This is a genomic window from Lentzea aerocolonigenes (assembly GCF_000974445.1).
In the GTDB taxonomy this organism is placed as follows: Bacteria; Actinomycetota; Actinomycetes; order Mycobacteriales; family Pseudonocardiaceae; genus Lentzea; species Lentzea aerocolonigenes.
Genome location: NZ_BBOJ01000003.1, coordinates 401,006 through 457,986 on the forward strand (window position 1 = coordinate 401,006; position 56,981 = coordinate 457,986).

Sequence of the window (56,981 nt, forward strand, 5' to 3'; positions counted from 1 at the left end):
GCGCGGGGTGACGTTGAGCCGCTCGGCGAGCAGCTGGCCCGGCCAGTCGCGGCGCGCCTGCAGCAGCGAGAGCAGGGACAGCAACCGGCCCGACGCCTGAGTCATGGCAACCACCTTCTCGACGACACAGGCCTCACCTTCTCCCCGGTAGAGGACACCCCCTGTCCTCTACCCCACCGGGCGGCCGTGGCGTGGATCACCGAGCGCCCACCCGTCAGGCACCACAGCGCGATGACCGGGTCGCAGATCGCGCACCCGAGCGACGAGTGCTCGGCGAACGGGATGATCGGGTGGCCCTTGACGTGGTGGACGACGTCCCAGCCGGTGTGCAGCAGCCAGGCGATGCCGATGAACGTCCACGACTCCAGCCCGCGGTAGGCGCAGTACGTCACGGCGGCCGTGAACACGAACTCCCAGCCGCCCATGCCGCCGCCGCTCAGGTAGGCCGCGCCCGCACCCGCGACGAAGACCGCGTTGAACCGGCGGCGGTGCGGCTCCTTCAGCAACGACATCAGCACGACGAAGACCAGGCCGATCAGGATCGGCAGCACGATTGTCATGATCGGCAAGCTAGCCAGCCGCGCGTCCGGCGACCATTGGCCAGAACGCCAACTTCCACCGGATTCTCGCCAGCGCCGCGATCCCCGGACGCGTCACGGGCGACTGGTTGGTGACTCTCGTTCCCCGGTGAGCCGTTGCCGGATCTCCGCCTTGAGCACCTTGCCCACCTTGGACCGAGGCAGGTCCGCCCAGATCTCCACCTGCTTGGGCGCTTTCACGCCGCCGAGCCGTTCCTTGACGAACGCCGTCAGCTCGGCGGCGTCGGCCTGCCGCGCGGCACGCAGCTGCACGACCGCGGTCACCCGTTCGCCCCACTTGTCGTCGGGCAGGCCGACCACGGCGCTGTCCTGCACCGCCGGGTGAGCCTGCAACGCCTGCTCGACCTCGGCCGAGTAGACGTTGAACCCACCGGTGATGATCATGTCTTTGGTCCGGTCGACGATGAACAGGTAGTTGTCCTCGTCGAGGTAACCGATGTCGCCGGTGTGGTGCCAGCCGTGCCGGCTCACCTCGGCCGTGGCGCCGGGGTTCTCGTGGTAGCCGGCCATCACCAGCGGCCCGCGGACGACGATCTCGCCACGTTCCCGCGCGGGCAGCAGAGCGCCGTCCGGAGCCATGATCGCCACCTGGGTCAACGGGGTCGGCCTGCCCGCCGAGGACAGCCGCGAGACCGCGATCGAACCGTCGGGCAGGAAGTGGTCGGCCGGGGCGAGGGTGGCGATCATGTTCGGCGCCTCGGTCTGGCCGAACAGCTGGCCCATCACCGGCCCGATCCGGTGCAGCGCCTCGGTCAGCCGTGCCGGTGACATCGGCGCGGCGCCGTACCACAGGCACCGCAACGAACTCAGGTCCGTCGAGTCCAGCGCCGGGTGGTCGAGCAGGCCGTAGATCACGGTCGGCGGCAGGAACGCGTGCGTGATCCGGTGGTGCTCGATCAACCGCAGGAACTCGCCGAGGTCCGGCGCCGGCATGATCACCGTCTCGCCGCCCTGGGCCATGATCGGGAACGTGAGCACGCCCGCCGAGTGCGTCAGCGGGGCGAGGGCGAGGTAGCGCGGCCTGTCGCCGAACGGGTAGCTCATCAGGGTCAGCGCGGTGGCGGTCTCCAGGTTGTGCCCGGTGAGCCGCACACCCTTGGGCCTGCCGGTCGTGCCGCCGGTGCCCGCCAGCACGCAGAGATCGTCGTCGGCCACGGTCACCTCGTCGGGTTCCCTGCTGTGCTTGGAAATCCACTCGTCGAACGTGACCGCGCCGGCGACCTCACCGTCGAGGCACACCAGCGTGGTGAGCGCGGGCAGGTCGCCCCGGATTCGGTCGACGAGCGGCGCGAACTTCGCCTGGAAGAACAGGCACCGGCAGCCGAACAGCTCCAGCAGCTCCCGGTTCTCCGCCGCCTCGTTGCGCGGGTTGACCGGGCACCACACCGCCCCGGCGCGCGAGATGCCGAACACGCACGTGAGCGCGAGCGGGTCGTTGGCGGACAACACGGCGACCCGGTCGCCCGGGTTGATTCCGCTGTCCTGCAACGCTCCCGCGATCGCGAACGAGCGTCGCCGCACCTCCGCGTAGCTCTGGGAGACGTCACCGACGGTCAGGCAGGGCGCGTCGCCGCCGAGCGACGCGCCCTTGTCGAGGTAGTCGCACAGTCGCATCAGCGGTGCACTTCGACGATCGGGTCGAGCACCAGGCCGAACGACCGCAGCGCGCCCAGCAGCTCCCGGTGGCCGAACGCCTGACAGCCCGAGGCGAACCCGACCCGGCGAGGAGCGTCCTGCAACAGGTGCACGGCGGCGTGCACGTTCAGCAACGCGGTCTGCTTGTAGTTGCAGTTGCCGTGGATGACGCAATGCGCGCGCCCGAGCGGACCGGAGGCGTGCACCGAGTCCAGCGAGATGTTGATCCGCGGGTTCTCCCTGGGCGGCATCTCGCTGCGCACCTGCGCGGAGAACTCGTCGACGATCTGGTACTTCTCCGCGTCCGACTTGCCCTCCATCTGCTGGAGCGCGGCGGTGACGATCTGCGGCACACCGAGCATCAACGGCCGGTTGAACACACCGCCGAGCGCACGCACCGACGCGACCCGCGGATCCCTCTTGAACCACACCGGATGCGCGGTGCCGCCCCACGGCAGCGCGAGCCCGAGCTCGTGCTGTCCTGGCACGACGAGCTCGTAGAGCCCGGCGTCCGCCGGCCATTCCACGTACTCGTTCTGTTCGAGGTAGTAGGCCTTCGCGAACGCGGCGTTGGTGAGGATCGTGTTGGTGGAAGCGACTGTGGGATAACCCTTCCAGAACACTCCGATGTCCAAAGTGTCCAGTCCGGGCGTCTCCAGGCAGATCTGCGCGGCGATCTCGCCGACGGTGTACATCTGCGCGATTCCGGGTGACAGCAACAGGTTCTGGTTCGCGAACGCGGCACCGTACTGCGCGTCGGTGTCGATCATCCAGTCCTGTTCACCGTTGGTGTCGGTGTAGTGCGCGCCGATGTTGAGGCTCGCGCGCACCGCTTCGTGACCGTAGCGGGAGAACGGCCCGACGGTGTTCAGCACGACCTTGGCTCCGGAGAACGCCTCGGTGAGCGCCTCCTCGGAGTGCTCCACCTCCACGATCTCGTAGTCGACCGTCTGGATGCCGGGGACCGCGTCGACGGCTTCCTTGACCCGTTTGCCGTCCCGGCCCGCCGCGAGGAACGGGACGCCGTACTCGCGGAGGTACTCGCAGATCAGGCGGCCGGTGTAACCAGAAGCGCCGTAGACGACGACAGGCTTGTTCGTGGGCATGTCACATTCCCATTCCGCCGTCGACCGGAAGCCCCGCTCCGGTGATGAACTTCGACGCGTCGGAAGCCAGGAACACCACGGCGTCGGCCATGTCGTCGACCTGCCCGAGCCGTCCGAGCGGGGTCAGCTCGACGACCGCGCCCGCGGCCGCCTCCGGCGAGGGGAACAGGCCCAGCTCCGCGCAGTCCACCGCGAGCTGGTTGCCCATCGCCGTCGGCGTGAGGCCGGGGTAGATGCAGTTGACCCGCACGCCGTAGCCGAGCTTGCCGGACTCCGCGGCGGCCACCCTGGTCAGACGGTCGATCGCGGACTTCGTCGCCGAGTAGACGCTGATGCCGGGGAAGGCGATGGTGGCGGCGACGGACGCGACGCTGATGATCGCACCGCCGTTGCCCGCGGAGCCGCCAGGACACATGGCGCGCAGGCCGTGCTTCATGCCGAGGGCCGTGCCCAGCACGTTGACGTCGAGCATCTTGCGCACGTCGGCCGGGTCGAGCTCGGTGATCAGGCTGGTGATCTCGATGCCCGCGTTGTTCACGAGGATGTCGAGTCCGCCGATCACGTCGACCGTGGTGCCGACCGCCGAGGCCCAGCTCTCGTCGTCGGTCACGTCCAACGGCACGAACTCCGCGGTCGCGCCCGCGTCGCGCAACGCCTGAGCGGTGTGCTTGCCCTCCTCCTCCAGGACGTCGCCGATCACGACGGCCGCGCCGGCCGCTGCCAGCGCTTCCGCCATCCCGGCGCCGAGTCCGCGGGCACCGCCCGTGACCAGTGCTTTTCGCCCGCTCAGCTGATAACTCGTCATCAAGGCCTCCTCGGTGAGCTGGCTCACACCCTAAACGCGTTTGGACAGTCGTCAAGCTTTTCCTTGACAACTGTCCAAGATTCTTTGGACGACTGCCCGACGAATCGGCGCGCAGAGGTTAGGATCCGGACGTGACACAAGTCGCCGACAGCAAGCAGGACCGGATCGCTCGCCGGCAGGTGGACAAGTTCGAGGCCAGGCGGACCGAGCTCGCCGTGGCCACGCTGCACACGCTCGCCGAGCTGGGCTACGCCCGCACGAGCCTGCGCGAGATCGCGCAGAACTCCGAGTTCTCGCACGGCGTCCTGCACTACTACTTCGCCGACAAGCGCGATCTGATCACCGAGGCGGTCAGGCAGTACGAGGCGGTCTGCGTGACGCGGTACGACGAGGTGGTCGCCCGCGCGACGAGTCCCGGACAGCTGCGCGACGAGTTCGTGGCGATGTTCTTCGACACCCTCAGCGAGGACGCGACGCTGCACCGGCTCTGGTACGACCTGCGCAACCAGAGCCTGTTCGACTCCTCGTTCCGCGCGGACGTGCTGGAGATCGACAGCCACCGGGAAGCCATGGTGTGGAGGGTGATCAGCCGGTACGCCGAGCTGCGCGACACCGAGCCCGCGACCTCACCGGCCACCACCTACGTGACGCTCGACGGGATCTTCCAGCGGGCGCTGCTGCACCACCTCACCGACAGGCCCGAGACCGTCGCGGAGATGCGCGGCGAGCTGCCCGGCGTCATCGACCTGCTCGTGCGCTGACCTCGTCGGCCACGAGCAGCGCCTGTTCGTTGTTGAGTCGCGGGTCGCACAGCGAGGTGTAGCGGCGGGCGAGCGCCGTCTCGTCCGGCACGCGTGAACCGCCGACGCACTCGGTCACGTCCTCCCCCGCGAGTTCGAGGTGCAGACCTCCCGGCCACTCGCCGAGTTCGCCGACGGTCTCGTGGAACGCCGCCGCCTCGCCGGCGACGTCGTCCAGATACCGGGTCTTGACGCCGGTGCCGGTGATCCTCGTGTTGGCGTGCATGGGATCGCACATCCACACGACCGGATGACCGGCTTCGCGGACCGCTCGCACCAACGGCGGCAGCAGGGTCCGGGCGCGCGGTCCGAGGCGGCAGATCAACGTCAGCCTGCCGGGTTCGCGTTCCGGGTCGAGCTTCGCGCACAGTGCGACGACGTCCTCCGGCAGGGCGTTCGGGCCGATCTTGCACCCGACGGGGTTGTCGATGCCGGAGAGGAAAGCGACGTGCCCGCCGCCGGGGTCGCGGGTGCGCTCGCCGATCCACGGGAAGTGCGTGGACGCCAGGTACGAGCTGCCGGTGCGCGGATCCGTGCGGACCAGGGCCTCCTCGTAGTCCAGCAGCAAGGCCTCGTGGCTGACCCACATGCCGTGCAGCTCCCTCATCACCGCACGGGCCGTGTGGTAGGCGGTGACCATGCGCCGGGCGTCCGGAACCCGCAGTGCCGCAACGGGATGCGGGCTGTTCACCGCGAGCCCGCGGAAGGTCGGCACCACCTGGCCGTCGACGATCTCCGTCGGTTCCGAGCGCGGTTTCGCGAACTGCCCCGCCAGCCGTCCGATCGTGAGCACCGGGACGTCCAGCGCGCGGCTGATCCGCTCCGCCAGCGCGCCCAGGATCCTGTCCTTTGCCAGCGCGCCCCGGCGTGCGGCGACACCGAACGGTTCGGCGCAGTCGCCTCCCTGCACCACGTACGCCCTGCTTCCGGCCACCTCGGCGAGCGCGTTGCGAACCGCGCGGACGTCCTCGGGCGTGGTGAGCGGCGGCGCGCTCGCCAGCTGCAACCGGGCGCGGGCGAGCTCGCACGAGTCGGGCCAGTCCGGCTGGTGTGCCGCGGGTTTGTCGCGCCAGACCGCCGGGTCCCACGACGTCCGGGTGGCCGCGGTCACCGGGCGTCCAGCACGCGCTGCACGAGGTCGGCGGCCGCACCGAGGTAGTCCGCGGGGTCGCACAGGCCTTCCAGCGCCGCCGGTGGTGTTCCGCCGCCGCGGGCTGCGGCGGCGATCGTGCGCATCGCCTCGGCCTTTCCCAGCTGTGGCGTCAGATGCGCGGACAGCCGTTCGGCCACGATCGTCCAGCCCGTGATCTCCAGGTTGGTCCGCATCCGTTCGGGGTGGACGCGCAGACCGGTGACCAGTTCCGCCGCCGTGTGCGCAGCACCTCCCGCCAGCCGCAGGCACTCGCGCAACGGCTGCCATTCCGCGTGCCAGGTCCCGGCGGGCCGCTCGTCCTCGGCGAGCAGGCAGTGGGCGAGGGTCGACGCGAGACCGGGTGTCTGGAGCGCCGCGGACCGGATCAGCGTGGCGAGGCTGGGATTCTGCTTCTGCGGCATCGCGGACGACACGCCCTTGCCGTCCGCGGTGGACTCGCTGAGCTCGGCGATCTCGGTGCGGCACAACGACTGCACGTCGACGGCGATCTTGCCGAGCGCGCCGGTGACCAGCGTGCACCACGCGGCGGTGTCGACGATCGGCGTCCGCAGCACGTGCCACGGCACCACGGGCTCGGCCAGCCCCAGCTCGTCGGCATAGGCGGTGATGAGGTTCGCGGTGTAGTCCGCGGGCAGCCGGTCGAAGTGCGGCCGGGCGTGCTCCAGGTAGGCCGCCATGGTCCCGGCGGCGCCACCGATCTGCACGGGCAGTCCACTGTGGACCAAATCCCGCGCCCGGACGTCCGCCTGCCGCACCAGGTGCAGCCAGCCCGCCGCCTTCAGCCCGAACGTCGTGGGCACGGCGTGCTGGGTGAGCGTGCGGCCGGCCATGACGGTGTCCCGGTGCCGTTCCGCCAGGTCCTCCAGCGCGCTGACCACCGCGGCGAGGTCCCGCCGGACGTGGGTCACGACCTGCGCGACGACCAGGCAGCAGGCGGTGTCGAGGACGTCCTGGCTGGTCGAGCCGCGGTGGACGTACTCGGCGGCGGCGGGGTCGATCGCGGCGACGCGCGCGGTGAGGTCCTCGACCACCGCGACGACCGGGTTCGCCGCTCCCCGCGACCGCGCGGCGATCGAGGCGATGTCGAGGCAGGCGTCGCGGGCGACCATGGTGATGACCTCGGCAGCCGGGGCGGGAACGGTGCCGACCCTGGCCTGGGCGCGGGCGAGTCCGGCCTCGGCCTCGCACATGGCCCGCAGCCAGGCGTCGTCGGAGGTCATCGCCTCGACCCGGGTGGTGGCGCGGACCGGGGAGAGGAGTCCGGTGTCGCGCAGGGTGTGAATCACGTCGTCCTCCTGGGGTGGTGGCGCAAGGTCACATCGCCCTCCTCACGTCCTCACGCACCCGCCCAGGCACCCGCCGCACGCCCAGCGCCGCCCGCGCGATCGCGTCCGCATCGCTGACGGTCGCCGAAGCCGAGCAAGGCCGAATCCCGACGGCGGTCGCCCAGTGCACCGACTCGGTCGGCACCCCCAACGCGTACAGCCCGGCGTTCGGCACGCCGTCCGCGGCGATCACCCGAGCAGGCCTCGGCGTCACGTCCAGCCCGCCCGTCTCCAGCACGCCGCCTTCCCCGTCGGGCACCCGGTGCGGCCTGCACCGTCCGGCGGCGAGCAGGTTCCGGAGCAGTTCGTCGGACGTGGTGCGGACATCCGGTGTGGGCATGCGCGCGTCGATCACCGCGGAGACCGGCAGCGGCTCGGCCAGCAGGTCGGCGACCGCGAGGAACGTGCCCTCGCCCGGCTCGACTCGAGTGCCGGGGCCGAGGACGTCCAGCACGCCGGCGGAGATCAGGGCCGCCATCTCCTCGATCCGCCGGGCGGGCGGGCCGATCGACAGGAACGCGTTGAGCGGGCTGAACCAGCGCTCCAGGTCGTCGCGGTGGGAGCGGCCGTGCAGGCCGCCGTGGTCGACGACCGCGCGGATCTCGTTGCGCAGGTCGCGCAGGACGTCGAGGGCCGCCTTGACCGGTCCGCGCACGTTGCCCTGCGCCGCCCTGGCCACGTCCTCGCGCAGGTGGCGCAGCAGCCAGGGGCGGAACTCGTCCAGCGAGCCGAAGACGCGGTCCAGCGGCTGCTCGATCCGCGTCCAGTCCCAGCGCGACTCCCCCGGAACGGAGTACTCGTCCAGCAGTGCCGCCTCCTCACCCGAAGGACACGCCCGGTACCGGGCGGAGAACCGAGCCACACCAAGGGGTTCCAGGCGTGACGCCAGCAAGGTCGCGTAGTAGACCGTCTCGACCTCCTTCGCGATCAACGGCCACAGGTGCGCGCGGAAGTCGACCGGCGCGGACCGCAACGCGCGCACCACGTCCTCGGTCAGCACAGCCGCCTGATGACGGCCGTGGGCGCCCTTCTGGTTCTCACCGCGAGCGTGCAGCGGCACGCCTCGCCGCGACCCCGCGTACAGCTGGGGCTCGTCGCCGGAAGGGACGTACGCGAGAACGCCGTCGCGGCGCTCGAACCGGCCGCCGCGGCCCGTGGTCAGGACGGCGAGGTGGTCGAAGAAGTTCAGGCCCAGGCCGAGCAACAACGTGGGCTCGCCCGGTTCGATCAGGGTGAGGTCGGCGTCGGCGGGGTTGCCCGGCGGCACGTACCGCAGGCCGTGGGTCGCGGCGAACTCGCCGAACGAACGCTCCCGCGCTCCCGGCCGGGCCGGCAGATGGCCCTGTGCCAGGACAACCGCGTCGAGGTCGCCGAGCACCTCTCCGTCGGCCAGCCGGACCTCACGCCCGGTCACGTCCACCGCACGCTGCCGGTGGTGCACGATCCGCACGCCCGCGGGCGCGTTCCGAACCACCTCCCCCAACGCCCACACGAGGTAATGCCCGTAGAACGCCCGCGTGGGGTAGGAATCGGGTCCCAGACGCCTGGCCTCGGCCCGGATCGTGGCGTCCCAGTCGTGGCTCGCCGTCGACGCGACGGAGCGCGACCACTCGTACAGCGAGGGGCCGCGCCGGACCGGACCTTCCATCGGCACGCTGTCATCAGGGAAAACCGTGACCTGCGAACACACCGTGTTCATCAGGAAACCGGCGGGTTGCCGCGTCTTCCACACAGATCCACAACCGTGCTCCGCGGGATCCACGACGTGCACCACGAGCTCATCGCCCAGAACGAGCGGCGCCCAATTGGAACACGTTCTTTCCAGCACCGAGAGCCCTCTGGGCCCCATTCCGATGACCGCAATGCTGTATTTGGTGAGAATGGATTTACCAACTTCCGGAACAAGACCCCGAACGGTCACCTGAACGGCACCAGGGGCTACTACTGAGCGTGTGCGCCAGCACGCGGGCTGCCGATACTCCGCCCGGCGATGTGTGATCCACGTGAGGTTAGCGCTCACAGAATCAGTTGAACCCGCCTGCGCACACGCCCGTATGAATCCATGTGCGCGCTTTTCGGTGACACCGAACGGAGCAGCCGTCGCGCAAGTGGAGGCAGTCGATCCAATGCCCGGGGAAAACGAAGGTGTCGTCATCAGCGCACACCGGGTGCGACCGGGCAGGATGGCGAGTTTCACCACGTCGGTAAAGGGACTGCTCAGCGCGGCTGCCAGATCACAGGGCTATCTCGACGGCAGAATGGAGAAAGCATCGGGTGATTCGGGTGACTGGCTGGTCATCTGCTGGTTCGACAGCGCGGAGAGCGCGGGCGAGTGGGCCCGGTCGCGATCTCACGCCACCTGGCGCGAGTACGTGGGACGCTTCGCCACCCGAGTTGAACCGCCGGCGCAGGCACCGCCGGCCGCCGGGCCGCCGAAGCCCCCACCTCGCTGGAAGACCGCACTGGTCACGTTGGTCGCTGTCTTCCCCGCGGTCCTGCTGGTCAACGTCACCGTCATCCCGCGCGTCACCGGCCTGCCGCTCCTGGCGCGCACGCTGGTCCTCTGCGTGTGCGTGACGGGGCTGATGACCTGGGTGCTCATGCCGCAGGTGATGAAGGTGCTCGGCCCGTGGCTGCGCAGAGGCACCGCGGCGGCGCCACCCGCTCCCCGGCCCGAAGTCGATCCCGCTCCAGCGAAGGCATCCACCTCGATCCCGTCCACCACGACCTGGCGCGGCCTCCAGCCACCCTGACCCGTCGCCGCCGACCCCCTCGGAGCGTATTCAGTGCGGACCCTCCTGATCGACAACCACGACTCGTACACCTACAACCTGTTCCACCTCGTCGCGAGCGTGAACGGGGAAGACCCCCTGGTGCTGAGCAACGACGACCCGGCGCTCGGCAGGGTGTCGTTCGACGACGTGGACAACGTGGTGATCTCCCCCGGCCCCGGACGGCCGGGCAGGAGCCGGGACCTCGCCGGGTCGATCAGGTTCCTGGACCAGGACGTGCTGCCGGTGCTCGGCGTCTGCCTGGGTCATCAGGGGCTCGGGTTCCTGGCGGGCGCACGGATCGCGCTGGCTCCGCAGGCACGCCACGGCCACCCGACCGCCGTCACGCACAACGGCCGTGACCTGTTCGAGGGCATCCCGCAGGGGTTCACGGCGGTGCGCTACCACTCGTTGCACGTGCCCGAACCCCTGCCGCCGGACCTGGAGGCCACGGCCTGGGCGGAGGACGGCGTGCTGATGGGGCTGCGGCACCGGTCGCGGCCGCACTGGGGAGTGCAGTTCCACCCCGAGTCGATCCTCACCGAGCACGGAACGCGGCTGCTCGCGAACTTCCGCGCACTGTCCGAAAAGGCCAGACCGTCGATCACCGTGCGCGCTCCCCGCGAGCCTGCGGACGTCGAAGTTCGCGTCCAGCCCACAAGTCACCGGTTGCACACCGCCGTGTACCGCGGGGTCGTCGATCCCGAGCAGGTCTTCACGGAACTGCACTCGGCGTCGGAACGCGCGTTCTGGCTGGACGGCGCCGGTGCGGGCGAACGCGGGGCGCGGTTCTCCTACCTCGGCGACGACACCGGCCCGCTCGCCGAGTACTGCAGCTACGACGTGCGCGCGGGCGTGGTGACGGTGGAACGCGCGGGCCGACCGGCGATGAGGCTGCGCGAGGACGTCTTCACCTACCTGCGGCGCGGTCTGGCCGATCGAGCGCACTCCCAGCCGGACCTCCCGTTCGACTTCACCTGCGGCTGGGTCGGTTACTTCGGCTACGAGCTCAAGGCGGCGCTCGGCGGTCGTGCCGCCCACCGCAGCAGCACGCCGGACGCGGCCTGGCTGTTCGCCGACCGCGTGATCGTCATCGACCACCAGGAGCAGACGGCACACCTGCTGTGCCTGGCCGAGGACACGCCGTGCGCCCGTGACGAGGCCGCGGGCTGGCTCGACTCGACGCTCGCCTTCCTCTCCTCGCTGTCGGCGCACGAGGCACCGCACGTCCGGTGGTGGCCGGAGGAGGAAGACGCCGTGGAGATCACCGAGCGCTGGCTGCTGCGCGAGGCGGAGGACTACCGCCTGGACGTCGTCGCCTGCCAGGAACAACTGCGCTCCGGCGAGAGCTACGAGATCTGCCTGACCACCGCCGTGGAGCTGCCCGCGACGTGCGAGTCCGCGGACTACTACCGCGTGCTGCGCCGGGTGAATCCCGCGCCGTACTCCGCGTACCTGCGCTTCGGCGAGGTGGACGTGGCCAGCTCCTCGCCCGAGCGGTTCCTGCGCGTCGGCGCCGACGGCGTGGTCCAGGCCGAGCCGATCAAGGGCACCGCCGCCCGCGGTCAGACCCCGGAACAGGACGCCGCACTGCGCGACGCGCTCGCCGAGGACCCGAAGACCCGCGCCGAGAACCTGATGATCGTCGACCTCCTGCGCAACGACCTCGGCCGCGTGTGCCAGGTCGGCACGGTGCACGTGCCGGAACTGATGGGGACGCGCACCTACCGGACCGTGCACCAGCTCGTGTCGACGGTGCGCGGCGACCTCAAGCCGGGCCTCGACGCGCTGGACGTGGTGCGGGCGTGCTTCCCCGGCGGGTCGATGACCGGAGCGCCCAAGGAACGCACGATGGAGATCATCGACGACCTGGAGCCGAGCGCCAGGGGCGTGTACTCCGGCGCGCTGGGTTACTTGAGCTGCAACGGATCCGCGGACCTGAGCATCGTCATCCGGACCGCGGTCTTCTCGTCCGGACGGGTGCGCATCGGCGCGGGCGGGGCGGTCGTGCTCGACTCCGATCCGGACGGCGAGTACCAGGAGATGCTGCTGAAGCTGGCCGCGCCGATGCGGGCGTACTGGAGCTCGGGCGCGCACCGTCCGGCCGCGGTGCTGTCCGCCGAGCCGCGTCTGCACCGGCGGGGCAGGCACCGCAGGCGTCGCCGCGCCACCACCTTCGGCGCAGAGGTGGAGGCGGGCTGATGAACCGGACCCGCACAACGGTGCTCGCCACGACGGCCCAGGGGCAGCTGATGAACCGGACCTGCAACACGGGCCGCCACCACCCGGCCCCGTTCAGCCCGGCGGCGGAGGCGTCCAGATGACCCGAACGTCCAACGCCTCCGCCGCCCTCTCCCGGCACGCCGACCGCGCCGGCTGGTCCTCCCGTCCCGCCTACCTGGTGGGCGACGAGACCTGGACCCACGGCCAGATCCACGACCTGGCCGCCCGAGCCGCCGGCGTCCTGCACGACCGCGGCATCGCCCGCGGCGACCACGTGCTGCTCGCTGCCCCGGACGGCGTCGCGTGGGTCGTCGCCTTCCTCGCGATCACCCGTCTCGGCGCGGTGGCCGTGCTGGTGAACCCGGAGCTCACCGAGGCAGATCACCAGCTCCTCCAGACCGACTGCGGCGCCAGGGCCTGCATCACCGACGAAGCCCTCGAACAACGCTTCGAAGGCACGTGGATCGACGTCGACCACCTGCTCGACCAGGCCTGGACGACCTCGGCCGGTCCCGTCGCCGACGTGACCCCGGACAGTCCCCTCTACGTGCAGTACACGTCCGGCACGACCGGCCAGCCGAAGGGCGTGGTCCACGCGCACAAGGACCTCGCCCTGTACGGCGCGTCGGTCGGGCGTGACGTCCTGCGCATCGGCATCGGCGACATCGCGCTGTCGGTGTCGAAGATGTTCTGGGCCTACGGTTTCGGCAACGCGCTGGCGTTCCCGCTGCACTCCGGTTCGTCCGCAGTGCTCACCCCGCACCGGCCTGGCGCGGAGGAGATCGCCGGGCTCGTGGCCAGGCATCGGGTGAACCTGCTGTACTCCGTGCCCTCCTCCTACGCGGCACTGGTGTCCGCCGACGGCCGCGACGCGCTGAGGTCCCTGCGGGCCGCCATCTCGGCAGGCGAACCGCTGCCGGAGTCCCTCGGCGCACGCCTGCGTGACGAGCTGGGCGTCGAGACGCTCGAGCAGATCGGTTCCACCGAGGCCGGACACGCCTTCTGCGCCAACAGGATCGGCGACAACGTCCCCGGCACGCTCGGCCGTCCCGTGCCCGGCTGGGAGGTGCAGGTGCGAGACGAACAGGGCTTCCCGGCCGAGGACGGCGAGCTGTGGGTGCGCGGTCCGACGCTGTTCTCCCGCTACCTCAACCAGCCGGAGCTCACCAGAACCACCCTCGTCGACGGCTGGCTGACGACCCACGACCGCGTCCGTCACAACGACGACGGCACGCTCACCCACCTCGGCCGCACCGACGACATGGAGATGGTCGGCGGGATCTCGTTGTCCCCCTTGGAGATCGAACGCGTGCTGGCCGCACATCCGCTGGTGCGCGAGGCCGCCGTGGCCGCGGTGCTCGACCACCACGACGCGTCCCGTCTGCGGGCGTTCGTGGTGCCCGCGCACACCACCCCGGGGCTGGAGGACGAGCTCATCACCTGGACCCGGTCCCACCTCCCCTCGTTCAAGGTTCCGCGCACCGTTCGGCTCGTCCAGAAACTCCCGAGGACCGCCACAGGCAAGCTGCGCCGGCACGTCGTGCGCACCGGATCCTGGTAACCCAGCAAGGAGCTTCCCGTGCAGCAAAAGCTTTTCTCCGGCAGCGGTTTCTACATCGGACAGATGTTCCGCGAGGCCGCGTCGCGTCACGGCGCCGTGCCCGTCGTCCTGGACCGTCCCCTGGACGTGGCTCCCGAGTCCGGGCTGCAGCACACCTACCGCTCCCTCGCCGACCTGGTGGACCGGCTGGCCGACCAGCTGTGGACCGCCGGGGTCCGGCCCGCGAGCCACGTCGCGATCCACAAGCGGGACAACGCGGACATCGCACTGCTCGGCTGTGCCGCGTCACGCATCGGCGCGATCCCCGTCCTGCTGTCCCCCGGCCTGGACGCCGCCGCGGCGAGCATCCTGCTCAGCAGGCTCGACCGGCCGTTCCTGGTCACGGACGAGGCGACGCTGTCCGGCCTGGCCGCGCACACCGACATCGCCGCACTGACCGGCAAACGCATCGTCGTCAGCGGTGTCTTCCCCGGTGCCGTCACTCTGGACGGCCTGGAGGTGACCGGGCGCGCCAGGCTCGTGCGGCTGCACCCCGACGAGCCCGCCATGATCACGCACAGCTCCGGCACCACCGACGTGCCCAAGCTCGCCGTGCACTGCGCCCGCGCGCTGTGGAACAGGCTGGTGCCGCAGAAAGCGATGGCGCTGCCCGTGCGCGGGGAGACCGCGGCGTTCTGCATGTCGTTCGTCCACTCGCGCTTCTACCACGCGCTCGGCACGTTCCTGTCCGGCGGAAGCCGCCTGCTGCTCCTGGTGGACCACGACCCCGCCTCCGTCGGCCCGTTGCTGGCGCGGTGGCAGCCCGGCGTCGTCGAGACGCACCCCAACACGTTCGTGCTGTGGGAAGACCTCGCGGACGCGCCAGGCGCACCGCTGCGCAACGTCCGTTGCTTCGGCAGCACGTTCGACGCCATCCACCCGCGCACCGTGCAACGGCTGCTCGGCGCGTCACGACGACGTGGCAAGTACCTCATGCAGCTCTACGGACAGAGCGAGACCGGGCCAGTCGCCGTGCGCCTGTTCACCGAACGCGGCGCGGCCCGCAACGGCCGGCTCGTGGGCGTCGGCATCCCCGGTTTCACGAAGGTCAGGATCACCGACGACTCCGGCGCTCCGGTGCCGCGCGGAACGGTCGGGCACATCGAGGCGCGCACCCGCGGACGGATCATCACCTACCAGGGCGCCCAGGACCGTTACGACGCGCAGCTCAACGGCAGCTGGTGGCGCATGGGCGACATGGGCACCCGCAGCTGGTGGGGCGGCCTGAACCTGATCGACCGCGAGATCGACCGGATCGACGACGTGGACAGCAACCTCCGCATCGAGGACGTGCTGATGTCCCGCCTCGACGAACTGCGCGAGGTCGTCGTGGTCCCCGGCGCGGACGGGGTGGCGGTGCCCGTGGTCTGCACCCGCACCGGCGCACCGCTGGCCCCGGCGCGCTGGCGAAGCGCGACGGCCGACCTGCCTGTTTTGGCCACGCCGCAGCAGTGGGCGTTCGACGACCTGCCGAGGACGTCGACGTGGAAGATCAAGCGGGTGGCGCTCGCCCAGCTGATCGCCGCCGGGGACAGCGCGGTGGCTCATGGCTGACGAGGCCCCGGTGATCGTGGTGGGCGCCGGACCGGTCGGGCTCTTCGCCGCACTGGCCCTGCGCGCTCACCACGTCCCCGTCGTCCTGCTCGAAGCCGACCCCGCCGAACGACACCGCACCGGCAGCCGCGCCCTCTACGTCCACGGGAAGTCGTTGGCACTGCTGGAATCCACCAGCGAAGGACTCGGAGCGGAGCTGGCGGCCCAGGGCGTGCTCTGGAACGTGCGCCGCACGTTGTTCCGCGGGAGAGAGGTGTACGCGCGGGAGTTCCCGCCGCACGACCCCGCCCGCGGCCTGCCCCCGTTCACGAGCCTGCGCCAGAGCGAGACCGAGCGGATACTGCTGAACGCCTGCGCACGAGCGGGTGTGGACGTGAGGTGGAACCACCCCGTGACCGAGGTCGTCACGCATCCCGGTGGCGTCACGGTCGCCACGGCCGACGGCGCGACCTGGTCGGGCAGCCACGTCGTCGGAGCCGACGGCGCCAGGTCGACCGTGCGCAAGTGCACCGGGACCGCGCTGGACGGCTCGGCCGCGGACGGCTTCCACGTCGTGGTCGACGTCGCCGACGAGCCGGACGTGGCTCCGAGCCTGGAACGGATCATGCACTACGAGCACCCGGCCGCGGACGGCCGCGGCGTGCTCGTAGTGCCCTACGCCAAGGGTTTCCAGGTCGACGTGCAGAGCCGCGCCGGCGACTCGGCCGACGTCTTCGCCTCACCCGAGGAAGTGCGGCGGTGGCTGCCCGGGCTGATCGGGCCGACCGCTCCCGAACGCATCACCGCGATCTCGGTCTACCGGTTCCTGCAGCTGATCGCCGACGACTTCACCGATCCTCACCACCGGATCCTCCTCGCGGGCGAAGCCGCCCACCTGTTCCCGCCGTTCGGCGCGCGCGGCATGAACAGCGGCTTCGTCGACGCACACGCCGCGGCGGAGGCGATCGCGACCGGCCGCATGTTCCCGACGGCCAACGCCGAGACCGTCACGGCGTTCGCCACGTCGAGGCGGGAGGCGGCGGAGGTCAACAGCGCCGCCGCCGGCGCGGCCCTGCGGCACCTGAGGCCTCCCAGCACGGCGGCCCGGTTGCGGCGCAGGGCGGCGGCCTCGCTGGCGCCGGTGGTGCCACGACTCGGCGAGTGGCTGGAACACGCCCCCTACGGACCGCGCGCGGCACTGGCGAGGCACTGATGACGACCGAGGACACTCCCCTGCTGGTGGCCGACTCCTGGCTCGTGCTGGACGGATCGGTGCGGTCGCTGGACCGGCACGTCCGCAGGTTCACCCGATCGTGCCTGGAGATCGGTGCCGTCACGCCCGAGCAGCTCGACGGGTTCTGGCGCGAGACGATCTCCGTCCTGCCGCGCACCGGCGCGTGGTTCCCGCGGGTGGAGCTCGCGGGCGACCCGGCGACGTTGCGGCTGCGGATCCGCCCGGCACCCCCGCGCGGCGAGCACGTGCGCGTGTGGGTGCCGGACGTGCCCGACCACCGGCGCAGTCCCGCTCGCAAAGGACCGGATCTCCAGTCGCTCACCGCGCTGCGGGCCGAGGCGGAGAAGCACGGCGCCCAGGAGGCGTTGCTGCGCACGGCGGACGGTGTCGTCGTCGAAGCCGCGAGCTCGTCGGTGCTGTGGTGGGAGGACGACGTCCTGTGCTCACCACCCGAGGAGATTCCGGCGCTGCCGGGAACGACCGCCGGACTCGTGCTGGACCTGGCTGCCTCGCTCGAAGTCCGGACGGCGAGGCGCGCACGTCACGTCGACGAGCTGGCCGGCCGGGAGGTGTGGCTGCTCAACGCGCTGCACGGCATCCGACTGGTGAGCGAGCTGATCGGCTGCGACGCGGCTCCCGGCAGTGGCACGCGCTTCACGTCCTGGCGGGAGCGGGTCGAACGGCTGCGCACACCGCTGGACCCGCCCCCGAGCGGGCTATGACTGGGAGTTCGGGGGCACCATGCGGGTGCTGATCGCGATGCGGTTGTAGGCGTTGATGACGGTGCAGACCCAGATCAGCGCGGCCACGCCCTCGTCGCCGAACTCGGTGGCGGCGGCCCGGTACACCTCGTCCGGCACCCGGCCGTCGTGCACCAGGGTGATCGCCTCGGCCAGCGCGAGCGCGGACTTCTCCCGCGCGTCGAACAGCGTGGACGTCTTCCAGGCGAACAGCGCGTCGAGCCGTTGCGGCGCCTCGCCACCGGTCCTCGCGTCACGGGCGTGGAGGTCTATGCAGAACTCGCACCCGTTGATCTGGGAGACGCGCAGGCGCAGCAGTTCGAGCAGGGGGTCGGGCAGTCCGGCGCGAGCCGCGTTGCCCGCGGCCGCGAGGTGCAGCGCCCGCATCCCTGCGGACACGTCCGGGGTGACCGACTTCAGGTTGACCCGCGGCTCACTCGTGATGGTCGACATGCCTCAACTCTAGCGGAGTTTTCACGCTTTTCCTTGCCGCACAAGAGAATTCTTCGTTGTTTCCACTGTGGACACAGCGCTCCGAGTGCTGCCCAGAAGGAACGTCAGCAGCTCGCGTCCTTCCGCCTCCAGCGCCTCCTGGTCCACCGCGGACATGTCGGTGAACGGTTCGACGACGAGCGTGTGGCCGTCCTTGTTCTTGTCCAGCCGCCAGATTCCGTGCAGCAGTCCGTCGATCAGCAGGTTCCCGCGCAGCACACCGCCCCGAGCGGTCATGAGCAGGCCGTGTTCGCGTGACCACTCCGCGAACGACCGGCCCTCCGGGATGATCCGGTCCCGTTCAGCGTGGGAGAGGAAGACGTTGTCGAACTCGGGCAGGAACCTCGGCGGCGCCGGGACGTCCGGATCCGGCAGCTCGACCTCCGGCACGTCGAACAGCTCTTTCCCGCTCTCGTCCAGGTACGTGCGCAGCCGCGGCCGCATCCGGTCGAAGATCTCGCTCAGCCTGGTCAACCCGCACCACGCCTGCACGTCGGCCGCGCTCGCCGGCCCGAAGGCAGCCAGGTACCGCAGGATCATCCGTTCCACCGACGGCGCCGGATCGAGCGGCCGGCCGAGCCACGTCCGCGCGGCCGCGTGGGTGGTGCGACCGGTGCCGCCCCACGTGCCGCGCGGCGGGATCTGCACCAGCGGCGCCAGGTTGCGCACCGCGTAGGCGAGGGTGTCGGGTTTGTGGTCCGGCCAGCGCTCGTGCAACGCCTTGCCGAGCTCGCTCGGTGTGCGCGGCCGTTCGTCGAGCAGTGCGAGGCCGTGCTCGACCACGGCGTCCAGGTCGAGGCCCTGGACGACCTTCTTGTGGCTGGAGTTCTGGTAGAGGTCCCGGTCGAGCACCGGCTGCACCAGCGGGCGCAGCGTCAGGCAGTCCCGCGCGGTCACGAGGTGGATCGTCGACCTCATCAGCGCGGTGCGCACCAGCTCGCGTTCGGTGACCATTGTGGACAGTGGTTCCGGCCGGTACGACTCCAGCCGCGACCACAGCGCGACGTACGGCCCGACGGGGATCTGCGCGTGCAGGCCCACCAGGTGCTCGACCACGTCCCGTTCGGGCAGATCTCGTCTGTCCAGCAGGTGCTGCCGCGACAGCAGGGCCCGGTTGAGAACGCGGGTGCTCAGCCGCGTCGGTGCCGCGTTCATGCCGTCGATCCTTCCACAGGATTTCCGCGAATCCGCTCGACGGCGGCGGCGCCACCACTATCCTCCGGCGGCGGTGCGCGAGGATCGGAGGAGCCATCGGCGGAGTGAGCGTGCGGGTGCTGGGGCCGCTCGAGGTCTGGCGGGACGGCCGCGCGGTGAGCCTGGGCGGCGTCAAGCAGCGCAGCCTGCTCGCGCACCTCGCGCTGCACGCGAACACCGGCGTCTCGCTCGACGGGCTGGTCGAGGCGCTCTGGCCGGTGTCCCGGCCGCGGTCGGTGGTGTCGAACGTCCGCACGTACGTCTGGCAGCTGCGACAACTGCTCGACGAACGCCTGCGCACCCACGGCACGTGCTACGTGCTGGCCGTGACGCCGCAGGAGCTCGACGCGTTGCTGTTCGACGAGGTCGTCGCCGACGCGCGCCGCAGGCCTGATGCCGCGCTGGAGTTGTTGCGGCAGGCCGAATCCCTCTGGCGCGGACGGCCGTTGGAAGACCTGCCCGACCACGACGCGTGGGCGCCCGCGATCGCCCGGCTCGAGGAGGCCCGGCTGGCCGCGACGGAGCAACGGCTCGCGTTGCAGGTGGCACAGGGCGAGGGTGCCGCCGCGATCCCGCAGCTGCGCGCGTTGCTGGCGGAGCACCCGTACCGGGAGAGCGTGTGCGGGCAGCTCGTGGTCGCGTTGCAGCAGGAGAACAGGCGAGCCGAGGCGCTGCAGGTGTACGCGGACATGCGCGAACGGCTGGCCGGCGAGCTCGGCCTGGAGCCGGGACCGGCGTTGCGGGAAGCCCAGCTCGCGGTGCTGCGGGACGAGCCGGCGGGCGCGCCGATCCGCCAGCTGCCACCGTCGGTGTCCGATTTCTGCGGACGTGCGCAGGAGGTCGAGACGCTGATGGCGGCGTTGCGGCGCGGCTCGGTGTCCGCGCCGGTCGCGGGCGTGACCGGCGCTCCCGGTGTCGGCAAGTCGACGCTCGCGATCCGGGTGGCGCACCAGGTCGGTGACCACTTCCCGGACGGTCAGCTGTACGTCGACCTCGGCGGAACGTCCGAGCACCCGCGCGACGCGAGCGACGTGCTCACGGAACTGTTGCACGCCTTCGGGATCACCGGCGCCGGCCTGCCCTCGCAGCTCACGGCCCGTGCCGCGCTCTACCGCTCCCGCCTGGCCGGGCGGCGGGTGCTGGTGGTGCTCGACGACGCCGCCTCGGTGAGCCAGGTCGTGCCGCTGCTGCCTGCCGACTCCGGCTGCGCGGTCCTGGTGACGAGCAGGCGCAGGCTGTCCGAGCTGCCCGGCGCGGTCCAGGTGGAGCTGCACCCGTTCGAGGCCGGGGAGGCCGTCGAGCTGCTCGCCGGCATCGCGGGTGAGGACAGAGTCAACGCCCAGCCGGACGAGGCCGCGGCGATCGCCCTGGCCTGCGGGCACCTCCCGCTCGCGATCCGGGTGGCGGGTGCGCGGCTGGCCGGCCGCAGCGGGTGGTCGATGCAGGTCCTGCGGGAACGGCTGGTGGACGAGTCGACGCGGTTGCGCGAGCTGAGCTCCGGCGAGCTGGCGGTGCGGGCGAGCTTCGACCTGAGCGTCCGGCAGTTGACCGCGCAGGAGTTCGCCGCGTTCGTGCGGCTGTCGTTGCTGGGACCGCACGACTTCCCCGGCTGGGTGGTCGAGACGTTGCTCGACGAGCCTGGCAGCGATCACCTCCTCGACGGGCTGGCCGACGCCAACCTGCTCGAGTCCTGCGGCGCCGACGGCATCGGTCAGCCGCGGTACCGGCTGCACGACCTGTTGCGCTGCCACGCGCTGGAGCTCGCCGGCTCGTTGCCCGACGCGCTCGAACGGACGTTGCGCGCGTGGCTGTGGCTGGCGGTCACGGCGGCGAACCGGTTGCCGGTCACGTTCGGCACGACGATCGCCGCGGTCGACCCGGTGCGCGCGCCGGAACACCTGCTGGCCGACCCGGTCGCGTGGTTCGAGGCGGAACGGCGGACGTTGTGCGGGGCGGTCGACGTCGCGGCGGCCGCGGGGCTCGACGAGCTGGCGTGGCAGCTCGCGGCGGCCTGCGTGCCGTTCTTCGACCTGCACAGCCACTACGAGGACTGGGCCCGCACGCACACGCGGGCGTTGCAGTGCGTTCGCGCGGCGGGCAACCGGGCGGGAGAGGCGGCGTTGCTGCGCGGCCTCGCCCAGGTGCACATCTACCGCAACGAGTTCTCCGACGCCGAACGGGGGATGCTTGCGGCACAAGAACTCTACCGCTCGGTCGGAGACGAGCGCGGCGAGGGCACCGCGGTCGCGGGCCTGGGCGTGATCCACCGGCTGCGGGCGGAGTACGAGCGCTCGATGGACTGCTACGTCGAGGCGTTGCGACTCCTGGAGTCCGCGGGCGACCTGCACTCCGTCGCGCACGTGCGGGCGTCGATCGGTGCCGTTTTCGGCGCACTCGGCTCACCGGAGGAAGCGCGGAGCTGGCTCACCGACGCCCGGCAGCTCGCCGCCGATCTCGGTGACGCGCACCGGGAAGCGCTCGTGCTGGTCCGGCTCTCGGCGCTGTACCGCAGCACCGGCGAGCACGAGGAGGAGCTGGTCAGCGCCCGCCGGGCCGTCGCGATCCTGATGGACCTCACCGACGAGCGGTGCACGGCGTTCGCCCAGGTCGAGCTGGCCGAGGCGCTGCTGTCGAACGGCCATCCGCAAGCGGCGCACGACCTGGTGCAGCAGGCGTTGGAGACGTACCGCCGCACGGGCAACAGGGAAGGCGAACCCGCCGCGCTGCGCACGTTGGCGCGCGCGGCGGGGTCGCTCGATCAGTTGCTGTTGCCGGGCTTCCAGCCGAGGTAGTTGCGGAAGTAGCTCACCGAGCTGCCGTGCCCGATCTTGCCGCCGACGCTGGTCGACCAGAAGCCGCCGTTGCCGTCGGCGATGCCCACGTGCCCGTACTGGCTGGTGTTCCAGAAGACGAACGCACCCTTGGGCGGCGTGCCGGTGGTGTGCCGGGCGCCGTCCGAGGACCTCCAGTGCGCGATGGCCGACGCGTGGTGCGTGCTGCGGCTCCACGCGAGGCGCACGGCCCGCTCGCAGTACCCCTCGTACGCGGTGCTGCCGCGGCGGTCGGACATCCACTTGATCGCGCCGGCCGCGGTCTGCTGGATGCCGATCTCGCTGTCGACCGACGGCGCGGTGGCGGTGTCCTCCAGCCACGGAGCCGCGACCTCGACGCCGGTGACGTAGGCGTCCCCGGCGGTGGCGCCCGCCTGCCCGGCGGTGCTGATGAGAGCCGCGCCCAGCAGGCCGACGACCGCGGCCGTCACTTTGGTGAACCGCATGAACATCCCCTTTTCACATGACTGCTGTGTTGCTCACGCAGCCTGTAGGGGCGTCATCCACGGCCGATACACGGTCAATACATGGCGTCAGTGCTCGTCGTAGTGCTCCTCGTGGACGGCGTGGCGGTGGCCGTCGTGCACGTAGTCGACGTGGTCGCCGTGCGGGACCGACACGTGCCCGCACCCCTCGCCGTGCGCGTGCCCGTGATCGGAGTGCGGGCGGTGGTCGTCGCCCGGCTCGCACTCGTCGAAGTGCCCGTCGTGGGCCCGGTGCAGGTGACCGTCGTGCACGTAGTCGACGTGGTCACCGTGCGGGACCGAGACGTGGCCGCACCCCTCGCCGTGCGCGTGGCCGTGATCGGAGTGTTCCAGGTGTGCCGTGGTCATGAGCCTGCCTTTCGCCTGTCACTCGGACGACCTGAGCGGTCACCGAACGCAGCAAAGTATTAGGCCATGCGCATGAACGGCGCACGCCGAACGCTCACCCGATCGACCCCCTCAACGGGGAGGCGGTGGATCTTCGCAATCGACAATGATTACCATGTTCCTCAATCCGCCGCGGGTGTCGCGGCCGACGAGGAGGACACGTGGCTCACCTGTTGATGATCGAGAGCTGGGTCGGCGCGATGAGCTCGCTGCTGCCCAGGGCGATCAACGAGTCAGGGCACCGCTTCACCTTCATGACCCGCGATCTGCACCACTACCTGCGCGCCGCGCCCGCGCAGCCGCACCCGTTGCTCGCGGCGGAGAACGTGCTCACCGCGGAGACCAACGACGTGAGCGCCCTGCTCGGCCACGTCGAGCGCCTGCACGCGGTCCTGCGCTTCGACGGCGTGATCTCCTCGTGCGACTACTACCTCCCGACGACCGCGCGGGTCGCGGCCCACCTCGGCCTGCCCGGTCCTGATCCGCTCGCCGTGGAACGGGCCTGCCGCAAGGACCTCACCCGCACCGCCCTGCACGAGGCCGGGGTGCCGGGTCCTCGTTTCGCCCTCGCCGAGGACTGGCCCGCGCTCGCCAAGGCCGCCGCCGAGCTTGGCTACCCGCTGGTGGTCAAGCCGGTCGACCTGTGCGCCGGGATGTACGTGCGCAAGGTGACCGATGAAGCAGAGCTGCGCGAGGCGTTCGCCGCGATCGAGGCGTTCCCGGTCAACGCCCGCAACCAGCCGAGGGTGCCTGCCGTGCTGCTGGAGGAACTGCTGACCGGCCCCGAGGTGAGCGTGGAGACCGTCACGGTGGACGGTGCGACGCACGTCGTCGGCGTCACCGACAAGAGCGTCGCGGGCGAGCCGTGGTTCGTCGAGAGCGGCCACATGTTCCCCGCCGACCTGGACACCGCCGCGGCCGAGGCGGTCGCCGTCGCCGCGATCGAGGCGTTGGGCCTGGACCGGGGTGTCGCGCACACCGAGGTCAAGCTGACGCCGGAGGGCCCGAAGCTCGTCGAGGTCAACCCGCGCCCCGCCGGCAACCAGATCACCGAGCTCGTCCGGCGCGTCACCGGCATCGACCTGCCCGCCGCGTACGCCCAGCTGGCCGTCGGTGAACGGCCCGACCTGCGCCCGGCGGACACCGGGGTGCGCAGTGCCGCGATCTCCTTCCTGCTGCCGCCGCGCTCCGGCCAGGTGGCGTCCATCCGCGGCGCGGAGAAGCTCGCCGTCACCGAGGGCGTCGTGGAGTGGGCGGTCAAACAACCCGGCCACAGGGCGGGAGATCCGACCAGCAACAACAGCTACCTCGGGCACGTCGTGGTGACCGACCCGGCCGGTCTCGGCGCGCGTGCGCGGGCCGAGCAGCTCGTCGGTGGTCTGTCCGTCGACTACGCCGAGGAGTCCGAGTGACGCTCGCAGACCTCGTCGAGCTCGTCCGCGGTGGCGGGCTCGGGCTCGATCCGGCCGGATGTCCGGTGAGCGTCGGGTTCACGACCAGGCAGGGCGCCCGGCACGCCACCCGTGGGCAGTCCTACCGCAACACGGTCGTGAGCCTCCGTGTGGAGGAGGCGGTCGGTTCCTGCGCGGTGGAGGACATCACCGAAGGTGAGGTGCACAGCTGTGTCGGCGCATCGGTGCTCGACCTGCTCGATCACTCGAACCCTGCCATCCGGACCGCCGTGTTGGACGCGTACCTCACGCACGTGCGTCCGCATCACTTGTGCGCCACCAAGTCCATCACCGTCGGCCCCGGTAGTTCACTGGCGAAGTCGATGGCGCGTGCGGAAGCCGTGATCGACCTGCTGGACCCCGCACCGGGTGACCGTGTGTTGGTGGTGGGCGTCGTCAACTCGTTGCTGCACCACCTGCGCGCGCGAGGCGTCACGTACGTGCCGTGTGATCTCAAGGGCGGCCGGACCGAGTGGGACGAACCGATCGCCACGGACGCAGAGAGCGCGCTCGACGCGTGCAACCTCGTGCTGGCCTCAGGCATGACGGTCGGCAACGGCACGTTCGAACCGTTGCTCGCGGCCGGCAAGCCGATGGTGATGTTCGCGCAGACGGCTTGCGCGATCCTGCCGTGGTTCATCGGCAGCGGCGTGCGTGCCGTGTCCGCTGAGCCGTATCCGTTCTTCTGGCTCGACGGCGGTCCGACGACGATCCACCACTACACGGAGCGTCCGTCGTGATGATCCCCCGCCAGAACCGGCACCTGCTCGGTCTCCTGGGTCAGAGCCCAGTCGCCCGCATAGAAACGCCGCTGCCGCACCGGCACGGTGGTTTCTGGGCCAAGCTGGAATGTCTGAGCGCTGGCGGCATGAAGGCCCGGCCCGCCGTGTCGATGCTGCGCGCCGCACGGGAACGCGGCGAGCTGCGGCCCGGCGCGGTGGTCGTGGAGTCGACCAGCGGCACGCTCGGCGTCGGACTCGCGTTCGCCGGTCAGGTCTTCGGCCACCCGGTCGTGCTGGTGGTGGACAGCGAACTGGAGCCGTCGATGCGTGCCCTGCTGCGCGCGCACGGAGCCAGGTTGGAGGTCGTGGACCGGCCGCACCCGGTGGGCGGCTGGCAGCAGGCGAGGCTGGACCGGCTCCAGGCGGTGCTGCGCGAGTTCCCCGACGCGTACTGGCCCGACCAGTACAACAACCCGGACAACCCCAGGGGCTACGCCGGGCTCGCCAGGGAACTGGTGGAGCAGCTGGACCCCGTCGACGTGCTGGTGTGCAGCGTCGGCACCGGCGGGCACAGCGCGGGCGTCGTCCGGGAGCTGCGGCGGTACTGGCCCGGCGTGCGGCTGATCGGCGTGGACACGATCGGTTCGACGATCTTCGGCCAGCCCGCGCGGACCAGGGTGATGCGAGGACTGGGCAGCAGCATCCACCCACGCAACGTCGCCTACGCCGAGTTCGACGAGGTGCACTGGCTGGGCCCGGTCGAGGTGGTCGACGCCTGCCGCAGACTGGCCCGCGACGCCTTCGTCACCGGCGGCTGGAGCACCGGCGCGGTCGCACTGGTCGCCGCCTGGGCCGCCAGGGTCGAGCCGGGAGCCGTGGTCGCGACGATCTTCCCCGACGGCGCGCACCGCTACCTCGGCACGATCTTCGACGACGAGTTCTGCCACGCCCGCGGCCTGCTCGGCACGGCGTCGGACCGTCCGGTGGAGATCGGCGACCCGCACCACGTCGAGGCGACGGGCTGGACGCGGACCCGGTCGGTCGTCGCGCCTCGCGCGGCGGTGCTCGCGTGAACCTCACCTGGGAGGTCTACGGCCTCGACCTGGCCACGCCGCTGCGCATCTCCAGGTCGGTGATGTCCCGCCGGGACGCCGTGCGGGTCGTTCTCGAGCACGACGGACTGCGCGGCCACGGCGAGGTGGTGACGAGCACGTACTACGGCCTCTCGGTGGACGCGATCACGTCCTGTTTGGACAGTCTTTCCCTGGACGCACCGGAGGCCGCACTCGACGTTCTGCACGCGGACGACACCATCCCGGCGGGAGTGCGGGCGGCGGTGGACGCGGCTCTGCACGACCTGCTCGGGTTGCGTCGTGCTGTTCCGGTGCACGCGCTCGTAGGTGTCGAGCGCTGGCAGGACGTCCCGACGGCTTACACGATCGGCATCACGGACGACCCCGCGGCATTGGCCTCGGAGCTGGTCGAGCGCGGGTTCTCCGTGCTGAAGCTCAAGGCCGGAGCGGATCCGGAACGCGATGTCGCCACCGTGACCGCGGTGCGAGCCGCCGCGCCCGACGCACGCCTGATCCTCGACCCCAACGGTGGCTGGAGCCCGGACGAGACGGTGCGCGTGGTCGAGAAGATCACCGCCGCTGGTGTCGTGCTGGACGCGGTGGAGCAACCGATCCCACCCGGTGATCCAGATGCGCTGGCGTGGGTTCGGGAGCGTTGTCCGGCACCGCTGGTCGCCGACGAGGACGCCGCCACGGTCGCCGACGTGCGGAGGCTGGCGGGCGCGGTGGACGGCGTGAACGTCAAGCTCGCCAAGTGCGGCGGCCTGCGCCCGGCGCTGGAGATCGTGTCGGCCGCGCGCGAGGGCGGGCTGGACGTGATGCTCGGCTGCCTGGTCGCCAGTTCGCTGGGGATCGCGCCCGCCGTTCACCTGGCGGGGCATGCGCGGTGGGTCGACCTGGACGGGCACCTGTTGCTGGCGCACGACCCGTGGACGGGGATCGGCGGGGAGGACGGCACGCTGCGGCTGGCCGGGGCGCCGGGGCTCGGGGTGGTGCGGCGATGATCGGCTTCGCGCTCCCCCACCACCACCCGCGATCGGGCAGCGCCCTGGGACTGGGCAGCGTCCCGCAGCCGGGCAGCGCCCCGCGACCGGGCAGCGCCCCGCGACCGGGCGGCGCCCCGCGACCGTCCGCGGCACCGGGCCTGGACGTGGTGCCCCGATGACCCGCTTCGCCCTCCCCGTCCGGCTCCTGCTGCTCAACCAGTTCGCCGTCAACACCGGCTTCTACCTGCTCATCCCCTACCTCGCCACGCACCTCGGCAGCCTCGGCATGTCCGCCGCCGTGATCGGCGTCGTGCTGGGCGTGCGCACGCTCAGCCAGCAGGGCCTGTTCCTGGTGGGCGGCACGGCGTCGGATCGGCTCGGCCCGCGCACCACGATCCTCGTCGGCTGTGCCCTGCGCGCGGTCGGGTTCGGGTTGTTCGCCATCGGCGAGTCGCTCGCCGTCGTGCTGGCCGCGTCGGTGCTCAGCGGGCTGGCCGGGGCGCTGTTCAACCCGGCGGTGCGCGCCTACATCGCGTTGGAGGCGGGCGAGGCGCGCACGGAGGCGTTCGCGCGGTTCAACGTCTACGCGCAGGCCGGTGCGTTGTTCGGGCCGGTGCTCGGCAGCGTGTTGCTGCTGTGGGACTTCCGGGTGTCCGCGCTCGTGGCGGCCGGGATCTTCGCGGTGCTGACGGTCGCGCAGGCCGTCGTGCTGCCCGCGCGCCCGGCGACCCGCACGGGCGGGTCGATCCTCGGCGACTGGCGGGAGTGCATGGCCAACCGCCGGTTCGTGGCATTCACGTGCGTGTTGAGCGTGATGTTCGTGCTGCAGAACCAGCTCTACCTGTTGCTGCCGATCCAGGCGCAGAAGGCCAGCGGGTCTAACGCGGTGGTCGCGGTCCTGTTCGTCGTCTCCACCGTCGTCACGCTGTTGTTCCAGGTCCGCCTCACCCGCTTGCTGGCGGAACGCGAACGCGGGCCGGTGATCGCGGTCGGACTTGCTGTCATGGGGGTGGGTTTCGCGGCGCCCGCGCTGTGGTCGGGGCTCGTGCCGGTGCTCGTCGCCACGCTCGCGCTGGCCGTCGGGGTGATGATCGCGCACCCGTTGGTCTACGACCTCATCCCGTCGTTCGGCCCGGACAGCCTGGCTGGAACCCACTTCGGCGTGTTCTACCTCGGATCCGGGGTGGCCGCGGCCGCCGGCAACGCCGCGATCGGCTGGGTGAGCGGGTTCGGCGACCGGCTCGCGTCGCTGCTGTGCGTCGCGATCGGGCTCGCCGGGGCCGCCGGGATGGCCTGGCTGCACCGCCGTGGAGCTCTCACCCTGGAAGGGGCCGTCCGATGAACCTGCTCACCGACAACCCCGAGCTGTACGAGCACCAGTTCCCCGACTCCGGCCACGTCGCGGCCCGGTTCGTGCACGACCTGGTCACCCGGTTCGACGGAGGCCGGGACCTGCTCGACGTCGGGTGCGGCACCGGCCGTGACGCGGGGTGGCTGTCCCGCAACGGTTACCGCGTGTCCGGAGTGGACAGTTCGGAGAGCATGCTCGCCCACGTCCGGAAGCACCACCCCGAGGTCGACGTGACGCTGGCCGACATGCGCGGCTTCGACCTGGGCCGCACGTTCGACGTGATCACGTGTCTGGACAGCGCGATGCTGTACTGCCACACCAACGCCGACCTCGACGCGTTCCTCAGCCGGTGCCGCGCGCACCTGAGGCCCCGCGGGTTGTTCGTCGCGGAGATGCGCAACGGCGCGTTCTTCCTCGGCAACACCGAACTGCTCGACGGCGTGCGCACGCGTTCGGTGACGTGGCGCGGCACCGAGTACACCTCGCACACCGAGCTGTGGATCGACCACGCCGCGCAGTTGTTGCGCCGCCGCCGCACCTGGGAGTGGGGCGCGGAACCGCTCGTGCAGCGGTCCGCGTGGCGGCTGCTGTTCCCCCAGGAGCTGCGCCACCTGCTCGACCTCGCCGGGTTCGAGGTTCTCGCCCTGTTCGACTCCCCCGGTCCGCGCACGGACCAGCCGTGGTCGGCGAACGCCCCGCTGAGCACCGCGCTGTCCGGTGACCGCCTCCACGTCGTGGCCCGCCTCCGCTGAAAGGAACCAGAATGTCCCTCAACCGCCGCGGTTTCCTCGGTCTCACCACCTTGACGGTCGCCACCCTGGCAGGGTGCGGCAGCGCCCCGGTTTCGGCCCCGCGCACCGGTGGCAGGCTGCGTGCCGCCTTCGCGGGCGGCGGGGCCAAGGAGGTCCTCGACCCGCACCTCGCGAACCTGTTCGTCGAGGCCGCCCGGTCCAAGGCGCTGTACGACAAGCTCGCGGACCTCGGCACCGACGTGTCTCCGCAGCCGAGGCTGGCGGAGAAGTGGGAGCCGAGCGCGGACCTCTCCCGCTGGCGAATCACGTTGCGCCAGGCCAAGTTCCACGACGGCAGACCGGTCCGCGCCCAGGACGTCCTCGCCAGCTACGCGCGCATCCTCGACCCGAACCGGGCGTTCCGCGCCAAGTCGAGCCTCGCGCTGATCGACCTGCCGAACAGCCGCGCCGTCGACGACCGCACGGTGGAGTTCGCGCTGAAGCGGCCGTTCGCCGAATTCCCCAACGCCCTGGCGGCGTTCGGCGCGTACATCGTGCCCGAGGGCACCGAGGACTTCACGAAGCCCGTCGGGTCGGGAGCGTTCAGCTTCGTGTCGTTCGAGCCGGGCAAGTCCGTGCTGGTCAAGCGGAACCCGGACTACTGGGAGGGCGCGCCGCTGCTGGACGAGCTGGAGTTCCTGATCGCCAACGAGGAGTCCGCGCGCACCAACGCGTTGCTGGGTGGCCAGGTCGAGTACGCGCACGACCTGACGCCGACCACCGCGCGCAGCCACGCCTCCGGTGACCGGATGGCGATCCACCGCGCGCCCAACAGCGCCGTGCAGGCGTTCGCCATGAAGCTCGACCGGGCGCCGTTCGACAACCGCGACCTGCGCGAGGCGTTGTTCCTGCTCGTCGACCGGCCTCAGCTCGTGGAGTCGGTGCTCGCGGGCAGCGGCCAGGTCGGCAACGACCTGTTCGGCAAGGGCTACCAGCACTACGCCGACGCAATTCCGCAGCGGGAGCGGGACCTCGACAAGGCGAAGTTCCTGATCCGCAAGGCAGGCGCCGAGGGCCTGACGGTCAAGCTCGACACGTCCACCGCCGCGGCCGGGATGGTCGAGGCCGCCACGGTGTTCGCCGACCAGGCCAAGGGATCGGGCCTGACGATCGAGGTCGTCCAGGGCAACAAGGACAGCTACTGGGCCGACACGCTCAAGAACGGTTCGCTGTCGAGCTTCCGCTCCGGCGCGATGCCGATCGAGACCCACATCGCGCAACGCCTCCTCAAGGGCGCCGGTACCAACGTGACGAAGTGGAACCGCCCGGAGTTCGACGCCCTCTACGAGAAGGCGGTGTCCACTTCGGACGAAGGCGCGCGGAACGAGGCGTACGTGGAGATGCAGCGCGTGCTGCATGCCGAGGGCGGTTACCTGATGTGGGGCTTCGCCGACTGGATCGTGGGCGCGAAGCCGAACGTCGGCGGAATCTCCGACGCGCCCGCGAACACGCTGGACTGGGCGCGTTTCGACAAGGTGTGGCTGGGGTGAGCCTCGCCTCCTACGCGGCCCGCCGGGTCGCGCTCGGCCTGGTGCAGGTGCTGGCCGTGGTCACGCTGGTGTTCTTCTTGGTTCAGGCCCTGCCCGGCGACGCGGCGGTCGCACTGGCGGGCGACAACCCGGACCCCGCGCGGATCTCGGCGATCCGCGCGGCCATGGGCCTCGACCGCTCGGTCTCCGAACGGTTCGTGTCGTGGCTGGCGGGGTTGCCCCGGCTGGACTTCGGCGTGTCCCTGGTGTCAGGCCGTCCGGTGGCGGACTTCCTGTTCGCCGGCATCGGCCCGACGGTCGTCCTGGCGGCGCTGACCCTGGTGCTGCTGGTACCGATCTCGGTGCTGGCCGGGGTGCTGGCCGCGTTGCGCGAGGGCAGCCTGCTGGACCGAGCGCTGACGTCGGTGAGCGTGGCGCTGCACTCGATCCCGGAGTTCGCGCTGGCGATCGTGCTGATCGCGGTGTTCGGCGTCCAACTGGCCTGGCTGCCCCCGACCGCGGTGGGCGCGGATCTCCTGACCCAGCCCGCGGTCCTGGTGCTGCCCCTGGTGGTGCTGCTGGCCCGCCCGATCTGCTCGATCAGCCGCCTGGTGCGCGCGGGCATGCTCGACGCGCTGGCCTCGGACTACGTGCGCCACGCCCGCCGCCTCGGCCTGGGCGAGTCACGGATCCGCTTCGCCCACGCCCTGCCGAACGCGCTGGCGCCGGCGGTGCAGCAGGTCGCGCGGACCACGGACTGGTTGCTGGGCGGGGTGATCGTGGTGGAGGCGGTGTTCGTGATTCCTGGGCTGGGGACGGTGCTGGTGGACGCGGTGGCGGGCCGGGACCTGCCGGTGGTGCAGGGGCTGGCGGTGGTGTTCGCGGTGACGACGGTGGCGGTGAACCTGGTGGCGGATCTGGTGGCGTTCCGGCTGGCGCCGCGGGCGGAGGTGGTCGCGTGACGTTGGTGAGCAGCACGGCGACCGACTCGGCGGTGGTCGCGTGAAGCGCGCAGGCCTCGGCGCTCTCCTCATCGCAGCGCCCCTGACCCTCGCCCTTCTGGGCCCCCTCTTCGTCCCCGACGACCACCCCCGCGCCGCCCCCTTCATGCCGCAAGGCCTCCTGGGCACCGACTTCGTGGGCCGCGACGCCTGGCACCAGGTCCTCGCGGGCGGCCGAACAGTCGTGCTCGTGGCGCTCATCGCCACCGCACTCTCGTACGTCGTAGGCGTTCCGTACGGCGTACTAGCGGCCACCGCGCGCCTCAGACTGGTCGACGAGGCGCTGATGCGGCCGCTGGACGTGGTGCTGGCGGTGCCGTCGCTGCTGGTCCTGATCCTCGTGGCGGCCATTGCGGGACAAGGACTTCCGGTCCTGATAGCGGTGGTCGCCCTCGTCAACTTCCCCGACGTCGCCCGCCTGTCACGCGCGGCGGCGCTGGAGATCTCCGGACGTCCCGCCCTGGAGGCGATGCGCATGCAGGGCGAGTCGTGGTGGCAGACCTCGATCGTCTACACCGGACGGTCGATGGTGCGTACGCTCGCCGCCGACCTGGGGGTGCGACTCACCGGGGCGTTGTACCTGGTGGCGTCGGCCAGTTTTCTCGGGGTCGGGGTGCCTCCCGGCGCGGCGGACTGGGCCGTGATGGTCGACCGCAACCGGGGTGGGTTGTTCCTGCAACCGTTGACGGTCGTGGTGCCCGCGTTGCTGATCGTCTCGTTGTCCGTCGGGCTGAACCTGGTGTTCGACCGCGCTCTCAGGAAGGTGCGGACGTGAGCCCGGTCGTGCACGTCGAGGACCTGCGGGCCGAGGCGAACAAGAACGTCCTGCTCGACGGGGTCAGCTTCGCGTTGTCTGCGGGACGGGTTCTGGCGCTGGTCGGTGCCTCCGGCAGCGGCAAGACGACGACCGGCCTGGCACTGCTCGGTGAGCGGTCGCCCGGCGTGACCGTCAGCGGTCGGGTGAGCCTCAGCGGACGTGTCGGGTTCGTGCCCCAGCAACCCGCGTCCGCGCTCAACCCGGTGCGCAGGCTGGGCTCGGTGTTCCGGGAGATCGCGGCGCTGCACGACGGTGATCCCGAAGATCTCGTCGGCACGGCGCTGCGCCGGGCGCGGGTGCCGGCCGACCTGCTGCGGCGCTACCCGCACCAGCTCTCCGGCGGTCAGCAGCAACGGGTCGTGCTCGCCCAGGCGCTGGTCGGCGACCCGGCGGTCCTGGTGGCCGACGAACCCACCACCGGGCAGGACGCCCTGACCCGCAACGAGGTCGTCGGTGAGCTCGCCGCCGTCGTCGCGCAGGGCGTGGCGCTGGTGCTGCTGACCCACGACGTCGAGGTGGTGCGGGCGCTCGCCGACGAGATCGTGGTGCTGCGCGCCGGACGCGTCGTCGAAGCCGGACCGGCGAACGAACTCCTGACCGACCCGCGCGACGACTACACCCGCGCGTTGCTCGACACCGTGCCGCCGGCACCCACCACTACACCGGAACAGGCGCCACGGTTGCGGGTGCGCGGCCTGACTGCCCTGTACCGCAACGCGACCGTCCTGCACGACGTCGAGTTGGAGGTCGGCGAACGGCTGGCGGTCGTCGGGCGGTCCGGCAGCGGCAAGACCACCCTCGGCCGGTGCCTCGCCGGTCTGCACCAGCAGGCCAGCGGCGAGGTGCTGCTGCACGACCGGCTGCTCGCCCGGTCGCTGCGCCGCCGGTCGCGGGCGGAACTGGCCGCCGTGCAGTACGTGTTCCAGGACGCGCGGGGGTCGTTCGACGAGCACCGGCCAGTGCTGGACCAGGTCGCCAGGACGGCGGTGCGGCTGCGCGGAGTGCGTCCCGCCGACGCCCGTGCCGCAGCACTCACCGCCCTGAACCGCGTCGGACTGGCCCAGGAGACGGTGCTGCGCCGGCCGCGGGGCCTGTCCGGCGGCGAGCTCCAGCGGGCCGCGCTGGTGCGCGCCCTGCTCGCCGAACCCGAGGTGCTCGTGTGCGACGAGATCACCTCGGGCCTGGACGCGGTGACCCGCGCCGGGCTGCTCGACCTGCTCGCGGGCGTGCCGTGCGCGCTCGTGCTGATCAGCCACGACCTCGACGTCGTGGCCCGCCTCGCCGACCGGGTGGTCGTGCTCCACGAAGGACGTGTCGTCGCACACGGCCCGGTGGAGACGACCCTCGACGGCGCCGAAGAGAGGATGAAGTGATCAAGCACCACAAGGGGTCCCACGAGGTGCGGCTGGCGACCCACGCCGACCTGCCGGGCGCCCGCAGCGTCATGCTGGACACCTTCTACCGCGAGTTCGGTCACGGCTACCGCCCCCAGTGGCACACGGACGTGATCGACCTGGCCGGCACCTACCTGGACACCCCCAGGCACGCGCTGTTCGTCGCGGTGGACGGCGACGAGGTCGTGGGCACCACAGCCGTGCGGGCCCAGGGACCGGCCAGCCCGCCCCACCCGGCCTGGCTCGCCGAGCGCTACTCGGGCGACCGGACAGCGCAGCTGTTCCGGGTGTACGTCCGGCCGTCGCACCGCCGCCGCGGCCTCGCCCGTGCCCTCGTCGACGCCGCGGTCGGGTTCATCGCCGAAACCCCCGGCTACGAACAGATCTACCTGCACACGGACACCCGAGTGCCCGGCGCGGAAGCGTTCTGGCGCTCGGTCGCGGTCGAGGTGTGCGACGCGCGCGACGGAGATCCCGAGCGCAACCAGACCGTGCACTTCGAGATTCCCGTACCGGCACTGGCCGAACTGAGGTGACGCACGTCGTGGGTGGAAAACGCACTGCTCGCAACGGTTTCCACCCACGACCGCTGTCGCCCAGCACACGGTTCGTGCTCACGGCTCTCGGGCGCGAAGACACGTTCGTCAGCACGAGCGAGCTCCACCAGCGGATCCACGACCTCGGCCACCCGCTGGGAACGTCCACTGTGTACAGAGCGCTCCGGCGTCTCCGTGAGCGCGGCCTGGTCGACGTCGTGGTCGACGAGCACGGTGAACGCCGCTACCGCCGGTGCTCGGACCGTCCCCACCACCACCTGGTCTGCTCGGCGTGCCACCGCACGATCGAGATCCCGGCGAGCTCGGCCCCTCTCCCGGCGTGGACACCCGCCGAGGGCTACACGGACGTGCTCGTGCGCGTGACGATCACGGGCACGTGCGGCGAGTGCACGTGATGATCAAGCGGTGCCGATGACGTCGTCGAAGCGGGCGTGGCGCACGTGAACCGCACTCGGCACACTGACGGTTTTCCGTTCGAGCCGAAGGACTGCAGCCGTGCCCGACCGACCTGAGATCGTCTGCCTCTGCGGCTCCACCCGGTTCGTCGACGAGCTGCGTGCGGCGAACCGCGAGCTGACTCTCGCGGGCGTCATCGTCGTCGCGCCGAGCGAACCAGGCGATTCGATCACCACCGAGCAGCGGGCCGTGGTGAACGCCCTCCACCTGCGCAAGATCGACCTGGCTGACCGGGTTCTGGTCGTCAACCCCGGCGGCTACATCGGCGAGTCCACGAGCAGGGAGATCGCCCACGCCTTCGCGACCGGCAAGCCGATCTCGTTCACCGACCCCGTCTGACCGGCACGGCCTACGACCGGTGCTCCGACACCCAGGTCGCGACCTGCACCCTGGACTTGAACCCGAGCTTGGCGAGGATGTTCTCGGTGTGGGTCTCCGCCGTCCGCACCGAGATCACCAACCGGTCCGCGATCTCCCTGCTGGTCAGGCCTTCCGCGATGAGCCCGGCGATCTCGGTCTCGCGCCGGGTCAGCACGCGGGGCGCCTCCTGGACCGGCTCGGCCGGGACCTCCTCGTTCAACGAGAACGCGATGGCCTCGTCGACGCTCATCCTCCGCCCGCGTTCGAACGCGGCGTCGAACCCGGCGTCGCCCAGCTGTGCGCGCGCGACCCGCTCGGCTTCCTCGTGGTACGGGTACATGTGCTGGTAGGTGCTCAGCGGGCGGGCCATGATCTCCCACACCCGGTCCGCCGCGCCGAGCAGCGTCGCCGCCGGTGCCGCGTGGCCCAGCGCGGCCTCCACCCACGACAGCGACTCCACCGACCAGCCGATCCCGGTGAGGTCGCGGATGTCGCGGCGCAGGCTGATGCTCTCGCGGTACAGCTCGGCGGCACGGTCGTGCTCGCCCTGCGCCATCGCGAAGATTCCCATGGACCAGAGGGCGTACGAGCGGTGGAAGCGCTCGCCAGGCGGTTCGGTGAGCCGCAGCCACTCCTCGTGGCACGCGGTCGCGCGGGCGACGTCGCCGACGAGACCCACCGCGCTCGAGTAGCTCAGCATCAGGTCGAGGCGGCGTGGCACGTCAACGCCGGGAGGCAGCAGCGCGATGCCTCGTTCGAACAGCTCGATGGCCTTCGGCAGGTCTCCGCTGTACAGGGCGACGCTGCCTTCGACCCAGTCGGCGAAGGCGGCGATGGCCGGATCGGTGAGGATCTCCGGGGCGGCCTTCGCGTCCGCCAGGCGCTGCAGGGCCACGTCGAACTCGCCGTCCGCGGACGCCAGGCTGCCGTCGGTGAGCGCAGCCGCGGCACGGACGGCGGACGGAGGGGCGGGCCGGTCGAGTGCGCGCGCGAGCCACAGGCGGCCCTCCCTCGCCCAGCCGCGGCCCCACCAGTAGAAGTGGAAGAGCCCGGAGACCATCCGGAACGCGGCATCCAACTCCCCCCGTTCCTTCAGGCTGTGGTCCACGGCCGCCTGGACGTTGGCGTGCTCGCGGTCCAGCCGGGCGAACCAGAACACCTGCCGGGAGCTCACCCACTCGGCGTTGGCCTGCTCGATGAGACCGAGGTAGAAGTCGCGGTGCGCGCGGAGCAGTTCGGCGTGCTCGCCGGTGTGCTGGAGCTGCTCCACACCGAACTCCCGGATGGTCTCGAGCATCCGGTACCGCATCACGTCGCCGTGCTGCTCCGCGACCAGGATCGACTTGTCCAGCAACGAGGTCACGGTGCTCAGCACGTCCTCGGTCGCGAGTCCGCCGGCACAGCACACGTCCTCCGCGGCGTCGAGCTCGAACCCTCCCGCGAACACCGAGAGCCGGGCCCACAGCTGCCGTTCCTGTTCCGAGCACAGGCCGTGGCTCCACTCGATGCACGAGCGGAGCGTCTGCTGCCGGGCGGGCAGGTGCCGCAGCCGGGTGGTCAGCAGCTGCGGCTGGTCCAGCAGCCGGGTGAGGATCTCCTTCTCCGACAACGCCCGCACCCGTGCCGCTGCCAGCTCGATCGCGAGCGGCAGGCCGTCCAGGCGCTGGCAGATCTGGGCGACCACGTCCCCGTTGTCGGCGCTCACGGTGAACCCGAGGCGCACGGACGCCGCCCGTTCGGCGAACAGCATGACGGCCTCGGACCTGCTCAGCTCCCGTTCGTCCAGCCGCCCCGGGTCGGGGAGGCTGAGCGGCGGCACGGGCATGACGACCTCGCCCGGCACGCCGAGGCTCTCCCGGCTCGTGGCGAGGATCCGCAGTTCGGGACAGTGCGGCAGCAGCGCGGCGGCCAGTCCGGCGACGGCGTCCACCAGGTGCTCGGAGTTGTCCAGCACCAGCAGCAACCGCCGGGACGTCAGGTAGGCGACGAGCATCTCGACGGACGTGCGGCCCGCCTCGCGCATCCCGACGGCGAGCGCCACGGCGTTCGCCACCAGCTCCGCGTCGCGCAGCTCGTCCAGTTCGACGAGCACCACACCGTCCGGGAACGCCCGGCGCACCGCGCGGCTCACTTCGAGGGCAAGTCGTGTCTTGCCCACTCCGCCCGGTCCTGTGAGAGTCACGAGGCGTGACGCCGACAGCAGGCGCCTGCCCTCGTCCACCTCGCGCCGGCGGCCGACGAAACTGCTCAGTTCCAGAGGAAGTCCCGACGCCCTCCTCCGGACGACCGTGCTCATACCAACGCACGGTAGTGCGGTGCCGTCCGCCACGCAGAGTGGAATCCCGCAACGTTTCGGACAACGTCCGTACGTGTCTACGTACTTCTCCCGATGTGTTCGCGGGCCGGGAGGACCACTCTTTCTTCATGTGGCCCGGAACACACAGGCCGGAGCAGAACCGGCCGCCGGGTCCACCGGGAGCGCAAGCCATGTGCCAGCACCAGCCGCAGTGCCCCGCCGCGGCGGACCCGCGCGGCCAGTGGGCCGAGATCGCGGTCGCCCACCCCGAGCAGGGCTGGTACCTGCTCTGCAACGGGATCGTGTTGTTCGACGACGGCGGTCTCATGCTGCCCGACCACCGCGTCGTCGCTCCCGCCGCCTGAACTCGCTCGGGGGCGGTCTGCTTCGTCGGCTGCCCTCAGCGGTGCCCGGTGCACTCCCCGATGCCTGTGTCGCCTCCCCCGACGGACGCAGGCTTCCACCGGGCGGGCGGGGGTGGACGGTCTGCTCGCCGCAGCGCGCCTCTGCGGTCGGGCCGTCCGCCCCGCCTTTCGACCTCACGACTCCGGAGAGACGTCATGACCATCGACTCCGCACCACAACCGTGCCCGCGGTGCCTGCGGCCGACGGTGCTGGTCACCAACCGACGCGGCCGCGAGTGGCTGCACGTCGGCACCTGGCTCACCCGGTGCGGCCGGGTCGCCGCGGAGCTCGTGCGTTAGGACGGCCGAAGAACCTCGCGCAGCGCGTCCGACACACCGCGTCCGTCGCCCGGGTCGAGCGCCGCGTAGATGAGCGCCTGCACCGACGTGACGAACAGGTCGCGGCTCTCCTTCGTGTCGTCCCCGGCTCCCGCCAGGTGCTGTGCGAACCCCGACGTCTGGGCGGACACCATCGCGCTGAGCGTCTCGGCCGTGACGCCGGGCCGGAACCGCACACCGAGCAGCCGCAAACCCTCCTGGTACACCGGTACCCACCGAGTGGAATAGGCGTCGAGCAACTCGCGATAGGCGGTCATGGCCACGGCTCGCCACTTCTCGTCGATGACGAGTGAGAGCTGGAAGAGCCAGTACTTCGCGAATCGGATGCGCATCCGCAGGTCGTGGATCGCGATTTTGGAGACGAGATCGGTGAGGTCGAGCTCACCGCCCCGCACCTTGGGCAGTGCGGCGAGCGCCTGGCGCGGTCCGTAGTTCAGGAACTGACCCCAGCGCGGCGCCTTGCACGTGTACTTGACGAGGCACATGAAGTAGTTCGCCATGCCGCCGGCCCCTTTCCACCGGTCGGTGAACGCGCCTTCGCCCACGTGCACGTCGTCGTACGGCAACTTCTCCGCGATCTCGGCGGCCCGGCGCAGCACCATGGGCCTCGTCAACCGGGCACCCGCGAGCTCGTCGCGGCTGCCTCGGCTCCGGCCGGAGAGCTGGTCCTCGATCTCTTTGAGGCCGGCCTTGAGGAACACCATCGTGGCGATGTAGACGCATCGGCGCGGATTGCGCGGATCCGCCTGGCTGGGCCGGGAGATGTAGCCGCGGAACAGTTCCGGCCAGTCGACTTCGTCGTTGAAGTGCACTGGACCCCCTTGAAGATCACCTCATTCCAGCACACGGGCGGGGTGGCGACAACGTCCTGAACAGGAGGATGACGGGGCCGCATTTCGGCCGCCATCGTGGAATCACGGTGTTCGGCCGAGAGGAAACGTCATGGAGAACCTGGTGGAGAGCTCGTTGTTGTCCGCTCGACTGGTGGAGGTGCTGCTCGTCCTGCTGGCGGCCGTCGTGTGCGGAGGATGCCGGGAGAAGGGTCCTCCGCAGTGACCGGAACGGGGCGGACGGTCGCGTGGGTCGCCGCGGTGGCGACCCTCAGCGATTCCACACCGGAGGGAAACCCGCAGCTGTGACGAGCTCCGGCCCCTCGAACTTGGTCGAGCGGGAGAAGCGTCCGTCGACCAGGGTCAGCACCCACAGGCAGTCCGCCCGCAGCACACCTGAAGCGTCACGCCGGTAGCCGGCCATCGCGGGCTGACCGTTGGCCCTGGTCGGCAGCAGCCGGACGTTGCCCCGCGTGGACGCGAAGTTCCTCTCCAGGAACGGAATGCACACGTGCACGCCCTTGAACCAGCTGGTGTGCGGCACGGCTTCGAGGCTGAAGTCGTCGTGGATGACCTCCCGGATCGCGGCGGCGTCTCCCGCCTCGAACGCGGTGATGTAGCGGTCGAGCAGGACGCGTTCGAGCTCGAAGTCCGGCGGCTCCAGCCGTTCGCCTTCCAGATCCAGCTCGTCGAGCCGCCTGCGGGCGCGTTGCAGGAGGCTCTTCACCGCCGCGACGCTGACGTCGAGCGTCTCGGCGATCTCCGCGGCGGACCACGAGAGCACTTCTCGCAGCAGGAGCGCCGCCCGTTGCCGCACCGGCAGGTACTGCAGGGCCGCGATCAACGCCAGCCGCACCGACTCCCGCCGGACGACCACGTCCTCGGGGCGGTGGCTCAGCACGGCGTCGGGCAGCGGCGAGAGCCAGGCGATGGACTCGTCACCGGGGACGCGAACACTGGGGTCGCTCTCCGGTGCGCCGAGGCCGGACGGCAGTACCCGCCGGCTCCGGTGGTTCAACGCCGTGATGCAGGTGTTGGTCGCGATCCGGTACAGCCAGGTCTTGACCGAGGACCGTCCCTCGAACCCGGCCAGGCCGCGCACCGCGCGCAGGTACGTCTCCTGGACGGCGTCCTCGGCGTCCTGGTACGAGCCCGTCATCCGGTAGCAGTGCACGACCAGCCCGTCGCGCAGCAGGCCGAACTCGTCGTGCAGCCGCACGCTGGTCAACGGTGGTAGCACCTCAGCAGACACGTCACGCTCCCGGTCGCAGGTCGTCAACTCTTCCTTGGACTCCGCGGCCGGGCAAAAGGAATCGCTACCGCACCGGACTCGTCTCGGCGCTGAGCCGGTCGAGTGCGGCGCTGAAGCCGGACGCCCCCGCGCGGTAGAAGCGCGGGCCGTAGGACACCCGTGCCACCCCGAGCGCCCGCAACGCCTCCAGGTCGAGCTCGTCGGTGGTGTTCCCGTTGACCGGTGCCGGTACCTCACCGACCATCCGGGCGAGGTTGTGGCTGGTCGACCCGCCGATCGGGTAGACGCAGTCCGCGCCCGCGTCCCGGTAGAGCCTCCCGCGCCGGATCGCCTCGTCGAGCCGGTCGGGTTCGGCGATCCCGCTCGACGGCAGGAACACGTCGATCCTCGCGTTGACGACGATCGGGACTCCGGCGGCCTCCGCGGCGGCGCGCACCTGAGCGAGCCGGTCCGCCTGCGCCGCGGCGTCCACGAGACCGTCTGCTCGATGATCGGTGTCCTCCAGGTTGCAGCCCACGGCACCGGACTCCAGCAGCCGCGCCACCAGTTCTTCCGGCGGCAGGCCGTAGCCCGCCTCCGCGTCCACCGTCACCGGGACGGGCACGGCGGCGGCGATCCGGGCGACGACCGCGAACATCTCCCGCCACGGCGCGTTCTCGCCGTCGCGGTGGCCGAGCGACTCCGCCACGGCCGCACTCGACGTCGCTACAACGGGGAAACCCTTCTCCACCACGAGTTCCGCGCTGGGCACGTCCCACGCGTTCGGCAGGACTAGCAACTTTCCCTGGTGCAGCTCGCGCAGCAGGTAGGCGTGCGCCTTGAGGTCGGACATGATCTACCCCTTTCGCGGAATGACGGTTCCGGCGAGCGCACCCACGACCGCGAGGCCCGCACCGGTCAGGACGGCGGCGGTGAAGCCGTGGGAGAACTCCTCGCTCGACGCGTAGCTCCCGGCCGTGGTGAAGCCGACGACCAGCACCGCCACGCCGAACGCGCCGCCGAGCTGCCGCATGGAGCTGAAGGCACCGGACGCCTTGCCGATGAACTGCGGCGCCACCGAGGTCAGCACGGCGCTCTGCGCGGCGGGCAGGCACATCGCGATGCCCGTTCCGGAGAGCACCATCGGCGCGACGATCGCCGCGTACCCGACCGAGGGCTCGGCGACGAGGGCGATCCAGACCATCGACAGCGCGTGCAGGCCGAGCCCGGCGACGACGAAGGGCCGTTCACCGAACCGGCTGACCTTGCGCCCCACCCACTGCGGCACGACCACCGTGGTCAGACCCCACGGTGCCAGCGCGAGCCCCGCCGCCAGCGGCCCGTACCCCAGCCCTGTCTGCAGGAACTGGGCCATGAAGAACACCACGCCGAACGCGGAGCTCCAGTGGAAGAAGATCACCACGTTGGCCGCGGTGAACCGGCGCGAGCGGAACAGGTGCGGGGGCAGCATCGGATGCGTCGCACGGCGTTGCCAGGCGACGAACACCCCGATCGCCACCAGTCCCGCCACGCCGGACCCGACGACCTCGGCGCTGCCCCACCCCTGGGCGTTGCCCTGGATCAACGCCCACATGAGACCGAACGTCCCGGCGCCCATCAGCACGACTCCCGGCACGTCGACGGCGCGGTCCGGGCCGTGGCTCTCGTCGATCCTCGTCAGTGCGAGCCAGAGCAGCACCACGCCGATCGGGACGTTGATCCAGAAGATCCACGGCCACGAGATGCCGGCCACCACGGCACCGCCGACGAGCGGCCCCAGCGGCACGGCGATCCCGCTCACGCTCGCGAACACGCCGAGGGCCTTCGGCCGCAGCTCCGGCGGGAACGCCGCCCCGAGCAACGCCAGGGCGAGCGGCATGACGAACGCCGCCCCGGCGCCCTGAACCACCCGTCCCGCGACCAGCACCTCGATGGTCGGCGCGACCGCGCAGACCAGTGACGCCACCGAGAACACCGTGACACCAGCCGCGAACACCCGCCGGCGGCCCCACCGGTCACCGGCGGCCGCGGCCGTCATGAGCAGCACGGCGAAGCTCAGCCCGTAGGCGTTCACCGTCCACTCCAGCTCGGTGATCGACGCACCGAGATCCGTCCTGATCGCCGTCAGCGCGGTCGCGACGACCAGCGCGTCCAGGACGACCATCAGCGACGCGACCGAGGTGATCACCAGCACCCACGTCCGCGTCGATCTCCGCTTGACCACTGTGACCACGTGCGTCTCCTCCCGCCGGAACGTTGCGGAGACATGGACTCGTGGCGGTGGCGGGAGGAATCGCTCAGCGGCGCACGATTTCCTCGAGCACCGCGCGCGCCGGGATCGCCGGACGTCCGAGCAGGTGCTCCAGCGCCGGATCGGTCACCGCGAACTCACCGGCCCTGGCCGCGCGGAACATGCCGAGCGTGAACTCGGCCGCCACGGCCGGCACGCCCTGGGCGGTCACCGTCGCCTTCCACTCCTCGTCGTCCACGACGACACGGGTGATCGTGCGGCCGGTGAGTTCGCTGAGAACCCTTGCCACGTCGGAGAAGTCGAGCACCTCGGGAGCGGTCAGCGGCGGCGTGACCCCGTCCAGCACACCGGGACGCGTCAAGGCGACGACGTCCGCCTCGGCCAGGTCGTCGTGCGCGGTCCACGAGACCGGGCCGTCCTGCGGGAGCCGGAACTCGCCGGTCTCCAGTGCGGCGGGCACGTACAGCTCGAACGTGCTCGCGTAGAAGCCGTGGCGCAGGGCGGTGTGCGGGATGCCGTGCCCTGCCAGGTGTTTCTCGGTCCCCGCGTGCTGACGCCCTGGATCGAACAACGAACCGGGCGACGCGGCCTGGTGGCTCGTGTAGAGCACGCGGGAGGCTCCCGCGCGCACGGCGGCGTCGATCGCGGCCGCGTTGGCCCCGGCGGCCTGCGGGCCCCGGATCGCGGCCGAGACGACGAGCACCTGATCCGCACCCTCGAAGGCGTGCTCCAGCGTCGCGGGGTCGGTGAAGTCGCCCGCACGCACGCGAACGCCCCTGCCGGCGAGCGCGGCGGCCTTGTCCGGGTCGCGCACGCTGACGCCCACGGTGTCGGCGGGAACGTGGTCGAGCAGCTTCTCGACGATCTTGCGGCCGAGCCGTCCGGTGGCTCCGGTGACGACGATCATGGCTTCCTCCAGCCTGAACCAGTGATTCACCGAAACGCTACCACTGATCCGGATCGTTGATATCAAGATCCTGATACCATCGATCCATGCCGGAGCTCACCGACACCCGGTCCGCGATCGTCTCGGCCGCGACCCACCTGCTGCGCACCAGCGGCGCCCGCGCGGTGACGACCCGCGCGGTCGCCCAGGAGGCGGGCGTGCCCCCGCCGACGATCTTCCGGCTGTTCGGCGACAAGGACGGCCTCCTGGAGGCGGTCGCGGAACGCGTGATGGCGGACCACGTCGCGGACAAGGCGGCCAGGGCGGCCGGCGAGAACGGCGACCCCGTCGAGGACCTGCGTGCCGCCTGGCGCGCCCACCTCGCGTTCAACCTCGCGAACCCCGACGTGTTCCTGCTCCTCGTCGACCCGGAGCGGCAACGCCGTTCCTCCGCCACCGCGGCCGGAACCGCGGTGCTGCGGGCCCGAGTCGCACGGGTGGCGGCCGCGGGGTTCTTGAAGGTCTCGCAGGAACGCGCGGTCGAGATGATCCACGCCGCAGGCAGCGGCGCCGCGCTCGCGTTGCTCGGCAGGCCGGAGGACCACCGCGACCCGGATCTCGCGGACGTGCTGCTCGACGCGGTGCTCGGGGAGATCCTCACCAGCGCGCCCGAACGGCCCGACGCCGGGCCCGCCGCCCTCGTCGTCGCGTTCCTGACGGCCCTGCCTCAGCTTCCCGCACTCAGCGACGCGGAAAGAACGCTGCTGTCCGAGTGGCTCACCCGCGTGATGACCGAACTCCAAGCCAGACGACCGTGAGAATTCGGGCGGAAAAAGCAAAGGCAAGGAGATTCGCACTCCCTGCCACTTTCAACTTATAGCGCACCGGGGGTCTTGCGGCAAGGCCCCCGTCGTGCCGCAGAATCTGCACCCGCAGCCACCACCTGCGGAAATCGGGGGAAAGGTACGGATGGGCAGCTTTGTGCTCGACCTGAGGGAGATCGACCGAACGCACTTCGCGACGTGCGGCGGGAAGGGCGCACACCTGGGAGAACTTTCACGGATCAACGGCGTTCGCGTACCGCCGGGCTTTTGCGTCACCACCGACGCGTTCAAGCGATTCATGCGGAACATCCCGTCGATCGACGAGCACCTGGACCGGTTGGCCGGGCTGGACCCGGACGACCGGGAGGCGATCCGCACGGGCAGTGCGGAGCTCCGGCGGGTGCTGGAGGACAGCGCCGTTCCCGGCGACGTCGCCGCGGCGATCAGGGACGCACTCGACGAGGCCGCGTACGCCGTGCGGTCGAGCGCGACGGCGGAGGACCTGCCGACGGCGTCGTTCGCGGGCCAGCAGGACACCTACCTCAACGTCGTGGGACCGGAGGCGGTCCTGCAGCACGTCCGCCGGTGCTGGGCCTCGCTGTTCACCGAGCGGGCCGTGACCTACCGGCTGCGCAACGGTTTCGGCCACCGCGAGGTCAGCATGGCCGTCGTCGTGCAGCAGATGGTCTTCCCGCACGCGGCCGGCGTTCTCTTCACCGCCGACCCCGTCACGTCCAACCGGAAGATCGCGGCGGTGGAGGCCAGTTTCGGCCTCGGCGAGGCCGTCGTGTCCGGCCTGGTGAACACCGACGTCTACAAGGTCGTCGACGACGAGATCGTCGAGAAGACGGTCTCCGCCAAGGCTTTGGCGATCCAGGCGCTGCCGGACGGCGGAACCCGGGAGCAGGCGGTCGACCCCGCCGAGCGGGAGGTCCCGGCGCTGACGGACGCCCAGGTCGTGCGGCTCGCGCGGCTCGGACGGCTGATCGAGGCGCACTTCGGCCGCCCGCAGGACATCGAGTGGTGCCTGGCGGACGACGAGTTCCAGGTCGTGCAGAGCCGGCCGATCACGACGCTGTTCCCGATTCCCGAGAGCGGCGACCAGGAGAACCACGTCTACGTCTCCGTCGGTCACCAGCAGATGATGACCGACGCCATGAAGCCCCTGGGCCTGTCGGTGTGGCAACTGACGACGCCGCGCCCCATGGCGGTGGCGGGCGGACGGCTGTTCGTCGACGTCACCCCGATCCTGGCCGCACCCACGAGCCGGGCCGCGTTCATGGACGTCGCGGGGAAGTCCGACACGCTGATGGGCGACGCACTGCGGACCGTGATCGACCGCGACGGCTTCCTCCCGTCCGTCCCCGACGACGGCACCGCACAGCCGATTCCCGGTGCCGTGCCGGCGACGATCGAGACCGATCCGGACGTCGTCACCGAGTTGATCGCGAACGCCGAGGCGTCCGTCGCCACCCTGAAGAACGACATCGCGGCGAAGTCCGGAGCCGAGCTGATCGACTTCGTCCTCGCCGACTTCCAGGAGCTGCGCCGGGTCCTGTTCGACCCGCGCAGCAGCCAGGTGATCATGGCGGGGATGCAGGCCACCTGGTGGCTCAACGAGAAGCTGCACGAGTGGCTGGGCGAGAAGAACGCGGCGGACACCCTCACGCTCTCCGCTCCCCACAACGTCACGTCGGAAATGGGCCTCGCGCTGCTCGACGTCGCGGACGTGATCCGTCCGCATCCCGAGGTCGTGGCGTTCCTGCAGAAGGTGCAGCACGAGGACTTCCTGGACGAACTGGACGACCTCGCGGGCGGGAAGGAAGCACGTGGCGCCCTGGAGGACTACCTCGCGAAGTACGGCATGCGCTGTGTCGGCGAGATCGACATCACGAGGCCGCGGTGGAGCGAGCGTCCCTCCGCGCTGCTGCCTCTGATCCTCACCAACGTCAGGAACTTCGAGCAGGGCACCGGTGAACGCCGCTTCGAGCAGGGACGGCAGGAGGCGGCGGACTTCGAACAGCAGCTGCTGGAACGCCTGCGGAACCTGCCGGACGGCGAGGAGAAGGCCGGCGAGGCCAAGCGGATGATCGAGCGCGTCCGGACGTTCATCGGCTACCGCGAGTACCCGAAGTACTCCATGATCAGCCGCTACTTCGTCTACAAGCAGGCCCTGCTGGACGAGGCCGGCCGTCTCGTGCGGGCCGGCGTGCTGCGGGACGCCGAAGACGTCTTCTTCCTCACGCTGCAAGAACTTCACGACGTCGTGCGGTCCGGCCAGGTCGACGACGAGCTGATCCACGAGCGCAGGGAGGCGTTCCGGACGTACGAGACGCTCACGCCGCCGCGGGTGCTCACATCCGACGGTGAGGCCGTCACCGGGGCGTACCGCCGCGACGACCTGCCGGACGGCGCGTTGGCGGGCCTGCCGGTGTCCGGCGGGACGGTCGAGGGGCGGGCCCGGGTCGTCCTGGACATGGCGGAGGCCGATCTCGAACCGGGTGACGTCCTCGTCACGGCGCACACGGATCCCAGCTGGTCACCGTTGTTCGTGGCGATCGCGGGACTCGTGACCGAGGTCGGGGGCCCGATGACGCACGGCGCGGTGGTCGCGCGGGAGTACGGCCTGCCGGCGGTGGTCGCGGTCGAGAACGCCACCCGGTTGATCAGGGATGGTCAGCGGATCCGGATCAACGGGACCGACGGGTACGTGGAGATTCTCGACGCGGACTGACGAGCGGGGGTGCCGGACGCCGCGTTCGGCACCCCACGAGTCATCTGTGAAGGGTGTTGCGGCGGTTGGCGCAGAGGTTGAATCCCCGGCACGCCGTCGAAAGGGCTTCACCCATGCGTCTGATCAGAGCAACCGCGGTCACCGCCGCGCTCCTCGTCGTCTCCGCACTGCCCGCGTCCGCGATCAACTCCTACAACGCCGCTCCCGCGCCGGAACGCACCGAGGTCGGTGCGCTCATCGCGACCTGGGACAACGACGACAACCCGGCGACCCCGGACCGCGTCGACTGGGTCTGCAGCGGCACCATGATCGATGCCGACACGTTCCTGACCGCCGCCCACTGCACCAGCGACTGGCCGGCGAACGTGAAGTTCTTCGTGTCGCTCGCCCAGGACGTCCAGACCGCACTGGACAACGCCACGGGCACGCCGGCCCAGATCGCCGCCGCGGTCGCCGTGCCGGGCACCGCGCACACCCATCCCTCCTACCCCGGTTCGGCCGACGACACGCACGACATCGCCGTCATCCAGGTGTCCGCCCAGCAGATCAAGGCGCGCTGGTCGTTCACCCCGGCGAAGCTGCCCACGGCGAACCGGCTGGGCGAGCTCGGGCCGCAGGGCCTCAACACCACGCCCTGGCTGGTCGCGGGTTACGGCACGCAGGAGGCCCGCCGCGGCCCCGGCGGCCAGACCCACCCCGGCGGCGGCGTCCGGATGAAGGCGCCGGTGACGTTCAACGCGCTGAACAACGCGTGGGTGCGGCTCGCCATGACCGCGCCGCAGGGCAACGGCGGCGCCTGCTACGGCGACTCGGGTGGCCCGAACTTCGCCACGATCGACGGCCAGTTCACCCTCGCCGCCACGACGATCACCGGTGACACGCCGTGCTACGCGACGAACGTCGTCTACCGGCTCGACACGCCCGGTGCCAGGGACTTCCTGCGCCCGTTCGTGACGCTGCCCTGATCGAGGGACGAGGTGTGCCCGGCCGGGCACACCTCGTCCTGGCTGCCCGATGATGGTCCGATGACCGTGGTCAACCTCAAAGGACACCGCGACGGCCCGGACTACGCCGACGTCGTGTACGTCGGCAGGGCGATGCACCGCGGCGGGTGGCACCTCGACGCGTCCCCGTTCGCGAACCCGTTCAAGCCCGGCCCCGACGGCACGCGCGAAGAGGTCGTGGCGAAGTACCGCGCGTGGCTGCTCGGCCGCCCGGACCTGCTCGCCCGGCTGCCGGAGCTGCGCGGCCGCACGCTCGGCTGCTGGTGCGTGTCACGCCGAGGTGCTCGAGGAGCTCGCCAACGCGTGACTCGGAGTGCCGACGACCTCGCCGACCCCGGACTCAGGGCGCCCCTTCGACCGCCCGCCGCGTGCGCTCGTGCTCCTCCTGGTCGAGGATCTCCCAGGTCGCCTGCCCGATCGCGAGCACCCCGCGCGCGGGCAGCGGAACGCCGCCGATCATCGGGTTGTCCTTCGCCCTCACCGGCTTGCCCAGGTCGGTTCCGTCCAGCGTCGCGCGTGACGACTCGATGAAGTACATCCGCTCCGGCATCAGCTTCCCGTTGTGGCCGCTCGGCATGACACCGGCCATCTTGACCCGGCCCAGGCCCAGGGCGCGGGCGATGAGCTCGCGGGCGCGCACCAGGGGCTGCGGTCGCCAGGTCGCGAGCGGCAGCGCGGCGCTCATGGCGTTGACGACGTCGAGCAGGCGCGTCGTGCCGACGGTCATCGTCCAGTCCAGCGCCGGTGAGTCCACCGTGACGCGCAGTGAGGTCCTGCTGGTCCAGGCGACGTCGATGCGGGCGTGGGCGGTCTGGCGGCACGCGGCGCCGTAGTAGCGCGGGCACGCCGTGTCCAGGCGTGGGCCGTCGACGTGGATCGACCAGTCGCCGCCGGGCTCGCGGTGCCAGAGGGAGCGGTACGGACCGAAGTCGCTTTCGGGGAACACGCGCAGGGCGAGCACGTGGCCGGAGTCGAACGGCAGGCCGAACACGCCCCACCCCTTGGCGTACTCGTGACCGGGCCACGGCGCGGTTCCTGTGCCTGCGGGCAGGGTCGACAACGAAGACAGATCGATCACGATCATCACCTCACGTCCGAGCACCCAGACGGTCGGTTCGACGGTAGGCCGACATGTCCAAAACCGCGCGTCGACGCAGCTCACGGGCGGTCGGCGTCCGATGTGGACGAGACCCGCGGGAGCGCCGGTTAATACACATCGGGCTCGATGACAAGGGGTTGGCAGGAGGCTGACGTTCGTTCAGGATGCCGCGCGTGCAGAGTGCGGCGGGCTTCGGCGACAGCGGTGAGATCTCCGGTGTCACGTGGGTGCCGCAGCGCTTCGCCGCTGTCACACCGGACGAGATCCTGGCCGCGGCCCGCAAGGGTGACGAGGACGCGTTCCGGGTGCTCTACCGGGACTTCCAGCCGAAGCTGCTGCGGTACCTGCGGGTGCTGGTGGGCGCGGACGCCGAGGACGTCGCGTCCGACGCCTGGTTGCAGATCGCGCGGGACCTGGGGTCGTTCCGCGGGGACCTCGACGGGTTCCGCGGCTGGGCGACCACGATCGGTCGCAACCGCGCGCTGGACCACCTGCGCCGGCAGCAGCGGCGGCCGGCCGTGCAGGGGACCGTCGAGGAACTGCCAGAGCACGCCGGACCGGACGACACCGCCCAGGCCGCCGTGGACTCCGTGGCCACCGACGCCGCACTCGCGCTCATCGCCCGCCTGCCCAGGGATCAGGCGGAAGCGGTGCTGCTGCGGGTCGTCGTCGGCCTCGACGCCAAGGCCGCCGCGAAGGTGCTCGGCAAGCGCCCCGGCGCCGTCCGCACGGCAGCGCACCGGGGTCTGCGCACACTGGCCGCGCACCTCGATCCACCAGGGCGAACACCACGGGAGTGACAAAAAACGAAGCCCTGACGCTGAAGGACATGAGATGAGCGACCACCGTTCCCGCCGCATCGGCCGACGCACCGCGGAGCACCTGCTGCGCGGCCAGGCCACCGGACACGACCGCCTGAGCGACCTGCTCACGGCGGCCGCCGCTCCGGCCCGCGACGGTGAGCTGGCAGGTGAACAGGCCGCCGTGGCCGCGTTCCGGGCCGCTCGTCTCGCCCCGGCCCCTCAGCGACGGAGACCCTGGATGCTCAAGATCGCACTGGCGAACGTGCTGACCGCGAAGATCGCCGGCGTCACGGCTCTCGCCGCGGGCGGCATCGCACTGGCCGCCGCGACGGGCACCCTGCCCGGTCACCAGCGCGAGGCACCCGTGCTCCCCTCGGGTTCGGAGGTCGTCACGACCACCCCTTCACCGGGGACTCCGGAGAAGAAGCCCGACAACACCGCATCCCCCTCGCCGTCGCTCAAGGGCCTCTGCCAGGCCTACACCGCAGGCGCGGGCGCGGAACACGGCAAGGCCAAGGACAACCCGGCGTTCAGCGCGCTGGTCACGGCCGCGGGCGGCGCCGACCGCGTGCCCGCCTTCTGCGCCGACCTGCTCGGCGACAAGCCCGGCAAGCCCGAGAAGCCCGACCACACCCAGGGCAAGCCCACGCACCCGAACCGCTGACCCGCGGACGACCCGGTTGCCCCTCTCCCTCACCGGGTCGTCCACTCCGGACGGGCGGCGGCCTGCCCCTCACGCCGCCGCTCGTCCGCCCCCTTCCCACCTCCCGGAAGTTGGAGGATCGCCTTGACCGACGACTGTCCACACGTGATCTCCGCCGGCAGCTACCTGCTCGAGATGCTCAGCCCCGAGGAGACCGCAGAGTTCCGCCTCCACAGCGCGCACTGCCTGCAGTGCCAGCGGGAAATCGTGGCTCTGACGCCCGGCGCCCTCTTCCTGCAGGAGCTCAGAGCCGACATCCTGGCGGCCGAGCAGACCCTGTGCGACGCGCCGCCGCTGCTGTCGACGGTGGCGGCACGAGAGCTGCGGTGGCTGCGGGACTGCAGCACCGCGTGAGGCCCGGCCACGCCGGCTGACGGTGCGGGCGGGAACTCCGGTGGCTGAAGGGCTGGCGCACCGCGTGAGGCGTCGCCCGCGCTTCGCCCCACGCGAACTCCGCCGCCGCGCCCGCCTTTCCCCGCCGCGCCTGCCCTTCACCGAGCCCTGCCGCTCACCGATTCCCCACTCACCTCTCCGCAGGTAGCCCCTTGACGACGCGCCCCCACGCCCGCACTATGACTACGCAGTCATGACTACGCAGTCACACCGCCAAGATCGGCAAACCAGCCGCAGGAGACGTGACCCAACAGATGAGTGGGAGCTCAGCAGTGCCGCGCAGCGTGGACGTCGCCCGTCTGGCCGGGGTCTCGCAGAAGACCGTGTCCAGGGTCTTCAACGACGAGCCGTACGTGTCCGCCGACGTCCGCCGCCGAGTGCTGGACGCCGCCGAACAGCTCGGCTACCGGCTCAACAACGCGGCACGTGCGCTCGCTTCGGGACGTACCCGGTCCATCGGCGTGGTCGCACTCGGCACCGCCCTCTACGGTCCGGCCTCGCTGCTCCTCGGCATCGAGCGGGCCGCGCGAGACACCGGCTACGCGCTGCGCGTGGTCAGCACCGCGGAGGGTGACCCGGCCGGGGTGACCGGGGCGGTGAGCTCGTTGCTGGACCAGGGTGTGGACGGCATCGTGATCTCCGAGCCGATCGACGACGGTCCCGTGCCGGTCGAGGTCGACGTGCCGGTGCTCGTTCTCGGCGCGCCACCGGCCTTCGCGGCGCCGCGCGTCGTGAGTGCGAGCGTCAACGCCCACGACATGGCGTGGGCCGCCACCGAGCACCTGCTCGACCTCGGCCACGCGACCGTGCACCACGTCGCGGGTCCCCGGCGCTGGTTCGCCGCCAAGGACCGGCTCGACGGCTGGCGCGCCGCACTCGCCGCGCGCGACGCCGCCGAGCCACCGGTCTTCGAAGGCGACTGGTCGGCGGGCTCCGGCTACCAGGCCGGTCGTCAGCTGCCGGCGGACGCCACGGCGGTGTTCGCGGCGAACGACGACATGGCGATCGGGCTGATCCGCGCGTTGACCGAGGCCGGCCGGAAGGTGCCGGAGGACGTCAGCGTCGTCGGCTTCGACGACGTTCCCGTCGCCGCCTACATCACCCCTCCCCTGACGACGGTGCGACAGCCGTTCGACTCGGTCGCACGAGAAGGACTCGCCCTTCTGGTGCACGCCATGGAGAAACCGGGACAGGCACTTCCGGTCACGGACCGCCGGCAGGTCGACCTGATCGTCCGCGCCTCCACCGCACCCCCGCCCGCCTAGCCACGAGCACCACGCGACCAGCTCGCGTCGTGGGCGTCCCAGGCGTCCGGTGCGAACCGGCTTTCCTGCTGCTCCAACGGTATTGGCAGACCGGTCTGGCCACCGGCGCCGTCAAGTGATGATTCCGGAGGTTCTGCCCATGGCGGTTCTGCCCGCCCGTGTCCTGTTCGGTGCCGCGTACTACCACGAGTACCAGCTCCGCGACCGGTTGAAAGAGGACCTGGACCTGATGGTGGAGGCGAACTTCACCGTCATCAGGGTCGGCGAGTCCGTCTGGTCCACCTGGGAGCCGGAGAACGGCCGGTTCGACCTCGACTGGCTCCAGCCGGTGCTCGACGGCGCCCACGAGCGCGGCATCTCGGTGATCATCGGAACGCCGACCTACGCGGTGCCGCCGTGGCTCGCCCGGCAGTACCCGGAGATCACCGGTGAACGCGCCACCGGGCAACGCATCGGCTGGGGCGCGCGGCAGGAGGTCGACTTCACGCACCCGGCGTTCCTCTTCCACGCCGAGCGGGTCATCCGCGCGATCATGGCCCGGTACGCCGGCCACCCCGCCGTGATCGGGTTCCAGGTGGACAACGAGCCGGGCAACGAGCTGCTGCACAACCACGGCGTCTTCCAACGGTTCGTCGACCACCTGCGCGAGCGCTACGGCGACGTCGAGACGCTCAACCGCGAGTGGGGCCTGGTCTACTGGTCGCACCGGCTGTCCACGTGGGCCGACCTGTGGACCCCCGACGGCAACTTCCAGCCGCAGTACGACGTCGCGTGGCGGGAGTTCCAGGCCCGCCAGGTGACCGAGTTCATCGCGTGGCAGGCCGGCATCGTTCGCGAGTACACCCGGCCCGAGCACTTCGTCACCACGTGCATCTCGTACACGCGGCGCGCCGTGGCCGACGACGAGCTGAGCGCGAACCTCGACATCGCCTCCGGCAACCCCTACTACGACATGCAGGACGGCCTGGCGCTGCCGGACCGGACCCCGGACGACTTCGAGCAGCACTGGAAGACCACCGGCGTCTGGGCGCTGTACCAGACCGCCGACTGGATGTTCTCCTCGCGCCAGGAACCGTTCCTGGTCACCGAGACCAACGCCGGCTACATCGGTTACGCCTGGGACAACCGGCCCGCTTTCGACGGCCAGTGGCGGCAGGCGGCGTGGGCGCTGGTGGCACGGGGCGCGCGCATGATCGAGTACTGGCACTGGCACACCCTGCACTTCGGCGCCGAGACCTACTGGGGCGGAATCCTGCCGCACCACGGCAAGCCAGGCCGCACCTACGCGCAGCTCGCCGCGCTGGGAGCCGAGTTCGACACCGCGGGCGCGCTCGTCGCAGGGCTCGAACCGGACGCCGACATCACGATGGTCTACTCGACGCCCAGCAAGTGGCTCATGCAGAAGTACCCGCCTCTGTCCACAGCGGACGGTGAGCCGGACTCCGCCGCGTACCACCGGATCATCGACCCGTTCTACCGCGGTGCCTTCGACGCGAAGAGGCAGATGCGGCTGGTGCACGCCGCGCAGCTGAGCGCACGGATGACGCCGGAAGAGGCCGCGGTGCGGCACCCGGTGCTGATCGCGGCCGCCCTGTACGTGGTGGACGACGCGACGATCGACTGGCTCGAGGCCTACGCCCGCGCGGGCGGTCACCTCGTGCTCGGTCCGCGCACCGCGTACGCCGACCACGAAGCACGGGCCCGTCCCGAGATCGCCCCGGCCCGGCTGGTCGAGGCCGCGGGAGTGAAGTACGACGAGTTCAGCAACCTCCGCACGCCGCTTCCGGTGCGAGGCCTGACCGAGGACGCCACGGCCACGCACTGGGTCGACGGTCTCACCGTGATCGACGCGGAGGTCCTGGCGGAGTACGACCACCCGCACTTCGGCCGGTGGCCCGCCGTCACCTCCCGCGCCCACGGCAGCGGGCGCGTGACGTGCGTGGGCACCGTGCCGGGGCGCGACCTGGCGCGTGCACTGGCCGAGTGGCTGGTTCCCCTGCCCACCAGCGGATGGCGCGACCTGCCCGCGTCCGTCACGGCGACGACCGGCACCTCGGCGGACGGCCGTCGCGTCCACGTCCTGCACAACTGGAGCTGGGAACCCGTGCGCGCCAAGGCACCCGTGGAACTCACCGACGTGCTGGCGGGTGACTGTGTCCCGGTCGGTGCGGAGCTGAAGCTGGGTCCGTGGGACGTGCGCGTGTTCGCTTCCGTTCCGGCCGAGTGATCTCCCTGCACAGACGCCGCACGTGGTTGCTCGCCACCTGGACAGGTGCGGAGCCTCCCGGCGCGCGTTTCTCCTAGGCCGCGAACTCGCACCACAACGGGAAGTGGTCGGAGATCCGCCACGACAACTGGTTCTGCGTGTCGGCGGGCACGAGGTCGTCGGTGAAGTCGAACGTCCCGGCGTTCACGAACGGCAGCGAAAGCATCGCGCGGCCGCGGGTGAACCAGGCGATCTGGTCGTAGAAGTGGTGGGTGTCCGGCGGCGCGTCCGGGTCGTCGAAGATCGTGCGCGGGATGAAGTTCAGCCCGGCGGGCGGCTCCAGTCCGGTGGACGTGAACGCCCGGTACAACGGGTCGTCGCGGCGGTCGATGTTGAAGTCCCCCAACGCGATGAGGTTCTCGCCCCACGGGTCCTTGCTCGCCGACCAGCGCGCCAGCCACCGCGCGATCGCCTCCAGCTCCCGCACCCGGTCCTGGGGTTTCTCACCGAAGACGACGTGCAGCGTGACGAGCGTGAACCGTGATCGGCCACGGGTGAAACCGGCGGCGTAGGGGGTGCGGGCGAACTGGCCGTCCATCGAGACCACCTCGTCCGGTGCGACGACGAGCTCGCACGCGAGCCCCGAGGGCCGCACCCTGCTGGTGTCGAAGACGAACGCGAGCCGTTCGTTGTTGCCCGCGCTGCCCTCGGTGACGTCCGTGACGACGAACGCCCAGTCCTCGCCGAGAACGTTCATCATCGCGAGGAACGCGGCCGAGCTGCGCCGCACCTCCTGGATGGCCACCACGTCGAAGCGGGACACGACCTCGGCGATGGCGAGGACGTTGCTCTGGTCCCGGATCGGGCTGTCCCCCGCCTTCGAGCGCCAGGTGGGGCTGAACCTGTCGAACGCGCGGACGTTCCAGGTGCCGATGAGCAGGTTGGTCGCGGACTTCGCCGGCACCGTCCGGTCCAGGGCGGTGCTGATCGCGTCGAGCTCGGTCCTGACGCCGGCGGGCGGGTTCGCGAAGTCGGTGGCGGGCATCGTGGGCTCCTCGGCCTGAGCCCCGCGCGGTGTCGGGTACGTCGCCCGCACCGCACCCACCGTTACCGCCGGTGGCCTGGCCTTCAGCCGTACGGCACCCGCCGCCCCCGCACACCGTCACCACCCGCGCCCCACCCACTCGGCTGGACCACACGCGGGGCCCTTTCGTGCGCTTCAAGCGAACGAAAGCTCCCCGCGTGCGCCACCGTTCGCCGGTCAGCGCCAGCCGAGTGCCGGTGCGACGTGCGCCAGGATGTTCTCGATCACGTGCGCGCAGTACTCGGCGCCGAGCTGGTTCGGCACCGTCAGCAGCAGCGTGTCGGCCTCGGCGATCGCCTCGTCCCCTGCCAGCTGCTCGACGAGCACGTCGGGCTCGGCGGCGTAGGAACGGCCGAAGATCGCCCGGTTCGGGCCGTCGATGAAGCCGACCTGGTCGCTGCTCTCGCCGTCGCCGCCGAAGTACATGTCGTCGAGGTCGGTCGTGATCGCGAAGATGCTGCGCGACACCGAGACGCGCGGCTCGCGCTCCCACCCGGCCTCGGTCCACGCCTTGCGGAACGCCCGGATCTGGTCGGCCTGCTGGACGTGGAACGGCGCGCCGCCCTCGTCGTACTTCAGCGTGGAGCTCATCAGGTTCATGCCCTGCTCGGCCGCCCACACGGCGGTGCCGTTGGACCCCGCGCCCCACCAGATGCGGTCGCGCAGGCCCGGCGAGTGCGGTTCCAGGCGCAGCAGGCCCGGCGGGTTCGGGAACATCGGCCGCGGGTTGGGCCGCGCGAAACCCTCGCCCTCGAGCACCTTCAGGAAGACCTCCGTGTGCCTGCGGGCCATCTCGGCGTCGGTCTCCCCCTCGGCGGGCTGGTAGCCGAAGTGCCGCCAGCCGTCGACGACCTGCTCGGGCGATCCCCTGGAGATGCCGAGCTGGAGCCTGCCGCCCGCGATGAGGTCGGCGGACCCGGCGTCCTCGACCATGTACATCGGGTTCTCGTACCGCATGTCGATCACGCCGGTACCGATCTCGATGCGCTCGGTCTTCGCACCGATCGCCGCCAGCAACGGGAACGGCGACGCGAGCTGCCTCGCGAAGTGGTGCACCCGGAAGTAGGCGCCGTCCGCGCCCAGCTCCTCCGCGGCCACCGCCAGGTCGATCGACTGCAGCAACGTGTCCGACGCGGACCTGGTCTGCGAGCCCGGGCTCTCCGACCAGTGCCCGAAGGACAGAAAACCGATCTTCTTCATGCGGCGCGCCACACTTCCGTCCGTGTAGTTGAACTTGAAACTAATAACACAGCGGCGTGCGCTCGCATTCCACGCTCAGGCCGCCGGG

Annotated in this window: 54 protein-coding genes and 1 pseudogene (2 of these 55 running past the window's edge); 33 read left to right on the plus strand and 22 right to left on the minus strand. The window is 71.0% G+C overall.

All coding sequences use genetic code 11. The features are described from left to right. From AOM45_RS07825 to AOM45_RS07845, 5 genes are all read right to left on the minus strand, one after another. Positions 1-105 carry the start of a helix-turn-helix transcriptional regulator gene (locus AOM45_RS07825; protein WP_030467079.1) on the minus strand. It extends 837 nt beyond the left edge of the window, so only the first 105 of its 942 coding nucleotides appear in the window; its start codon is at positions 103-105; the stop codon falls past the left edge of the window. Then, positions 102-560, minus strand: coding sequence for a DUF6010 family protein (locus AOM45_RS07830; RefSeq protein ID WP_236703203.1), 459 nt, complete (start codon positions 558-560; stop codon positions 102-104). Before AOM45_RS07830 ends, AOM45_RS07825 begins: the two co-directional genes overlap by 4 nt. Before the next feature lie 93 nt (positions 561-653). Continuing rightward, a complete protein-coding gene (locus AOM45_RS07835; protein WP_030467081.1) occupies positions 654-2,213 on the minus strand; it encodes an acyl-CoA synthetase in 1,560 nt (519 codons plus the stop codon). After that, positions 2,213-3,340 (minus strand): DUF5938 domain-containing protein, encoded by a 1,128-nt coding sequence (locus AOM45_RS07840; protein ID WP_030467082.1) that lies wholly within the window; start codon positions 3,338-3,340, stop codon positions 2,213-2,215. Before AOM45_RS07840 ends, AOM45_RS07835 begins: the two co-directional genes overlap by 1 nt. 1 nt (position 3,341) lies before the next feature. Further along, positions 3,342-4,145 carry an SDR family NAD(P)-dependent oxidoreductase gene (locus AOM45_RS07845; RefSeq protein ID WP_030467083.1) on the minus strand — a complete coding sequence of 268 codons (804 nt, stop codon included), beginning with the start codon at positions 4,143-4,145 and terminating at the stop codon, positions 3,342-3,344. Between the two features lie 131 nt (positions 4,146-4,276). Between AOM45_RS07845 and AOM45_RS07850 the strand changes: the two genes are divergently transcribed. Further along, a complete protein-coding gene (locus tag AOM45_RS07850) occupies positions 4,277-4,906 on the plus strand; it encodes a TetR/AcrR family transcriptional regulator (protein WP_030467084.1) in 630 nt (209 codons plus the stop codon). On the opposite strand, the gene AOM45_RS07855 is transcribed toward AOM45_RS07850, so the two are convergent. The 3 genes from AOM45_RS07855 to AOM45_RS07865 form a co-directional block, all read right to left on the minus strand. Continuing rightward, on the minus strand, positions 4,884-6,056 hold the full coding sequence (locus AOM45_RS07855) for a 3-deoxy-7-phosphoheptulonate synthase (protein WP_030467085.1): 1,173 nt from the start codon (positions 6,054-6,056) through the stop codon (positions 4,884-4,886). The genes AOM45_RS07850 and AOM45_RS07855 overlap by 23 nt on opposite strands. Continuing rightward, positions 6,053-7,318, minus strand: coding sequence for a lyase family protein (locus AOM45_RS07860; RefSeq protein WP_156093768.1), 1,266 nt, complete (start codon positions 7,316-7,318; stop codon positions 6,053-6,055). The genes AOM45_RS07855 and AOM45_RS07860 overlap by 4 nt, the downstream gene beginning before the upstream one ends. A 94-nt stretch (positions 7,319-7,412) precedes the next feature. Then, the gene (locus AOM45_RS07865) at positions 7,413-9,272 is read right to left on the minus strand and encodes an FAD/NAD(P)-binding protein (RefSeq protein ID WP_051783128.1); all 1,860 of its coding nucleotides are present in this window, start codon (positions 9,270-9,272) and stop codon (positions 7,413-7,415) included. A gap of 409 nt (positions 9,273-9,681) precedes the next feature. Here AOM45_RS07865 and AOM45_RS07870 point away from each other — a divergent pair, with 409 nt between their 5' ends. From AOM45_RS07870 to AOM45_RS07895, 7 genes are read left to right on the plus strand one after another with little or no spacing between them, the layout of a single operon-like run. Further along, the gene (locus AOM45_RS07870; RefSeq protein ID WP_051783129.1) at positions 9,682-10,176 is read left to right on the plus strand and encodes a putative antibiotic biosynthesis monooxygenase; all 495 of its coding nucleotides are present in this window, start codon (positions 9,682-9,684) and stop codon (positions 10,174-10,176) included. A gap of 33 nt (positions 10,177-10,209) precedes the next feature. Continuing rightward, the gene (gene pabB, locus AOM45_RS07875) at positions 10,210-12,396 is read left to right on the plus strand and encodes an aminodeoxychorismate synthase component I (protein ID WP_063757009.1); all 2,187 of its coding nucleotides are present in this window, start codon (positions 10,210-10,212) and stop codon (positions 12,394-12,396) included. Then, positions 12,396-12,518: a hypothetical protein gene (locus AOM45_RS53440; RefSeq protein ID WP_269083632.1), complete on the plus strand. Its 123-nt coding sequence runs from the start codon at positions 12,396-12,398 to the stop codon at positions 12,516-12,518. The genes pabB and AOM45_RS53440 overlap by 1 nt, the downstream gene beginning before the upstream one ends. Beyond that, entirely contained in the window at positions 12,515-13,978 is a 1,464-nt protein-coding gene (locus tag AOM45_RS07880) for an AMP-binding protein (protein WP_035909823.1), read from the plus strand. The genes AOM45_RS53440 and AOM45_RS07880 overlap by 4 nt, the downstream gene beginning before the upstream one ends. 18 nt (positions 13,979-13,996) lie before the next feature. After that, entirely contained in the window at positions 13,997-15,571 is a 1,575-nt protein-coding gene (locus AOM45_RS07885) for a class I adenylate-forming enzyme family protein (protein ID WP_035909826.1), read from the plus strand. Continuing rightward, the gene (locus tag AOM45_RS07890) at positions 15,564-16,763 is read left to right on the plus strand and encodes an FAD-dependent monooxygenase (protein WP_030467092.1); all 1,200 of its coding nucleotides are present in this window, start codon (positions 15,564-15,566) and stop codon (positions 16,761-16,763) included. The genes AOM45_RS07885 and AOM45_RS07890 overlap by 8 nt, the downstream gene beginning before the upstream one ends. Beyond that, on the plus strand, positions 16,763-17,506 hold the full coding sequence (locus AOM45_RS07895; protein WP_051783131.1) for an aminotransferase class IV: 744 nt from the start codon (positions 16,763-16,765) through the stop codon (positions 17,504-17,506). The genes AOM45_RS07890 and AOM45_RS07895 overlap by 1 nt, the downstream gene beginning before the upstream one ends. Here the strand turns inward: AOM45_RS07895 and AOM45_RS07900 are convergent. After that, positions 17,501-17,977 carry a carboxymuconolactone decarboxylase family protein gene (locus AOM45_RS07900; protein WP_030467094.1) on the minus strand — a complete coding sequence of 159 codons (477 nt, stop codon included), beginning with the start codon at positions 17,975-17,977 and terminating at the stop codon, positions 17,501-17,503. The genes AOM45_RS07895 and AOM45_RS07900 overlap by 6 nt on opposite strands. A 21-nt stretch (positions 17,978-17,998) precedes the next feature. Next, a complete protein-coding gene (locus tag AOM45_RS07905; protein ID WP_063757010.1) occupies positions 17,999-19,171 on the minus strand; it encodes a winged helix DNA-binding domain-containing protein in 1,173 nt (390 codons plus the stop codon). A gap of 104 nt (positions 19,172-19,275) precedes the next feature. Here AOM45_RS07905 and AOM45_RS07910 point away from each other — a divergent pair, with 104 nt between their 5' ends. Next, positions 19,276-22,002 carry an AfsR/SARP family transcriptional regulator gene (locus AOM45_RS07910; RefSeq protein ID WP_051783133.1) on the plus strand — a complete coding sequence of 909 codons (2,727 nt, stop codon included), beginning with the start codon at positions 19,276-19,278 and terminating at the stop codon, positions 22,000-22,002. Here AOM45_RS07910 and AOM45_RS07915 read toward each other — a convergent pair. After that, complete coding sequence (locus AOM45_RS07915; protein WP_030467096.1) at positions 21,969-22,487, minus strand: hypothetical protein; 519 nt, start codon at positions 22,485-22,487, stop codon at positions 21,969-21,971. The genes AOM45_RS07910 and AOM45_RS07915 overlap by 34 nt on opposite strands. A gap of 87 nt (positions 22,488-22,574) precedes the next feature. Beyond that, on the minus strand, positions 22,575-22,874 hold the full coding sequence (locus AOM45_RS07920; protein WP_030467097.1) for a hypothetical protein: 300 nt from the start codon (positions 22,872-22,874) through the stop codon (positions 22,575-22,577). Between the two features lie 200 nt (positions 22,875-23,074). On the opposite strand from AOM45_RS07920, the gene AOM45_RS07925 reads away from it, so the two are divergent. The 13 genes from AOM45_RS07925 (at position 23,075) to AOM45_RS07985 (ending at position 35,320) form a co-directional block, all read left to right on the plus strand. Continuing rightward, a complete protein-coding gene (locus AOM45_RS07925; RefSeq protein ID WP_030467098.1) occupies positions 23,075-24,325 on the plus strand; it encodes an ATP-grasp domain-containing protein in 1,251 nt (416 codons plus the stop codon). Continuing rightward, positions 24,322-25,104, plus strand: coding sequence for a Rossmann-like domain-containing protein (locus tag AOM45_RS07930; RefSeq protein ID WP_030467099.1), 783 nt, complete (start codon positions 24,322-24,324; stop codon positions 25,102-25,104). Before AOM45_RS07925 ends, AOM45_RS07930 begins: the two co-directional genes overlap by 4 nt. Continuing rightward, positions 25,104-26,159 (plus strand): PLP-dependent cysteine synthase family protein, encoded by a 1,056-nt coding sequence (locus AOM45_RS07935; protein WP_030467100.1) that lies wholly within the window; start codon positions 25,104-25,106, stop codon positions 26,157-26,159. The genes AOM45_RS07930 and AOM45_RS07935 overlap by 1 nt, the downstream gene beginning before the upstream one ends. After that, positions 26,156-27,163 (plus strand): dipeptide epimerase, encoded by a 1,008-nt coding sequence (locus AOM45_RS07940; RefSeq protein ID WP_030467101.1) that lies wholly within the window; start codon positions 26,156-26,158, stop codon positions 27,161-27,163. The genes AOM45_RS07935 and AOM45_RS07940 overlap by 4 nt, the downstream gene beginning before the upstream one ends. Before the next feature lie 157 nt (positions 27,164-27,320). Next, positions 27,321-28,487, plus strand: coding sequence for an MFS transporter (locus AOM45_RS07945; RefSeq protein ID WP_030467102.1), 1,167 nt, complete (start codon positions 27,321-27,323; stop codon positions 28,485-28,487). Next, entirely contained in the window at positions 28,484-29,248 is a 765-nt protein-coding gene (locus AOM45_RS07950; protein WP_030467103.1) for a class I SAM-dependent methyltransferase, read from the plus strand. Before AOM45_RS07945 ends, AOM45_RS07950 begins: the two co-directional genes overlap by 4 nt. Before the next feature lie 11 nt (positions 29,249-29,259). Beyond that, positions 29,260-30,777, plus strand: coding sequence for an ABC transporter substrate-binding protein (locus AOM45_RS07955; RefSeq protein ID WP_030467104.1), 1,518 nt, complete (start codon positions 29,260-29,262; stop codon positions 30,775-30,777). Then, the gene (locus tag AOM45_RS07960; RefSeq protein ID WP_201779913.1) at positions 30,774-31,718 is read left to right on the plus strand and encodes an ABC transporter permease; all 945 of its coding nucleotides are present in this window, start codon (positions 30,774-30,776) and stop codon (positions 31,716-31,718) included. Before AOM45_RS07955 ends, AOM45_RS07960 begins: the two co-directional genes overlap by 4 nt. Positions 31,719-31,758: 40 nt before the next feature. Then, positions 31,759-32,532: an ABC transporter permease gene (locus AOM45_RS07965; protein ID WP_035909828.1), complete on the plus strand. Its 774-nt coding sequence runs from the start codon at positions 31,759-31,761 to the stop codon at positions 32,530-32,532. Continuing rightward, positions 32,529-33,947, plus strand: coding sequence for an ABC transporter ATP-binding protein (locus AOM45_RS07970; RefSeq protein WP_035909831.1), 1,419 nt, complete (start codon positions 32,529-32,531; stop codon positions 33,945-33,947). Before AOM45_RS07965 ends, AOM45_RS07970 begins: the two co-directional genes overlap by 4 nt. Further along, complete coding sequence (locus AOM45_RS07975) at positions 33,944-34,504, plus strand: GNAT family N-acetyltransferase (RefSeq protein ID WP_236703205.1); 561 nt, start codon at positions 33,944-33,946, stop codon at positions 34,502-34,504. The genes AOM45_RS07970 and AOM45_RS07975 overlap by 4 nt, the downstream gene beginning before the upstream one ends. Before the next feature lie 74 nt (positions 34,505-34,578). Further along, a complete protein-coding gene (locus AOM45_RS07980; RefSeq protein WP_162185643.1) occupies positions 34,579-34,920 on the plus strand; it encodes a Fur family transcriptional regulator in 342 nt (113 codons plus the stop codon). Positions 34,921-35,020: 100 nt separating this feature from the next. Further along, positions 35,021-35,320, plus strand: coding sequence for a hypothetical protein (locus AOM45_RS07985; RefSeq protein ID WP_030467109.1), 300 nt, complete (start codon positions 35,021-35,023; stop codon positions 35,318-35,320). Positions 35,321-35,330: 10 nt separating this feature from the next. Here AOM45_RS07985 and AOM45_RS07990 read toward each other — a convergent pair whose 3' ends face one another. Next, complete coding sequence (locus tag AOM45_RS07990; protein ID WP_030467110.1) at positions 35,331-37,637, minus strand: ATP-binding protein; 2,307 nt, start codon at positions 37,635-37,637, stop codon at positions 35,331-35,333. A gap of 191 nt (positions 37,638-37,828) precedes the next feature. Between AOM45_RS07990 and AOM45_RS51695 the strand changes: the two genes are divergently transcribed. Then, positions 37,829-38,002 carry a DUF5999 family protein gene (locus tag AOM45_RS51695; protein WP_169774246.1) on the plus strand — a complete coding sequence of 58 codons (174 nt, stop codon included), beginning with the start codon at positions 37,829-37,831 and terminating at the stop codon, positions 38,000-38,002. A 195-nt stretch (positions 38,003-38,197) separates the two neighbouring features. Further along, on the plus strand, positions 38,198-38,341 hold the full coding sequence (locus tag AOM45_RS50650; protein WP_156093764.1) for a hypothetical protein: 144 nt from the start codon (positions 38,198-38,200) through the stop codon (positions 38,339-38,341). Here the strand turns inward: AOM45_RS50650 and AOM45_RS07995 are convergent. From AOM45_RS07995 to AOM45_RS08015, 5 genes are all read right to left on the minus strand, one after another. Further along, positions 38,338-39,192, minus strand: a complete 855-nt coding sequence (locus tag AOM45_RS07995; RefSeq protein WP_030467111.1) for a hypothetical protein — start codon at positions 39,190-39,192, stop codon at positions 38,338-38,340. The genes AOM45_RS50650 and AOM45_RS07995 overlap by 4 nt on opposite strands. Before the next feature lie 289 nt (positions 39,193-39,481). After that, positions 39,482-40,462: an RNA polymerase subunit sigma-70 gene (locus AOM45_RS08000; protein ID WP_030467112.1), complete on the minus strand. Its 981-nt coding sequence runs from the start codon at positions 40,460-40,462 to the stop codon at positions 39,482-39,484. 64 nt (positions 40,463-40,526) lie between these two features. After that, the gene (locus AOM45_RS08005) at positions 40,527-41,294 is read right to left on the minus strand and encodes an isocitrate lyase/PEP mutase family protein (protein WP_030467113.1); all 768 of its coding nucleotides are present in this window, start codon (positions 41,292-41,294) and stop codon (positions 40,527-40,529) included. A gap of 3 nt (positions 41,295-41,297) precedes the next feature. Next, entirely contained in the window at positions 41,298-42,674 is a 1,377-nt protein-coding gene (locus AOM45_RS08010; protein WP_236703208.1) for a DHA2 family efflux MFS transporter permease subunit, read from the minus strand. Between the two features lie 64 nt (positions 42,675-42,738). Beyond that, positions 42,739-43,629, minus strand: a complete 891-nt coding sequence (locus AOM45_RS08015) for an NmrA family NAD(P)-binding protein (protein WP_236703210.1) — start codon at positions 43,627-43,629, stop codon at positions 42,739-42,741. 56 nt (positions 43,630-43,685) lie between these two features. Between AOM45_RS08015 and AOM45_RS08020 the strand changes: the two genes are divergently transcribed. The 4 genes and pseudogenes from AOM45_RS08020 to AOM45_RS54100 all read left to right on the plus strand — a co-directional run. Beyond that, complete coding sequence (locus tag AOM45_RS08020) at positions 43,686-44,396, plus strand: TetR/AcrR family transcriptional regulator (RefSeq protein ID WP_030467116.1); 711 nt, start codon at positions 43,686-43,688, stop codon at positions 44,394-44,396. 151 nt (positions 44,397-44,547) lie between these two features. Continuing rightward, complete coding sequence (rph, locus tag AOM45_RS08025) at positions 44,548-47,136, plus strand: rifamycin-inactivating phosphotransferase (protein WP_030467117.1); 2,589 nt, start codon at positions 44,548-44,550, stop codon at positions 47,134-47,136. Positions 47,137-47,249: 113 nt separating this feature from the next. Beyond that, positions 47,250-48,101, plus strand: a complete 852-nt coding sequence (locus AOM45_RS08030; protein WP_030467118.1) for a trypsin-like serine protease — start codon at positions 47,250-47,252, stop codon at positions 48,099-48,101. Positions 48,102-48,161: 60 nt separating this feature from the next. Continuing rightward, a pseudogene (locus tag AOM45_RS54100) lies at positions 48,162-48,347 on the plus strand (DUF4326 domain-containing protein); the annotation flags it as partial. A gap of 133 nt (positions 48,348-48,480) precedes the next feature. Here AOM45_RS54100 and AOM45_RS08035 read toward each other — a convergent pair. After that, complete coding sequence (locus AOM45_RS08035; RefSeq protein ID WP_201779914.1) at positions 48,481-49,218, minus strand: hypothetical protein; 738 nt, start codon at positions 49,216-49,218, stop codon at positions 48,481-48,483. A 194-nt stretch (positions 49,219-49,412) separates the two neighbouring features. On the opposite strand from AOM45_RS08035, the gene AOM45_RS08040 reads away from it, so the two are divergent. The 5 genes from AOM45_RS08040 to AOM45_RS08060 all read left to right on the plus strand — a co-directional run bounded on the left by AOM45_RS08040 (position 49,413) and on the right by AOM45_RS08060 (position 54,630). Then, positions 49,413-50,039, plus strand: a complete 627-nt coding sequence (locus tag AOM45_RS08040; RefSeq protein WP_236703211.1) for an RNA polymerase sigma factor — start codon at positions 49,413-49,415, stop codon at positions 50,037-50,039. A gap of 34 nt (positions 50,040-50,073) precedes the next feature. Continuing rightward, a complete protein-coding gene (locus tag AOM45_RS08045; protein ID WP_051783137.1) occupies positions 50,074-50,706 on the plus strand; it encodes a hypothetical protein in 633 nt (210 codons plus the stop codon). A 123-nt stretch (positions 50,707-50,829) separates the two neighbouring features. Then, positions 50,830-51,099, plus strand: a complete 270-nt coding sequence (locus AOM45_RS08050) for a hypothetical protein (RefSeq protein ID WP_030467122.1) — start codon at positions 50,830-50,832, stop codon at positions 51,097-51,099. Positions 51,100-51,410: 311 nt separating this feature from the next. Further along, positions 51,411-52,403 carry a LacI family DNA-binding transcriptional regulator gene (locus AOM45_RS08055; RefSeq protein ID WP_201779915.1) on the plus strand — a complete coding sequence of 331 codons (993 nt, stop codon included), beginning with the start codon at positions 51,411-51,413 and terminating at the stop codon, positions 52,401-52,403. A gap of 139 nt (positions 52,404-52,542) precedes the next feature. Next, entirely contained in the window at positions 52,543-54,630 is a 2,088-nt protein-coding gene (locus tag AOM45_RS08060; protein ID WP_030467124.1) for a beta-galactosidase, read from the plus strand. 73 nt (positions 54,631-54,703) lie between these two features. Here the strand turns inward: AOM45_RS08060 and AOM45_RS08065 are convergent, their stop codons facing one another. The 3 genes from AOM45_RS08065 to AOM45_RS08075 all read right to left on the minus strand — a co-directional run. Continuing rightward, positions 54,704-55,654 carry an endonuclease/exonuclease/phosphatase family protein gene (locus AOM45_RS08065; protein WP_030467125.1) on the minus strand — a complete coding sequence of 317 codons (951 nt, stop codon included), beginning with the start codon at positions 55,652-55,654 and terminating at the stop codon, positions 54,704-54,706. A gap of 216 nt (positions 55,655-55,870) precedes the next feature. Further along, positions 55,871-56,893 (minus strand): LLM class flavin-dependent oxidoreductase, encoded by a 1,023-nt coding sequence (locus tag AOM45_RS08070; protein WP_030467126.1) that lies wholly within the window; start codon positions 56,891-56,893, stop codon positions 55,871-55,873. Between the two features lie 75 nt (positions 56,894-56,968). Continuing rightward, positions 56,969-56,981: the final stretch of a glutamate--cysteine ligase gene (locus tag AOM45_RS08075; protein WP_081902031.1), read on the minus strand. Its footprint extends 1,382 nt past the window's final position; 13 of the gene's 1,395 nt are visible here — the last part of the coding sequence; its start codon lies beyond the right edge, outside the window; its stop codon occupies positions 56,969-56,971.

Coding starts and splice junctions, on each gene's coding strand:
- AOM45_RS07830 (WP_236703203.1), bottom strand. CDS start 560: ATGACAATCGTGCTGCCGATCCTGATCGGCCTGGTCTTCGTCGTGCTG.
- AOM45_RS07835 (WP_030467081.1), bottom strand. CDS start 2,213: ATGCGACTGTGCGACTACCTCGACAAGGGCGCGTCGCTCGGCGGCGAC.
- AOM45_RS07840 (WP_030467082.1), bottom strand. CDS start 3,340: ATGCCCACGAACAAGCCTGTCGTCGTCTACGGCGCTTCTGGTTACACC.
- AOM45_RS07845 (WP_030467083.1), bottom strand. CDS start 4,145: ATGACGAGTTATCAGCTGAGCGGGCGAAAAGCACTGGTCACGGGCGGT.
- AOM45_RS07860 (WP_156093768.1), bottom strand. CDS start 7,318: ATGACCTCCGACGACGCCTGGCTGCGGGCCATGTGCGAGGCCGAGGCC.
- AOM45_RS07865 (WP_051783128.1), bottom strand. CDS start 9,272: ATGGGGCCCAGAGGGCTCTCGGTGCTGGAAAGAACGTGTTCCAATTGG.
- AOM45_RS07870 (WP_051783129.1), top strand. CDS start 9,682: ATGGAGAAAGCATCGGGTGATTCGGGTGACTGGCTGGTCATCTGCTGG.
- AOM45_RS53440 (WP_269083632.1), top strand. CDS start 12,396: ATGAACCGGACCCGCACAACGGTGCTCGCCACGACGGCCCAGGGGCAG.
- AOM45_RS07880 (WP_035909823.1), top strand. CDS start 12,515: ATGACCCGAACGTCCAACGCCTCCGCCGCCCTCTCCCGGCACGCCGAC.
- AOM45_RS07890 (WP_030467092.1), top strand. CDS start 15,564: ATGGCTGACGAGGCCCCGGTGATCGTGGTGGGCGCCGGACCGGTCGGG.
- AOM45_RS07895 (WP_051783131.1), top strand. CDS start 16,763: ATGACGACCGAGGACACTCCCCTGCTGGTGGCCGACTCCTGGCTCGTG.
- AOM45_RS07900 (WP_030467094.1), bottom strand. CDS start 17,977: ATGTCGACCATCACGAGTGAGCCGCGGGTCAACCTGAAGTCGGTCACC.
- AOM45_RS07905 (WP_063757010.1), bottom strand. CDS start 19,171: ATGAACGCGGCACCGACGCGGCTGAGCACCCGCGTTCTCAACCGGGCC.
- AOM45_RS07915 (WP_030467096.1), bottom strand. CDS start 22,487: ATGCGGTTCACCAAAGTGACGGCCGCGGTCGTCGGCCTGCTGGGCGCG.
- AOM45_RS07920 (WP_030467097.1), bottom strand. CDS start 22,874: ATGACCACGGCACACCTGGAACACTCCGATCACGGCCACGCGCACGGC.
- AOM45_RS07935 (WP_030467100.1), top strand. CDS start 25,104: ATGATCCCCCGCCAGAACCGGCACCTGCTCGGTCTCCTGGGTCAGAGC.
- AOM45_RS07945 (WP_030467102.1), top strand. CDS start 27,321: ATGACCCGCTTCGCCCTCCCCGTCCGGCTCCTGCTGCTCAACCAGTTC.
- AOM45_RS07950 (WP_030467103.1), top strand. CDS start 28,484: ATGAACCTGCTCACCGACAACCCCGAGCTGTACGAGCACCAGTTCCCC.
- AOM45_RS07955 (WP_030467104.1), top strand. CDS start 29,260: ATGTCCCTCAACCGCCGCGGTTTCCTCGGTCTCACCACCTTGACGGTC.
- AOM45_RS07990 (WP_030467110.1), bottom strand. CDS start 37,637: ATGAGCACGGTCGTCCGGAGGAGGGCGTCGGGACTTCCTCTGGAACTG.
- AOM45_RS51695 (WP_169774246.1), top strand. CDS start 37,829: ATGTGCCAGCACCAGCCGCAGTGCCCCGCCGCGGCGGACCCGCGCGGC.
- AOM45_RS50650 (WP_156093764.1), top strand. CDS start 38,198: ATGACCATCGACTCCGCACCACAACCGTGCCCGCGGTGCCTGCGGCCG.
- AOM45_RS08005 (WP_030467113.1), bottom strand. CDS start 41,294: ATGTCCGACCTCAAGGCGCACGCCTACCTGCTGCGCGAGCTGCACCAG.
- AOM45_RS08020 (WP_030467116.1), top strand. CDS start 43,686: ATGCCGGAGCTCACCGACACCCGGTCCGCGATCGTCTCGGCCGCGACC.
- rph (WP_030467117.1), top strand. CDS start 44,548: ATGGGCAGCTTTGTGCTCGACCTGAGGGAGATCGACCGAACGCACTTC.
- AOM45_RS08030 (WP_030467118.1), top strand. CDS start 47,250: ATGCGTCTGATCAGAGCAACCGCGGTCACCGCCGCGCTCCTCGTCGTC.
- AOM45_RS08045 (WP_051783137.1), top strand. CDS start 50,074: ATGAGCGACCACCGTTCCCGCCGCATCGGCCGACGCACCGCGGAGCAC.
- AOM45_RS08060 (WP_030467124.1), top strand. CDS start 52,543: ATGGCGGTTCTGCCCGCCCGTGTCCTGTTCGGTGCCGCGTACTACCAC.
- AOM45_RS08065 (WP_030467125.1), bottom strand. CDS start 55,654: ATGCCCGCCACCGACTTCGCGAACCCGCCCGCCGGCGTCAGGACCGAG.
- AOM45_RS08070 (WP_030467126.1), bottom strand. CDS start 56,893: ATGAAGAAGATCGGTTTTCTGTCCTTCGGGCACTGGTCGGAGAGCCCG.